The organism is Streptomyces asoensis, from assembly GCF_013085465.1.
GTDB lineage: Bacteria > Actinomycetota > Actinomycetes > Streptomycetales > Streptomycetaceae > Streptomyces > Streptomyces cacaoi_A.
Window position 1 is genome coordinate 1 of the sequence record NZ_CP049838.1, and the last position, 57,040, is coordinate 57,040.

General features: G+C 71.1%; 47 protein-coding genes, 8 pseudogenes and 1 riboswitch. Of the genes and pseudogenes, 25 read left to right on the top strand and 30 right to left on the bottom strand.

Going from position 1 to position 57,040, the window contains the following annotated elements:
• A partial coding sequence (locus G9272_RS00005) for a helicase associated domain-containing protein (RefSeq protein ID WP_171394581.1) occupies nt 1–2,064 on the top strand: 2,064 nt, incomplete at its 5' end.
• A gap of 93 nt (nt 2,065–2,157) precedes the next feature.
• On the opposite strand, the gene G9272_RS00010 is transcribed toward G9272_RS00005, so the two are convergent.
• Both G9272_RS00010 and G9272_RS00015 read right to left on the bottom strand, forming a co-directional pair.
• A complete protein-coding gene (locus G9272_RS00010) occupies nt 2,158–2,331 on the bottom strand; it encodes a hypothetical protein (protein ID WP_171394582.1) in 174 nt (57 codons plus the stop codon).
• 291 nt (nt 2,332–2,622) lie between these two features.
• Nucleotides 2,623–3,435: pseudogene (locus G9272_RS00015) on the bottom strand (DUF2252 family protein); the annotation flags it as partial.
• 245 nt (nt 3,436–3,680) lie between these two features.
• Between G9272_RS00015 and G9272_RS00020 the strand changes: the two are divergent.
• From G9272_RS00020 to G9272_RS00030, 3 genes and pseudogenes are all read left to right on the top strand, one after another.
• Complete coding sequence (locus G9272_RS00020; protein WP_171394583.1) at nt 3,681–3,884, top strand: hypothetical protein; 204 nt, start codon at nt 3,681–3,683, stop codon at nt 3,882–3,884.
• Between the two features lie 288 nt (nt 3,885–4,172).
• A pseudogene (locus G9272_RS00025) lies at nt 4,173–4,866 on the top strand (DNA polymerase III subunit alpha); the annotation flags it as partial.
• Nucleotides 4,867–5,172: 306 nt separating this feature from the next.
• Nucleotides 5,173–5,886, top strand: a pseudogene (locus G9272_RS00030) (DNA polymerase III subunit alpha); the annotation flags it as partial.
• Nucleotides 5,887–6,020: 134 nt separating this feature from the next.
• Here the strand turns inward: G9272_RS00030 and tpg (G9272_RS44870) are convergent.
• A pseudogene (tpg, locus tag G9272_RS44870) lies at nt 6,021–6,390 on the bottom strand (telomere-protecting terminal protein Tpg); the annotation flags it as partial.
• A gap of 16 nt (nt 6,391–6,406) precedes the next feature.
• A complete protein-coding gene (locus G9272_RS00035; protein ID WP_171394584.1) occupies nt 6,407–7,408 on the bottom strand; it encodes a hypothetical protein in 1,002 nt (333 codons plus the stop codon).
• A 252-nt stretch (nt 7,409–7,660) separates the two neighbouring features.
• On the opposite strand from G9272_RS00035, the gene tap reads away from it, so the two are divergent.
• Both tap and tpg (G9272_RS00045) read left to right on the top strand, forming a co-directional pair.
• Nucleotides 7,661–9,775: a telomere-associated protein Tap gene (tap, locus tag G9272_RS00040; protein ID WP_171394585.1), complete on the top strand. Its 2,115-nt coding sequence runs from the start codon at nt 7,661–7,663 to the stop codon at nt 9,773–9,775.
• Nucleotides 9,776–9,866: 91 nt separating this feature from the next.
• Nucleotides 9,867–10,424, top strand: coding sequence for a telomere-protecting terminal protein Tpg (gene tpg, locus G9272_RS00045; protein WP_171394586.1), 558 nt, complete (start codon nt 9,867–9,869; stop codon nt 10,422–10,424).
• A gap of 145 nt (nt 10,425–10,569) precedes the next feature.
• On the opposite strand, the gene G9272_RS00050 is transcribed toward tpg (G9272_RS00045), so the two are convergent.
• Both G9272_RS00050 and G9272_RS44875 read right to left on the bottom strand, forming a co-directional pair.
• A complete protein-coding gene (locus G9272_RS00050; protein WP_171394587.1) occupies nt 10,570–11,991 on the bottom strand; it encodes a hypothetical protein in 1,422 nt (473 codons plus the stop codon).
• 705 nt (nt 11,992–12,696) lie between these two features.
• Nucleotides 12,697–13,245: a helix-turn-helix domain-containing protein gene (locus G9272_RS44875; RefSeq protein ID WP_253267621.1), complete on the bottom strand. Its 549-nt coding sequence runs from the start codon at nt 13,243–13,245 to the stop codon at nt 12,697–12,699.
• 105 nt (nt 13,246–13,350) lie between these two features.
• On the opposite strand from G9272_RS44875, the gene G9272_RS00060 reads away from it, so the two are divergent.
• From G9272_RS00060 to G9272_RS00070, 3 genes are all read left to right on the top strand, one after another.
• On the top strand, nt 13,351–13,638 hold the full coding sequence (locus tag G9272_RS00060; RefSeq protein ID WP_253267622.1) for a hypothetical protein: 288 nt from the start codon (nt 13,351–13,353) through the stop codon (nt 13,636–13,638).
• A 26-nt stretch (nt 13,639–13,664) separates the two neighbouring features.
• Nucleotides 13,665–13,949: a hypothetical protein gene (locus tag G9272_RS00065; protein ID WP_253267623.1), complete on the top strand. Its 285-nt coding sequence runs from the start codon at nt 13,665–13,667 to the stop codon at nt 13,947–13,949.
• A gap of 294 nt (nt 13,950–14,243) precedes the next feature.
• Nucleotides 14,244–14,954, top strand: a complete 711-nt coding sequence (locus tag G9272_RS00070; RefSeq protein WP_171394589.1) for a helicase associated domain-containing protein — start codon at nt 14,244–14,246, stop codon at nt 14,952–14,954.
• 505 nt (nt 14,955–15,459) lie between these two features.
• On the opposite strand, the gene G9272_RS00075 is transcribed toward G9272_RS00070, so the two are convergent.
• The 3 genes from G9272_RS00075 to G9272_RS00085 form a co-directional block, all read right to left on the bottom strand.
• Nucleotides 15,460–16,845, bottom strand: coding sequence for a condensation domain-containing protein (locus G9272_RS00075; RefSeq protein WP_253267624.1), 1,386 nt, complete (start codon nt 16,843–16,845; stop codon nt 15,460–15,462).
• Nucleotides 16,846–16,939: 94 nt separating this feature from the next.
• Nucleotides 16,940–17,128, bottom strand: coding sequence for a hypothetical protein (locus G9272_RS00080; RefSeq protein WP_171394590.1), 189 nt, complete (start codon nt 17,126–17,128; stop codon nt 16,940–16,942).
• A 706-nt stretch (nt 17,129–17,834) separates the two neighbouring features.
• Entirely contained in the window at nt 17,835–18,512 is a 678-nt protein-coding gene (locus G9272_RS00085) for an SDR family NAD(P)-dependent oxidoreductase (protein ID WP_171394591.1), read from the bottom strand.
• 194 nt (nt 18,513–18,706) lie between these two features.
• Between G9272_RS00085 and G9272_RS00090 the strand changes: the two genes are divergently transcribed.
• Nucleotides 18,707–19,390, top strand: a complete 684-nt coding sequence (locus G9272_RS00090; protein WP_171394592.1) for a TetR/AcrR family transcriptional regulator — start codon at nt 18,707–18,709, stop codon at nt 19,388–19,390.
• A gap of 139 nt (nt 19,391–19,529) precedes the next feature.
• Nucleotides 19,530–19,649 (top strand): annotated as a pseudogene (locus G9272_RS46320) (fused response regulator/phosphatase); the annotation flags it as partial.
• A 236-nt stretch (nt 19,650–19,885) separates the two neighbouring features.
• Here G9272_RS46320 and G9272_RS00100 read toward each other — a convergent pair.
• The 3 genes from G9272_RS00100 to G9272_RS00110 form a co-directional block, all read right to left on the bottom strand.
• Nucleotides 19,886–20,623, bottom strand: a complete 738-nt coding sequence (locus G9272_RS00100) for a DUF4142 domain-containing protein (RefSeq protein ID WP_171401753.1) — start codon at nt 20,621–20,623, stop codon at nt 19,886–19,888.
• Nucleotides 20,624–20,935: 312 nt separating this feature from the next.
• Complete coding sequence (locus G9272_RS00105; RefSeq protein WP_171394593.1) at nt 20,936–21,577, bottom strand: carbonic anhydrase; 642 nt, start codon at nt 21,575–21,577, stop codon at nt 20,936–20,938.
• Between the two features lie 193 nt (nt 21,578–21,770).
• Nucleotides 21,771–22,121 carry a hypothetical protein gene (locus G9272_RS00110; RefSeq protein WP_171394594.1) on the bottom strand — a complete coding sequence of 117 codons (351 nt, stop codon included), beginning with the start codon at nt 22,119–22,121 and terminating at the stop codon, nt 21,771–21,773.
• A 170-nt stretch (nt 22,122–22,291) separates the two neighbouring features.
• Here G9272_RS00110 and G9272_RS00115 point away from each other — a divergent pair, with 170 nt between their 5' ends.
• Nucleotides 22,292–24,052: a S8 family peptidase gene (locus G9272_RS00115; RefSeq protein ID WP_171394595.1), complete on the top strand. Its 1,761-nt coding sequence runs from the start codon at nt 22,292–22,294 to the stop codon at nt 24,050–24,052.
• 739 nt (nt 24,053–24,791) lie between these two features.
• On the opposite strand, the gene G9272_RS00120 is transcribed toward G9272_RS00115, so the two are convergent.
• Nucleotides 24,792–27,338 carry a hypothetical protein gene (locus tag G9272_RS00120; RefSeq protein WP_171394596.1) on the bottom strand — a complete coding sequence of 849 codons (2,547 nt, stop codon included), beginning with the start codon at nt 27,336–27,338 and terminating at the stop codon, nt 24,792–24,794.
• Nucleotides 27,339–28,217: 879 nt separating this feature from the next.
• Nucleotides 28,218–28,625: a contact-dependent growth inhibition system immunity protein gene (locus G9272_RS00125; RefSeq protein WP_253267626.1), complete on the bottom strand. Its 408-nt coding sequence runs from the start codon at nt 28,623–28,625 to the stop codon at nt 28,218–28,220.
• Nucleotides 28,626–28,983: 358 nt separating this feature from the next.
• Here G9272_RS00125 and G9272_RS44885 point away from each other — a divergent pair.
• Nucleotides 28,984–29,244, top strand: a pseudogene (locus tag G9272_RS44885) (MarR family winged helix-turn-helix transcriptional regulator); the annotation flags it as partial.
• Between the two features lie 118 nt (nt 29,245–29,362).
• Here G9272_RS44885 and G9272_RS00135 read toward each other — a convergent pair.
• The gene (locus G9272_RS00135) at nt 29,363–29,644 is read right to left on the bottom strand and encodes a hypothetical protein (RefSeq protein WP_171394598.1); all 282 of its coding nucleotides are present in this window, start codon (nt 29,642–29,644) and stop codon (nt 29,363–29,365) included.
• Nucleotides 29,645–29,782: 138 nt separating this feature from the next.
• Nucleotides 29,783–30,277: an Lrp/AsnC family transcriptional regulator gene (locus G9272_RS00140; protein ID WP_171394599.1), complete on the bottom strand. Its 495-nt coding sequence runs from the start codon at nt 30,275–30,277 to the stop codon at nt 29,783–29,785.
• Between G9272_RS00140 and G9272_RS00145 the strand changes: the two genes are divergently transcribed.
• On the top strand, nt 30,276–32,054 hold the full coding sequence (locus G9272_RS00145) for a DMT family transporter (RefSeq protein WP_171394600.1): 1,779 nt from the start codon (nt 30,276–30,278) through the stop codon (nt 32,052–32,054). The two genes, G9272_RS00140 and G9272_RS00145, sit on opposite strands and share 2 nt — an antisense overlap.
• A 710-nt stretch (nt 32,055–32,764) precedes the next feature.
• Here the strand turns inward: G9272_RS00145 and ykgO are convergent.
• The 7 genes from ykgO to G9272_RS00180 form a co-directional block, all read right to left on the bottom strand.
• A complete protein-coding gene (ykgO, locus tag G9272_RS00150; protein ID WP_103547485.1) occupies nt 32,765–32,887 on the bottom strand; it encodes a type B 50S ribosomal protein L36 in 123 nt (40 codons plus the stop codon).
• A gap of 35 nt (nt 32,888–32,922) precedes the next feature.
• Nucleotides 32,923–33,183, bottom strand: a complete 261-nt coding sequence (locus tag G9272_RS00155) for a type B 50S ribosomal protein L31 (RefSeq protein ID WP_171394601.1) — start codon at nt 33,181–33,183, stop codon at nt 32,923–32,925.
• A gap of 45 nt (nt 33,184–33,228) precedes the next feature.
• Nucleotides 33,229–33,393 carry a 50S ribosomal protein L33 gene (gene rpmG / locus G9272_RS00160; RefSeq protein WP_171394602.1) on the bottom strand — a complete coding sequence of 55 codons (165 nt, stop codon included), beginning with the start codon at nt 33,391–33,393 and terminating at the stop codon, nt 33,229–33,231.
• Nucleotides 33,394–33,756: 363 nt separating this feature from the next.
• Entirely contained in the window at nt 33,757–34,971 is a 1,215-nt protein-coding gene (locus G9272_RS00165) for an MFS transporter (RefSeq protein WP_171394603.1), read from the bottom strand.
• Nucleotides 34,972–35,523: 552 nt separating this feature from the next.
• Complete coding sequence (locus G9272_RS00170) at nt 35,524–36,390, bottom strand: bifunctional 5,10-methylenetetrahydrofolate dehydrogenase/5,10-methenyltetrahydrofolate cyclohydrolase (RefSeq protein ID WP_171394604.1); 867 nt, start codon at nt 36,388–36,390, stop codon at nt 35,524–35,526.
• Nucleotides 36,391–36,411: 21 nt separating this feature from the next.
• Nucleotides 36,412–36,497: riboswitch (ZMP/ZTP riboswitch) on the bottom strand.
• A gap of 512 nt (nt 36,498–37,009) precedes the next feature.
• On the bottom strand, nt 37,010–37,507 hold the full coding sequence (locus G9272_RS00175; RefSeq protein ID WP_171394605.1) for a GNAT family N-acetyltransferase: 498 nt from the start codon (nt 37,505–37,507) through the stop codon (nt 37,010–37,012).
• A gap of 110 nt (nt 37,508–37,617) precedes the next feature.
• The gene (locus G9272_RS00180; RefSeq protein WP_171394606.1) at nt 37,618–37,986 is read right to left on the bottom strand and encodes a PPOX class F420-dependent oxidoreductase; all 369 of its coding nucleotides are present in this window, start codon (nt 37,984–37,986) and stop codon (nt 37,618–37,620) included.
• 221 nt (nt 37,987–38,207) lie between these two features.
• Between G9272_RS00180 and G9272_RS00185 the strand changes: the two genes are divergently transcribed.
• Nucleotides 38,208–38,585, top strand: coding sequence for an NAD(P)H-binding protein (locus G9272_RS00185; protein WP_253267627.1), 378 nt, complete (start codon nt 38,208–38,210; stop codon nt 38,583–38,585).
• Nucleotides 38,555–39,340 (top strand): hypothetical protein, encoded by a 786-nt coding sequence (locus G9272_RS00190; protein WP_171394607.1) that lies wholly within the window; start codon nt 38,555–38,557, stop codon nt 39,338–39,340. The genes G9272_RS00185 and G9272_RS00190 overlap by 31 nt, the downstream gene beginning before the upstream one ends.
• Nucleotides 39,341–39,559: 219 nt before the next feature.
• On the opposite strand, the gene G9272_RS00195 is transcribed toward G9272_RS00190, so the two are convergent.
• Nucleotides 39,560–40,249 (bottom strand): GAF and ANTAR domain-containing protein, encoded by a 690-nt coding sequence (locus G9272_RS00195; protein ID WP_253267628.1) that lies wholly within the window; start codon nt 40,247–40,249, stop codon nt 39,560–39,562.
• A 273-nt stretch (nt 40,250–40,522) separates the two neighbouring features.
• Between G9272_RS00195 and G9272_RS00200 the strand changes: the two are divergent.
• From G9272_RS00200 to G9272_RS00245, 9 genes and pseudogenes are all read left to right on the top strand, one after another.
• Nucleotides 40,523–40,702: pseudogene (locus G9272_RS00200) on the top strand (helix-turn-helix domain-containing protein); the annotation flags it as partial.
• A 433-nt stretch (nt 40,703–41,135) separates the two neighbouring features.
• Nucleotides 41,136–41,690 carry a telomere-protecting terminal protein Tpg gene (gene tpg / locus G9272_RS00210; protein WP_171394608.1) on the top strand — a complete coding sequence of 185 codons (555 nt, stop codon included), beginning with the start codon at nt 41,136–41,138 and terminating at the stop codon, nt 41,688–41,690.
• Between the two features lie 130 nt (nt 41,691–41,820).
• A pseudogene (locus G9272_RS00215) lies at nt 41,821–42,557 on the top strand (sugar nucleotide-binding protein); the annotation flags it as partial.
• Between the two features lie 188 nt (nt 42,558–42,745).
• Nucleotides 42,746–43,288, top strand: a complete 543-nt coding sequence (locus tag G9272_RS00220) for a DUF1707 SHOCT-like domain-containing protein (protein ID WP_171394610.1) — start codon at nt 42,746–42,748, stop codon at nt 43,286–43,288.
• A 544-nt stretch (nt 43,289–43,832) separates the two neighbouring features.
• Nucleotides 43,833–44,498, top strand: coding sequence for a nitroreductase (locus tag G9272_RS00225; protein WP_171394611.1), 666 nt, complete (start codon nt 43,833–43,835; stop codon nt 44,496–44,498).
• Nucleotides 44,499–44,930: 432 nt separating this feature from the next.
• Nucleotides 44,931–45,722, top strand: a complete 792-nt coding sequence (locus tag G9272_RS00230; protein WP_171394612.1) for a GNAT family N-acetyltransferase — start codon at nt 44,931–44,933, stop codon at nt 45,720–45,722.
• Complete coding sequence (gene infA, locus G9272_RS00235) at nt 45,719–45,943, top strand: translation initiation factor IF-1 (RefSeq protein ID WP_010981942.1); 225 nt, start codon at nt 45,719–45,721, stop codon at nt 45,941–45,943. The genes G9272_RS00230 and infA overlap by 4 nt, the downstream gene beginning before the upstream one ends.
• Nucleotides 45,944–46,103: 160 nt before the next feature.
• Nucleotides 46,104–46,472: a pentapeptide repeat-containing protein gene (locus G9272_RS45850; protein WP_171394613.1), complete on the top strand. Its 369-nt coding sequence runs from the start codon at nt 46,104–46,106 to the stop codon at nt 46,470–46,472.
• Nucleotides 46,473–47,208: 736 nt separating this feature from the next.
• Complete coding sequence (locus G9272_RS00245; RefSeq protein ID WP_171394614.1) at nt 47,209–49,269, top strand: helix-turn-helix domain-containing protein; 2,061 nt, start codon at nt 47,209–47,211, stop codon at nt 49,267–49,269.
• Nucleotides 49,270–49,313: 44 nt separating this feature from the next.
• Here G9272_RS00245 and G9272_RS00250 read toward each other — a convergent pair whose 3' ends face one another.
• The 6 genes from G9272_RS00250 to G9272_RS00275 all read right to left on the bottom strand — a co-directional run bounded on the left by G9272_RS00250 (nt 49,314) and on the right by G9272_RS00275 (nt 57,004).
• Nucleotides 49,314–49,478, bottom strand: coding sequence for a hypothetical protein (locus G9272_RS00250; RefSeq protein WP_171394560.1), 165 nt, complete (start codon nt 49,476–49,478; stop codon nt 49,314–49,316).
• A gap of 517 nt (nt 49,479–49,995) precedes the next feature.
• Nucleotides 49,996–50,496: a hypothetical protein gene (locus tag G9272_RS00255; protein ID WP_171394615.1), complete on the bottom strand. Its 501-nt coding sequence runs from the start codon at nt 50,494–50,496 to the stop codon at nt 49,996–49,998.
• A gap of 221 nt (nt 50,497–50,717) precedes the next feature.
• Entirely contained in the window at nt 50,718–51,077 is a 360-nt protein-coding gene (locus G9272_RS00260) for a DUF3099 domain-containing protein (protein ID WP_171394616.1), read from the bottom strand.
• 195 nt (nt 51,078–51,272) lie between these two features.
• Complete coding sequence (gene qcrB / locus G9272_RS00265) at nt 51,273–52,994, bottom strand: cytochrome bc1 complex cytochrome b subunit (protein ID WP_171394617.1); 1,722 nt, start codon at nt 52,992–52,994, stop codon at nt 51,273–51,275.
• 421 nt (nt 52,995–53,415) lie between these two features.
• Nucleotides 53,416–54,960 (bottom strand): FAD-dependent oxidoreductase, encoded by a 1,545-nt coding sequence (locus tag G9272_RS00270; protein ID WP_171394618.1) that lies wholly within the window; start codon nt 54,958–54,960, stop codon nt 53,416–53,418.
• Nucleotides 54,961–55,750: 790 nt separating this feature from the next.
• Nucleotides 55,751–57,004, bottom strand: a complete 1,254-nt coding sequence (locus tag G9272_RS00275; RefSeq protein WP_171394619.1) for a 3-deoxy-7-phosphoheptulonate synthase — start codon at nt 57,002–57,004, stop codon at nt 55,751–55,753.
• Nucleotides 57,005–57,040: the final 36 nt, after the last annotated feature.

A 57,040-nucleotide genomic window follows, 5' to 3' on the forward strand; every position in this document is an offset into this window, starting at 1 on the left:
GCGCTGTGGCATGGCTCCGGGCCCGTGACCATCTACGCCACCTACGCGTCTCTGGGTGTCCTGGCGGAGGCATTCGAGGGCGTCTACGGCCAGAAGTTGGACCCGGTAGACCTCGCGGTAGTTGATGAGGCCCACAGGACAAGTGGGTCGATGGGTAAGGCGTGGGCGGACATCCATGACCAGACCGTCATCCCGGCGTACCGGCGGCTGTACTTGACGGCGACGCCGCGGATCTGGGAGGAGCGGCTGAACCGCGAGGTTGCCGAGGGGGTGCGTGACCCGCTGCCGAGGGAGATGGCGGCGAGCATGGATGACGAGACGGTCTTCGGGCCCGTCCTCTACAAGCTCTCGCTGGCCTCTGCCGTCTCCCGGGGCCTGTTGGCGCGGTACCAGATCATCGTCCTGGAGCTCCAGGACCCCGTCGTCACCCCGGAACGGCTGATGGGCGAGGAGCGGCACACCGAAGAGGTCCGCGGGCAGCGCCTGGGAGCCCTCCAGGCCGCGTTGCTGCACACGATGGCGCAGCACGACCTGTCGACGTGCATCACCTTCCACCACCGGACCATCGAGGCACAGGCGTACGCGGAGGGCCTGGAGCGCGTCGCGGCCAAGCTGCACGCCGACCAGCCTGAGACCTACCCGAAGCGCATCTGGGCGGACTGGCTGTGCGGTGAGCACGTCCCCGAACGCAGGCGAGAGGTCCTGGGTTCGTTCGGGACCACGGTGCAGCGGGCCGTGCTCTCGAACTGTCGTGTCCTGGGCGAGGGTGTCGATATTCGAAGCGTGGATTCAGTTGCCCTACTGGACCCCAAGGGTGCGCCGCACGACATCGTCCAGGCCATCGGCCGGGCGCTCCGGCAGAAGCCCGGGCAAGGCAAGCTCGCTTCCCTGATCGTGCCCGTCTTCCTCCAGCCGGGAGAGCAGCCTGAGGACATGTTCACCTCCGGCTCCTACCGGCCTCTGGTGAAAGTCTTGGAAGGTCTGCGGGCCCACGATGAAGAGGCCGTGGAGTTACTCGCCATCCCCCAGGAGCCGCAGAAGGACGTCGCGCAGCCGTCCGTGAACATCGGTGTCGCGCCAAAAGACGGCGAGGAAGAATCCCGCCTGCTACTCCGTTTCGCCGCTCCGCGTGACTCTGTGATGGTCGCGGACTGGGTGTCCTTCAACGTGATCGACACCGAACGCCAGGACTGGGCGCGCGGCTGGGCGGCACTCAAGAAGTTCACCGAACGCGAGCGGCACGCCCGCGTGCCTTACGGACACCGCGAGGGCGCGACACCACTTGGGCAATGGGTCGCGGAACAACGACGGGCCTACGGGGCGGGGCAGATGAACGGCCAGCGCGCTCAGCGACTGGAGCAGCTCGGCATGGTCTGGAGCCTGGCGGATGAGCGGTTCCAGGAGAACCTGGAGGCCGCGAAGGCGTACTACGACCAGCACTGGACACTGTGCGCGCCTCGACCCGCGACGATGCTGGGCCGGCCTGTGGGGCAATGGCTTTCGAATCTGCGGCGGCCGGGTGCCCTCGACGGACACCCCGAGTGGAAGACGGCGCTGGAGGTCGTGGACGAGGACTGGAACCCGTCATGGCCGGCGGACTGGCAGCGCCACTACGCCGCCGTACGCGAGCTGCTGCGCGAGGAGGCCGGCCTGACCGAGCTACAGCCGGGGATCACCTGCCACGGCATGGACGTAGGGAAGTGGCTGGCCCGGCAACGCAAGCCCCAGGTCTGGCAGGCCCTGACGGACGGGCAGCGCGAGCGCCTGGAGCAACTCGGCATCACACCACTCGCCCCGAAGCAGGAGGAACCCGTCAGGCCATCCACGGCTCCCGTGAGCGCCTTCGAGCGGGGCGTTGCGGCCCTCGCGCAATACAAGACCCGTACCGGCTCGGTGACGGTGCCCAGAGGGCACGTAGAGCGGCTGGAAGACGGCATCGAGGTCAAGCTCGGGGTGTTCCTGAGCAACAGTAAGAGCAGGCGCGGGAAGTTGACCGCCGACAAACTCGCCGCACTCGCCAACCTTGGACTGGAGTGGGCGGGGATTCGGAATGTGGAGTGTTGACGACATCACCCGCCGCCAGAGCCTGGCGCGTACCGACTGCGGTTTCGTGTGTGGTCGGGGCTCCCCTGTGCCCCGACCACACACGACGCCCTGTCATCGGGAGGTAATCGCGGTGATCATGGTGCCCATGAGCGTCAGTCCTGCCAGGCCGACGCCGATCGGCACAGCCCAGGTGGGGTGGCGGTGTACGAGGTAGACGAGACCGCCGAACAGCATCAGGCCGACCAGCCCGAGGAGCAGGCCGACCAGCAGGACAAGCGTGGACATGAAGAGTTCCCCCTTGGGAGGTTCGGACGCCCCGCAGGGGGTGTCAGGAGTCTGGTTCTGGCGTCGCACGCCCTCAGCCCGGGCGCCGAGTTCCGTCCGGCACCGGTTCCACGACGTGGACGGGCCGAGGTGTGCCCGGATGGACGGCCGGCACATTCCCTGGCCGCCGACCACTTCGCTTTTCCAGCTCAACGATCTTGATCGTGCGCCGTCGCGCACCTACACCGTGGCGATGCAACGCCCGGCGTCCTCGCGTGGACCGCCTGTCCTCAACGGTCAGTGTCGTCATCGACCCGCGGAGCCGATGCCGATGCCCCGGCGGCCGACGACGTCCTTCACCCGGTACGAGTCCGGGCGGGTCAGCGAGGACTCCGGGAGCGTCTCCAGATAGCCGTCGAAGGCGGCGAGCACCTTGTAGCGCGTCGCCGCGTCCAGCTCGATGGAGCCGCCGCCCGGCGCGAAGCGGCGCTCGAAGTCGCGGATCTCCGCCATCGAGTCCAGCAGGCCGAAACGGGTCAGCGAACGGGCGTCCCGCAGCGCGTCCAGCAGCGGGCCCTGGGCGGTGTCCAGCGTGAACGGAGGCACCTCGTCCCGCTTGGCGCCGGCCGCCACGGCGTGGATCCGCTCCCGGTAGGCGGCCGCGTAGGTCTCCACCAGCTCCGTGATCTGCTCGTCACCGAGCGCCTTCGCGTACCCGATGAGCGCCACGGAGGCGGCGAAGCGCTTCAGGTCCCAGGTGAAGGGCCCGACGTACGCCTCGTCGAAGTCGTTCACGTTGAAGATCAGACGGCCCGTGGAGTCCATGTACGTGCCGAAGTTCTCCGCGTGCAGGTCGCCGTGGATCCACACGCGCGAGGTGCGCTCGTCCAGGTAGGGACCGGACCCCTTCCCGTCGTCCAGGTCCTTGTAGAACAGGCACGCCGTGCCCCGGTAGAACGCGAAGGCCGAGGCCGCCATCTTCCGGAACTTCACGCGGAACGCGGCCGGGTCTGCGGCCAGCAGCTGGCCGAAGGCGGTGTCGAAGACGGCGAGGATCTCCTCGCCACGGCGCTCGTCGTCGAACTGCGGGGACCGACCACGATCTGGAGGTTCGAGACGATGCACGCGCCCCGTCCTGGCTGACCGACGACGTCAGCCTGCCAGTTGCCAGACACGAACTGGCAGCGCCTGAAGGTACGGGGGACACCCCTCGCGGTGTCAGTCCCGAGGCTTAGAGTCTGAACGGCCGAAGGCCCTTCAGACGACGAAGGGAGACCCTGCGAAGCCATGCCCTGGAAAGCCGCTTCGCGAAGAGGGTCTCCCCATCGCCTCACGTCGGGCTCCCGATCCCTCGAAGGAGTACAGAAACCGTGACGTCCCTTGACCGTACCCGAACGGGTACGGAGTCCTCCGCAGCCCGGTACTACCCGTGGCTGCCCGTCCTGACGACGCTGGCGACCCTCGCCACCGTCCTCGTCCTCGCCCTGACCGGCAACGGCACGGCCGTCGCCGCTGTCGCCGCCGCAGGAGCCACTGCCAGCGGCTTGCAGATCACCGTGCACATCCGGCGATGACTACCGCCCAGGCGCCTGCCGGGGCGCCTGGGCACACCCTGCCGGTACGGAAGATCTCCGCCGCCATCACCTGTCCCTCCCTGTCGTTGCCACAGTAGGACCGGGCACTGACAACGGCCTTTTCCGCAGGATCACCACCACCCCTCCGCCCTGTCCACGGCCCCGACCATCACAGGTCATGCCCGTGGACAGGGCGGCACGCCATGGCCCGTCTGGAACGACGAGGCGGTGAAGGCGGCCTCCGAGTACCAGGACATCTTCGGCAAGGACCGCTACTTCCTGGAACTGATGGACCAGGGCATCGACATCGAGCACCGGGTCCGCGAGGACCTGCTCCGCGTCGGCAAGAAGCTCGGCATCCCGCCGCTCGTCACGAACGACTCGCACTACACGTACGCGCACGAGGCCACCGCGCACGACGCGCTGCTGTGCATCCAGACCGGCAAGAACCTCTCCGACCCGGACCGCTTCAAGTTCGCCGGCACCGGCTACTACCTGAAGTCCGCCGACGAGATGTACGCCGTCGACACCTCGGCCACCAGGAGGGCTGCGCCAACACCCTGCTGGTGGCCGAGCAGATCGACACCACCGGCATGTTCGAGGCGAAGAACCTCATGCCGAAGTTCGACATCCCCGACGGCTACACCGAGGTCACCTGGTTCCAGGAGGAGGTCCGCCGCGGCATGGCCCGCCGCTTCCCCGGCGGCATCCCCGACGACCGGCAGAAGCAGGCCGAGTACGAGATGGACGTCATCATCCAGATGGGGTTCCCGGGATACTTCCTCGTCGTCGCCGACTTCATCATGTGGGCCAAGAAGCAGGGCATCGCCGTGGGTCCGGGCCGTGGTTCGGGCGGCCGGCTCGATCGTCGCGTACGCCATGGGCATCACCGACCTCGACCCGATCCCGCACGGACTGATCTTCGAGCGGTTCCTCAACCCCGAGCGCGTCTCCATGCCCGATGTCGACATCGACTTCGAAACCGAGGACGGCGTCCCCGTCGGGATCGAGGACATCACGCCCAACGTCCGCGCCGGGCGTGGTCACCGAGTTCAGCAACCGGGGCGAGGTCCCGCAGTTCGCTGGCCAGCGGGGCGAGAGCGGGAACCTCCGCCCGCACGAGGCGCCGTCTGCGGAGCCCCCTGGAACAAGCCTGGCCAGCACCTTGAGGGGCCCCTCTCGGTGAGATGCCGGAAGCCAGGCGGCTGAGCCCCGCTCGGATGCGGGCGCGCCGTCTGCTGGCACCGCGACCGACGAGCTCGTGCGCCTGGCCGTGAAGGCATCCGCGTACGGCGTGATCCGGTCGATGTACGAGAACGAACCGGACGTCAAGAAGGTCATCGACACCGCCAAGGGCGTCGAGGGCCTGGTCCGGCAGATGGGTGTGCACGCGGCCGGCGTGATCATGTCCAGCGAGCCCATCGTCGACCACGCCCCCATCTGGGTGCGGCACACGGACGGCGTGACCATCACCCAGTGGGACTACCCGCAGTGCGAGTCGCTCGGCCTGCTGAAGATGGACTTCCTCGGCCTGCGCAACCTGACGATCATGGACGACGCCGTCAAGATGGTGAAGTCCAACAAGGGCATCGACCTCGACCTGCTGGCCCTGCCGCTCGACGATCCGACGACCTTCGAACTGCTCCAGCGCGGTGAGACCCTCGGCGTCTTCCAGTTCGACGGCGGCCCCATGCGCTCGCTGCTGCGCCTGATGAAGCCCGACAACTTCGAAGACATCTCCGCCGTCTCCGCGCTCTACCGTCCCGGCCCGATGGGCATGGACTCGCACACCAACTACGCGCTCCGCAAGAACAAGCTCCAGGAGATCACCCCGATCCACAAGGAGCTCGAGGAGCCGCTCGAAGAGGTCCTGGCGGTCACCTACGGCCTGATCGTCTACCAGGAGCAGGTGCAGAAGGCCGCCCAGATCATCGCCGGGTACTCGCTGGGCGAGGCCGACATCCTGCGCCGCGTGATGGGCAAGAAGAAGCCCGACGAACTGGACGTCCTTTCCCTGGCCGCTTACGGAAAGCTCAATATTTCTCCTAGGCAGGTACTTTCTTTTAGAGTGAGATATCGATGTAGTCGATGCCTGTGAATTCGACTTCGAGATGGTCGGCGGGTCATCCGTGGTAAAAAATATGTTTCCTGGATGCCTTCGGCGATAACTTCGTGGATCGACTGGTCGCTGATGCCCTTCTGTGTGTCGAAGAGGTGATGCGCCGTGTGCGGCCGTCGTCGGTGGTGCCGATCGGCGCGCTGTAGGCGAACCGGGCGCGGGGCTCAACGGTGATTCCGGTCGTGGCGGCGGCCTGCTTGCGGCGCCGGTCGCGGAACGCGGGGCTGCCAGCGGGCGCGTACAGCCGCGCCAATCCGGTCGGCGATCTCCTTAGGGCGGCTGCTTGCGCGCGCCAGTGCGGTAGCGCTCCACGGAGCGCTGGGTGATGCCGAGTTCCTGGGCTACGGCCCTGGTCGTCTTGAGCTGCTTCAGCAGGAAGTTGATGCGTCCCGGGGGTCTGCCGTCACGGTTGCCGCCTCTCGTATGGAGAGGTTGGTACGGCCGGGTGCGGCGGCGGCTGCGGAGCGCTGGACCAACGGACGGGGTCGCCGCCGGGGCCGCCGGTGAGCCAGGAACCGTCGCCCAGGGGCACCAGCTCGTACGGGTTGCTCGCCTCAACGGTGAACTCGCCGCTGAGGGTGCCCGTGCGTACGTCGACCAGGTGGTAGCGAAACCACTCCTCCTCGTCCTGACTCTCACCGCCCAGGGTGACGATGGCCGTGTCCTCGGTCAGGTAGCCGCCGCTCCATTCCACGAAGGACTCCTCCGGGTCGTACCCGAAGGCTTCGACGGGGAGGGTGAAGAGCACGTCCCCGTTGGGGTGGTCGTGGAAGGCGACGTCCGCCTGCCCGTGGTCCACGGTCATGAACTGGTGCCCGGACGGAGCCAGGTCGATCAGGCAGCGGTCCGGCCACGGGTACGTGACGAATTCCGGCTCGCTGTCCGCCCCGCCCGTGCTTCGGAGAATGACGGATCCGTCCTGGCCCTCACCAATGTCGAGGTAGACGCTGCCGTCCACGGGATGCACGTGGTGGAAGGCGCCGTGCCCGACCGTCTCCAGCTCCCGACGGGCGACAACCACACCGCTGTCGGCATCGTGCACAACCCACTGGTCTCCGCCCCCGCGGCCCGCCATCGCGTCCGGCCGGTAGACCCACACCGTCCGGCCGTCCAGAGACAGCGCACAGCCAGGCCGGTGGCCATGGCGTACGTCAGAGTGCGGTTCGAAGTCCGCAGCCCACATGAGGTCGCCGGCGCGCGTGAGGCAGACGACTCCGTTCAGCGTCGTGTACACGACCCGCTCCAAATCCTGCCGGACCACCGACGCTACGACCTCCTCGCCATCCCGCGGCTGGAAAACCGCTGCGGGCTCCAGCGTCCCGTAGACGCCGACGCCCACGACGTAGGCGTGGATCCGCCCGTCGCGGAGACGCGTGATGACCTTCGGTGGCGGCTCAGGAATCATCCGCTGAGGCTAACGCCCCCGCCTGAACCTCAAGAGCCGGGGCAGTGTGCCGCCCGAGGGGGGTAGGCACGGGCTAGCTGCAACGCTCAAGGGCCAACGAGAGCCGCCAAGTACTGCGCTCGTCCGCCAAGTAAAGAACCGCATTCACCCGACAAGCTCGCCGCACTCGCCGACCTCGGGCACGCAGAGGTTAAGGAATGGGGTAATTTTCTGGCTAAGCGATGTCGGGTTCTGATGTGAAGGTGCGGGGATATGGCATCTGAGGAAGAGCTGTTCGCGTCGGTCGACGCTCTGTTGAACGAGGAGCCGCACCTGCCGCCTCCGGCGGAGCGTGCCCGGCTGCGTGAAGCTGCCGGCATCACGCAGGCCCGCCTGGCCACCGCGTTGAAGACGACGACCCAGTCGGTGAAGAACTGGGAGAACGGCCGCAGCGAGCCGAAGTCGCCGCGCCTGGATGCCTACCAGCGGCTACTGAACGGGTGGGCGGCGAAGTACCCCGCCCCCGGCACAGCTCCGACAGCTCCGGTTGCCGCGACCGTGCCTGCGGCGTCTGCCGAACCGGGTGCGTCCAGGGCGGAGACGGCAGATGCCCCGGCCCCGCAGGCTTCCGCCGTTCCGGCTGCGGCGCCGGCACGCCCTGCCGTCCGGCCCGCTGCGCCGTCGCGGCGTCCGGCCACGAAGAGGGCGGCGCAGCCCGCAGCAGACCCGCGCTTCCCGCACGGCCCGCTCGCGGTCCTGGACGGTGACGGCTGCGCGTACGGCACGGGCGGGATCGTGCTGGACTGCCCGGCGACCACCGTTCCGGAGTTGGTGGAGTGGACGCTGCGCGAGTCCGGCCTCGGTGCCGCGAAGCTCAACCGCTACGGCAAGGACTCCGACCCGCTGATCGTCCTCACCGCCGCAGCCGCCGTGAAACTCGGACTGCCCGAGCGCTTGGAAGGCCACGAACAGCGCCGCTCCCTGCGCCTGCCCGAGGACCACCCCGTGGTCAAACAGGTGGCCAAGGCGAAGTGGCGGCTCACCCAGCGCGGGTTCGGCCCCTGGGCAAGGATCTACCGCAAGGCCCAGGGCCGCGAGCGGCAGTGCGTGCAGTTCGCGATCCTGTCCTGGGACGCCCTCGACGAGCGGTCCTGGCCCGGGGTGGCGGAGATGGAGCCGGCCGACATCGCCCGCGTCCTCGGCGTGTACGCGACCCGGGTCATCACCCCGCGCGGGTCGACGGCCGTATCGGGGCTGGAGCTGATGACCGCGCTGCGCCCGCCCACCCGCGCGGTGCGCGACGAGGCGAGCGGGAACTGGGTGCCCGGCCACAACCCCGGCAGCCTTGGCACCGAGCCGATGGACCCTGCGCCGCCGGAAGCCACCCCCGAACACCCCGTCGTCGTGGACAGCGGCTGGAGCGGCGGGTTCTTGAACGAGGAGGCGTACCAGTGGGTGCGGCCGGTGGACCTGCTCAGCGATGAAGAGTGCACGCTGCCCTTCGCGGTCGGCCTGGACCTGAACACGGCGTTCCTCGCCGCCGCGGCCCGCCTGGTCGTCGGCCTGTCCGCCCCCGACCACTTCGTGGGCCCGACGTTCAACCCGAAGATCCCCGGGAGCTGGCTGGTCGACCTCTCCCACGTCGAGGTGGACCCGCGCCTGCCCTCGCCGTTCACCCCGGACGGCAGCCGGCCGACGGGACCTGCCTGGTACCAGACACACACCGTCGCCTACGCCCAGGAACTCGGCCACAACGTGGCTCCCCTGGAGGGGTACCTGCGCCGCGGGACCGGCGCGTACCTGGACCCGTGGCACGACCGGCTCAAGGAGGCGTACGTCGACACCCTCGCCGACCTCGGCGTCACCAAGGAGCTCACGGACGTTCAGTTCCTGGCGGCGATGGAGCGGCACAAGGACACCGACCCGGCGATGGCGGCCGTCCTCGCCGCCATCAAGGCCACCGTCAAGGGCGGCATCGGCAAACTGCGCGAACGCCCCCAGGGCAAGAAATACAAGGAAGGCGAACGGTGGCCCGCCCTCCAACGCCCCACCTGGCGCCCCGACATCCGCGCCGCCGTCATCTCCAAAGCACGGGTCAACATGCACCGCAAACTCACCAACATGGCCAAGATGACGGGGCTGTACCCGCTCGCCGTACTCTCCGACTGCGTCGTCTACCCCTCGCCCGGGGACAGCCCGCTCGACTTCCTGCCCTACGCCGCCTCCGGCAAGCCCCAGCCCGGCGGATTCCGCCTCGGACCCACCCCCGGCCTGGCCAAACTCGAAGGCGTCCAGTCGATGCTCTGGGCGGTCGACCTGATGGAACAGGGCCACAACCCCGCCCGCCACATCAAGGGCGGCGACGCCGTCCTCGACGAAGGAGAGTAGGCCAGTGCCCGACACCGGCCCGATGCATAAGACCTGGATCCCGCTGGCCAACACGGGTGGCCAGGACCCCACCGTCGAGAAGGGCTGAGCCGTGGCAGAGATCGACGACGCCATCGAACGAGCCGACCGGGAAGCGTTCACCCGCCAGCCGCCCAAGACACTCCAGGCGCGCATCAACTTCCTGATCAAGCAGCTCAAGACGACCAAAGCCGTCGCACGCGAGATCGGGGTCAGCCAACGGTCGGTGGAGCGCTACCGCAAGGGCGAACGCAAACACCCGCCACAGGCCATCGCCGAACGGATCGACGCCGCCGTACGGCAGCGGTGGCAGCCCCAGGTCCGCAAACGCCGCCGGAAGCAGGCCGCCACCACCACGGGCATCACCGTGGAGACCAGGGCCCGGTTCGGCTACACCGCACCCGTCGGCACCACCGACGACGGACGCTTCCGCCGCCTCACCGTCCATCTCCCCCCGGCCTACGCACAGCGCCTGTTCAACGCCCGCGACACCGGAGCCAGCGACCAGCAGATGCGCCAGATCATCGCCGAAGGATTCAAAGAGATCTACTTCCAGGACAACGGAGCCCGCGCCACGGGACTCTCCGACGTCACCCTCAACGACATCGACTACCTCGACCTCGACTACTAACCCCCACCAACCCGGGAGCCCGGCACCCGCTCGTTGTGACTGAGCACTTGAGCCGAAGCACGATAGTTGTCACCAAGGCAGGCGTGCTGTCACCAGGGCCACCGGGCGGCGAGTGTCGAGCGGAGTTCTGGACCGCGGTGCAGTCTCAGCTGTCCACCCCGGCTTCCCACTTGCGCCGGCGCAGCACGTGGTCGCTGAAGAGGTGTCGGCTGCGGTCGAGCAGTTCACCCACCTCCGGATCCCCGCGCCGCCCGTCCGGTGACGGATGCCAGCGCTGCACTGATTGCGCGGCCCAGGTGCGCAGCTTCATATCCGGATCCTCGAACAGACCGACTGCCGCCCGGAGCGCCACGATGCCGCCACGCTCGTCGAGCAGCCGGAACGCGCCGACGCGGACGTGCCGCGGTCGCTCGTAGTTGGTGCGCTCCAACAGCCAGTCAGCGGGCAGCTCCTTGGCCGAGGGCAGCAAGGCGGCGGCGGTCTCGCGGACAACCCCGGCGGCAGGGTCGTCGAGGAGCGGCCGTAACTGCTTCGCATCCACACAGTCCAGCGCCCGCAACCCTGCCACCGCTCGCGCCCGCACCCCGGCCGCCGGGTGCACGAGCAGCGGCCGCAGCAGCACGGCGTCCGCGCGGTTCCCGCACTCGGCCAGCCCGAAGACCGCACCGGGCGGCAACTCGGGGTCGTCCGCTGCCGTGCACCGCTCCCGGTACCAGGCCGCCGGGTCACCACCCTGTTGTCGTACGACATACCGGGCACAAGCACGCACGAGCACGGAACGGTCGCTGAGAAACGACTCCGCCTGCTTCGACCGCCCTGCCCGTCTCAGCGCGGTGACGCCGGCCGAACGGACACGTGGGTTGCGGGCGCACAGCAGTGGAGGCAGCACACCCTCGTAGGCCTCCTCATCCCCCAGAGCCGTGAGCGCCGCTGTGGCACACAGGTCCTGGACCACGGTGTCCTGGTCCCGGGCGGCCGCGCGGGCCAGCTCGGCGGGACGGAGCAGTCGGCCTTCGACGGCCAGCCGGTAGGCGAACCGCCGGACGATGCGGTCGGGGTCAGCGAAGAGTACAGCGAGCTGCCCGTGGGCTGCCTGACGCAGGATGTGGCCGAGCGCCTCGACGCCGAAGGCACCTCTGTCGCGGCGGCCGACGCGGAGGATGAGCGGCGCGAGGTCGAGGGCAGAGTCCACATTCAGGGCTTCGCGCAGCAGCCGCCGGGCGTGCTCGCGCACCGGCTCGACCCAGTCGGTGCAGCGGATCACGACCAACGGCAGCAGGCCGGGGTACCGGACCGACTGGCGCAGAGCCTCCTGACGGATCCGCCCGTCGCGGTGGCAGAGGGCGAGTGCGAGCCGGGACTCGCCGAGCTGAGTGAGGTCGACGGGCAGTGGGGCGGAGTGCTCCCACCCCGGACGGAACTGCGGGCGGTACCAGGCCGCCTCGCGTACTGCTGCGTCCAGCGTGAGCCAGTCAGCGGGGTCGGCGACATCGAGCGTGCTGTGCAGCGGCGCACCTCCCGCGAGCCGCGTCGCTGCCGCTGTCCTGTCCCCGATGTCCTCGAGCATTTCCGCCCCTCCAGCAGTCGTACCAGGCGATCGTAGGAGGCGGGGTTCGCGCAGGGCGCGCGAAATATGGCCCGTGATCGCCGAGGGCCGCCGCCCGGCACCAACCACAAAACCAAGTCGGTGACAACCACCACGCTTTGTCCTACTTGAAGCCGCAGGACAGCGGATGCCGATGGTGACAACTATCGTGCTTCGGCACATGTGACTCAGCGGCAGACGAGGGCGGCAAGTTGGGAGGTGACCTCTAGCCTTGTGCAGTCGGCTCTCGGAACCCGGCCAGCCCGCCGGACGCGAGCCACCCAGTGGCCGAGTACGAGATGGACGTCATCATCCAGATGGGGTTCCCGGGAAGAGCTGTTCGCGTCGGTCGACGCTCTGTTGAACGAGCCAGAGGCCCGTCGGCCCCAGCACGGGTGAGGGCGTCGGTCAGTAGCCGGTCACCGGCAAGGGCTTTGGCCGTAGCCAGGGCCTGAGCGTCGAACGTCTCGGGGACGCTCAGGGTGCGGCCGGACAGGAGTTCCCGGGTCCGGCTGTGCGGGTCTTGCCCCTCTGATGACGGCAAGGCGGTGTACCGGGTGTCGTACTCGGTCCAGAGGGTGCCCAGTACAAGTACGGGGCCACGTTCTGGAGTGGTGAGCAAAGTCTGGAGTGCGGCGGCAATCCGTTCGCCGGCTTCCCGATAACCGAGGTAGTGCTGGGCTTCGTTCAGCCACACCACGGTGCGCGGCTGGACACGGTGGAGGTCTTCCAGGGCTGCGCCGGCAGGGGTCGGGTCGAAGGATGCCATAGCCGCCACCTCTTTTCTGCGAGCGGCTGCACGGCCTCCCAACAGGCTCGGGTCTTCCCGGTCGACGAGGTACCCACCAGGATGACGATCCGACTGCGGCCGGCCGCCACATCCTTGACAGCCTCGTCCAGCACGCGGTCATGGTCACGCCGCACGTACCCGGGCAGCGGCCGGGTACCGGGCACGTCGGAGCCGTCAACCGCCTTGCTGTGCCCAGCCGGATGGATCTCTAGATCGTACGGTTCCCAGTCCGCGATCAACCTTCCGGGCCCCGGCCGTTCGTCAACGCCACCCCGGGCCGCCTCCCGCCGCAGCACCAGTAACTCCTCGACGGGCAGCTTCAAGGCTTGGGCCAGCGCGGCCACGGTCCGTGCCGAGGGGACCGGCCCGTCGGCCTGGAATGCCTGCGACACGATCGTGCGCCCCAGCCCCGCCCGTCCGGCCAGAGCCGTCTTGTCCAGCCGCATGCGGGCCAGACCGCTTCAGCCTCCTGCGCAGTTCGGTGAGTGCCGGATTGTGGCCGTTCTGCTCGTCGTGCACGTGCTCGCCCCCGGGCCGTGATGTGTTCGCTGGTGTTCATCTTCGTCCCGGCGAACCCCGGCGAACACCACTTCCACGACCTTCGTCCACGTCAACACACCTTCGTGTACTGGGAGTCTGCCGTGACCGTCGCCGTCGTCCTCCTCGCCACCGCCCTCGTGATCGTCGTCGCGCTGCTGACCGCCGCTGGCGCCGGCAAACTCGCCCACATGGACGGCGCGACCTACCCCACCGCACTCACCCGCGCCGCCGTCGCCTTCGCTGCAGTCATCACCCTCGCCACCACCGCGGCCAGCGTCTTCGCCACCCTCCTGACCTGACCACCATGGACCTGGGACAAGCCCGCGTGACAGACATCCTGACTGCGGTCTATGCGACTGTCCCGCCGACCACTGCCGGGGATCCGTGGCACCGCAGCGCGCAGTCACGAGTTTCTGCGGGACGCGGTCGCCACGCGGCAAGGATCGGCCGACCGGACACCTGGTCCACCCCCGCAACTCGGTGGCAGCGCGGCAGCCAGCACACCGAAATCCGATCCGTCGCCGAGCATTTCGACGGCCCCGAGGGCGCCGACCACGCGATCGCCCGCCAGGCCTTCATCGAGCTGTGGAAGGCGCTGCACGAGCGCTGATCTGCGCGAAACGGCGCCCTCAGGAAGAGTCAGACCGTACGCGACCTCGCCAACCTCGGGCTGTCCTCTGCAACAGCAGCCCCAGCACCGCCAAGCAGCAGAGGGAAATCCCACGACGGTCACTACATTCCGAAACGATCACTGAACGCGCACTTCAGAGCCTCTGGGGCTTCCGGAACTCAAGGGAAACCCCAGCTCAATTCCGCACGACACGAGGTCAAGCAATCCTGAAACGATCACTAGACCAACAGGTCGACGCATCGTTCATCTAGTGATCTTTGGCAGATTTGTCAGATGACCGGCCAGCGCGCCCGGCGGCTGGAGCAGCTCGGCATGGTCTGGGACGCCGCTGATGCGGCTTTCGAGGAGAACCTTGCTGCCTGCCGTGCCTACTTCGAGCAGCACTTCACTCTCTGTGCGCCGCGTACAGCCGTCGCTCTCGGCAAGCCCGTCGGACAGTTTGTATCCAATCTGCGCAGGCCAGGTGTGTTGGACAGGCATCCTGAACGCGCCGCGGCGCTGGCCGCGATCGATTGCGACTGGAACCCGGCCTGGCCTGTCACCTGGCAGCGCCACTACGCGGCCGTCCGCGAACTCCTGCGCGACGAGGGCGGCCAGACCGAGGTGCAGCCCGGCGTGACCGTCAGCGGGTTGGACGTCGGGGCATGGCTCGCCAGGCAGCGTCAGCCGGCCGTCTGGCAGGCCTTGGCAGACGGGCAGCGGGAGCGTTTGGAGCAGCTCGGCATCGCGCCCCTGTCCGCGGCCCGGGAGGCACCTGCCAAGCCGCTCAAGGGTGGCGCTGGGGCGTTCGAGCGGGGTGCGGGGGCGTTGGTGCAGTACAAGGCGCGTACTGGGTCTGTGGCCGTTCCACGGGCCCACAGAGAGCGGCTGGAGGACGGTACCGAGGTGCGTCTGGGGGTGTGGCGCAGCAATATGCGCAGTCGGCGGGCATCGTTGTCGGATGCGCAGCGCCAGCAGTTGGCGGATCTCGGCCTGTTCGACTGAGGGCTGGTTGGGCCGGGCGGGGTCGGCTGATTTTCTGTTGGACTCATTACCCGATGGCCGGTGAGCCGTTCGTGTCGGTGTGCAGGGGGCAGAAGCGGGGCGGGGCGGGGCGGGGTGACGTTGGTCGATGTGCGGTCTGTCGACGTGGTGTTCGGTGAGGTGGGGCGGGAGTCGAGCTGTCTGCGCTGGTCGGAGGCTGCCGTTGGAGTAGTCGGTATCTCCCGTTGCGGAGGCGACGGTCCGCAGGCACGGTCGGATCCTCCGGTCACTCCTCGACGTCGGGACGCGTTGCCGTTGACCATGTTCGGCTTCTCCCCCGCGCAGCGCGGAAGGAGCGCGCCATGTGAAGCCAACGAGATGCGGTGGAGATGCATCGGCGGGCACTTGTGCGGGCCGTCTGTGCGCACCGGACCATCGACGCGTTGAGGTGCCGGCGGCAGTACGTGTACGCCCTGCCTGCGGCGCGCGCCTCCGGCTCCCTGTGCCGGCACCGGTTGCCGACGCCTCACGTCCCGGCCGAGCCGGACAGTGCGCCCAGGCGTTCACGGAGGTGGTGCAGGATCGAGCGTGCGGTGTGCGGGCCGTGGTAGGCCCTCTCGTGGCGCAGTGCCCCGGACAGGCGGGCGTCCTGCGTCATGGTGAGACTGAGCGCGAGCGTGGCCGCCGCCGCGTCGGACGCCTGGCGGGTGGCGTAGGTCAAACGGGAAGAGTCCTGGCTTATGGGCATGACGTCGGTGCGCATCGCGTGCATCGGGGTGGCGTCGTCGCGCTGCCGGTCCAGGGCCCAGCCGGTCACCCCGTGCAGGCGCAGCGCGGCGTGCCCGAGGGCGTACCGAAAGAAGCCGGCGTCGCCGCTGCGGCCCAGCACGGTCTCGGCGAGCAGCCCGAACGGCAGGTCGACGGTGGCCGAGGCCTCGCGGACGGCCTCGTGCGTCTGCCGCAGCAGCCGGTGCCCGCCGTCCTGCGACACGTCCACCGGGATCTGCACCATGTTGGCGAAGTCACCGACGGCGGTGCGGTGTTCGGGCCGCAGCCGGCCGTGGGACGGCGTGGAGAGGATCATCCTTTCCCGGCCGAAGTGATGGCCGAGGGCGCTGGCGAACGCCGCGGTCAGCAGCGAGTACAGGGAGACCCTGGCGGCCCGGGCCGCGTGCAGAAGTTGCCGGGTCTGCTCGGTGGAGAAGTCGAGGGGTTCCTCGTCGTAGCGGTGGCGCAGCGCGGGGGGCCCGGCGGTACGGCCTGGCAGCAGGTCCCCGGCGCCGTACGTCTGTAACAGCGCGGCCCGGGCGGCCAGGCGGGCTGCGCGGTCGTCCAGGGCCTGGCGGGTGGACTCGGCGCGGATGAGGTCGAGGTAGGAGAAGGCGGGCCGCAGCGGTACCCCGGCGGCCACCCTCCGGTTGTATGCGTGGGCCAGGTCGCTGAGGAAGAGGCGGTGGCTGGCCGCGTCGAACACCAGGTGGTGGAAGCAGGTGAGCAGGACGTGGTGGTCGGGGGCCGCGCGCAGCAGGTAGGCGCGTCCCAGGGCTTCGGTGACGTCGAAGGGGCGGGTGCTGAGGTCCACCAGGAGCGGGTACGGCCGCGCGGGCAGCAGGGCCTCCTCCAGCGGCAGGGGCGTGGCGCGAAGCGTCTGGTGGGGCCGGACGACGTCGGCGGCCCGCTCCGGCGGCTCGTCCAGCCGCAGGCGCAGGGCGTCGTGGTGGAGTGTGACCTCGGCGAAGGCCTCCCGCAGCGCGCCGGCGTCCAGCGGCCCCAGGAGCCGCAGGGCGGTCGAGCAGTCGATCGAGACCACCGCAGGATAGGGCTTGCCGTGGCAGCGCTCCCACTCCCAGCACAATTCCTGGCGCGAGGAGAGCGGAAGTGCCGGGTGCCGGGGACCGGTGGTCGTTTTCATACCCTGCCTTGGGGTCGGGTACTGCGGGACAGAGTGGGGGCCGACGCCGGTTCTGTGAGGAAGGTGCCGTCGGCGGTCAGGTGGTGGAGCTGCCTCACCAGGACGTGCTCCTGCGGGCCGGGGCGGAGCAGGGCGGCAGCCGGCCGTCGACGTCGGCCAGGCGGTTGAGGTGGCGGGTGCGCTCGGCCAGGCCGGTGGCGGCGTCCGCGTCCGCTGCGGCGAGGTCGAGCACGGTGCGCGCCAGACGGACCCCGCCGTACGCGGCTGGGTCGTCGGTGTGCACCTGCTCCAGGTCGGCGTGGAAGATGGTGGGTCGGGCGGCTTCGGGGGTCAGCCGGCGGCTCGGCGGCAGGCAGGGGCCCGTCGGTGGCGTCGGTCGGTCCCTCGGTGTCGCAGGGCGTGTCCGGCGTCGGGAAGGCGTCCACCGCGGATATCAGGCCCTTGGCTGCGGGCTTCAGTCCCACCGTGACCGGGGCGCCCGGCGGGCCCAGAAGTGCGTCCGCCGTGGACCGTACACACGTCGCGGCGGCTTCTGCCGGCCGGATGAAGTCCGTCCCTGTCAGCACCCGGCGGGCGTCCTGCAGAAGCCCCAACGCCCGTATGCCCGCCTCGCCCTGAGCTGTCGGTGCGCCGGTGAGGACCTCGTCGGCCTCCGGCTCGCTCGCGCCGGCCGGCGCCTGTACCTCGTCGCTCACCGCAGCACCGTAGAGCGCCGGCCGCCGCTCCCGGGACGGATCTCGCGGATCCGCCATATCCGTCGTGTCTGACCGGCCGTTTCTTCTCCGGTATACGGGGCGTAGGGAGCGTCGATGTGGGAGCCGGGGTTCCGCTGCGGCCTTCCCTGCCGCCGGGCGCCGTGGTGTCGTCGGACGGTCAGCCGTCCGCTCTGCGGCTGCTGTTCCGGTAGCCGCAGCGGTGGTTCGTGAGGCTGCGTGTTCCGATCGGCAGCCGCGGCATCAGGGAGGGCGCTGCCGCTGGTCCGCCGGGGTTCAGAGCCGGAAGACGCGTTCGGCCTCTTCGCGGTGGGTGGTGTGCAGTTCCCAGTAGAGCGGTGAGATCTGCTCGGGCCGGGCCGTCGGCAGGCCGGGGATCACTGCGGTGCCGATCGACACGTCGATACCCACGTGTGCGGCCTGAACGCCGGTGCCGGCCAGCTCGTTGTGCAGGTTCTTCGCCCAGTTGCGCAGCGCTGCGGCGGCAGCGTTGACGTTGGCGACCCTGGGGTCGGGGACGATGGAGCCCGCACCGGTGGTGTAGAGCAGGGTGCCGGCGCCGGTGTCGCGCATCGCGGGCAGCACTGTCTTGGTGGCCGTGATCGCCCCGTAGAGCTGGAAGTTCATCTCGAATTCGACGTGGGACGGCTCCGTCGCGGTCGGAGCGGTCAGTGCGGTGGTGCTGAACGTGCCGACCGGGGAGTACTCCAGGACGTCGATGCCGCCGAAGTGCGCGGCTGCATCGTGCAGAGCGTTGGTGAGGGCGTCGTGGTCGAGTACGTCCGCAGGGAACGCGGCGGCGGGGATGCCGTCGGCGGCGAGTTTGCCGACGAGGGTGTCGAGCTTGTCGCGGTTGCGGGAGATCAGGGCGATGTCGAAGCCGCGGGAGCCGAAGGTGCGGGCGATGGCCAGTCCGAGCTGGGGGCCGGCTCCGACGATGGCGATGCTGGTCACAGAAGGTCCTTTCGCGAGGCCGTCTTCTCGGGGTCCGCGACCGGGTCGCGGTGTGTGGGAGCGTTGCCGGGAGTACAGCCCCAAATCGATATGGATAGGTCTTTCCGGTTTGGATTCGGAAAGGCCTATCTGGTTACGTCGGCCACGGTAGCACGCCAACCGGATAGGGCATTCCGGTTCGCTAGACTGACGCCATGAGCCCGGACGACACCACCACCCAGCCCCTGCGCAGCGACGCCGAACGCAACCGGGGACGGATCACCGCCGCCGCGCGCGCAGTGTTCGCCCGCGACGGCCTGAACGCCTCCATGGCTTCGGTGGCCCGCGAGACGGGAGTGGGAATCGCCACCTTGTTCCGGCACTTCCCCACGAAGGAGGACCTGGTCGCCGCGGTCTTCGCCGACCGCATGGACGCCTACGCCGACGCGGTCGCCACCGCCCTCGACGACCCCGACCCCTGGCACGGATTCACCGGCTACATCGAGGCCGCCTGCGCGATGCAGGCAGCCGACTACGGCTTCGCCGACGTCCTGACCACGACCTTCCCCACCGCAAAAGCCCTGGAGAAGCGGCGCAACGAGGCGTACGAGGCCATGCTCCGGCTCATCCACCGCGCCAAGGCCGCAGGCCGACTGCGCGACGACTTCGACCCCTCGGACCTGGTGCTGCTCCACATGGCCAACGCCGGCGTCGTCAACGCCACCGGCGACGCAGCCCCCGACGCCTGGCGGCGCGTCGTCGCTTTCTTCATCCAGTCCTTCGAGGCCCCGGCCCGCGGCCCCCTGCCCGAACCGCCCGAACACGAAGCCCTCTACCGGGCCATGCTCCGCGCCGGCCCGGCGGCCACCGATGCACCGGTGCCGGACAAGAGCAGCTGACCACCACCGGCTCGCCCACCGATCACGGCGCCGTCCGGTGATGCCAGACGCCGGCCGAGTGCGACCGTGCGTCAACGCCCACCCCACACGCGTCACCGAAAGCAATGGCCCATGGCGCGAGCGCGGTGCGGGCGCGGAGCTGATCCGCAGCCTGCCGCCGACAGACCCGGCCGCCCAGGTCGACCGCCTCATCAAAGAGACCCAGGCGCTGAACGCCGGGCGTCACACCGATGACCTAGCGGCACTCCGCCTCGACTGGGACAACCGGTGGGCGCAGAACCACCCCTTCGGCTTTCTGCGCCTTCATGGAACAAGACCCGCAGCCACCGCGGCGTCAGACCCCGCGCCGCTGGTTCACCTGCCCGGCAGCGAACGGCTGAGCACACCCGTCCCGACCGAGGTCGTCGGCGCGTGCCCTTGGCACCGGATCGGCCCGCTCCACCGGCCGGCGGCCATCCGCCTCCCCCGGGCGCCGTGGACCCTGCTGTCGGTCGCCTAGCTGCCGTTGGCGGCCGGGCCGTTCATGGCGGGGCCCAGGTCCACCGGGGTGGACGTGGCGTTCGCCGGCGGGGGCAGGACGACCAGCGGCTGGCCGGCGGGCGGGACCGGCGGGGTCATGTCCGACTTGGGCAGCTTCGGCGGGGTGGTCTGGGTGAACAGCGTGGTGTCGAAGTCGACCAGGCCGGTCTGCTCCATCACCGTGATGTGGTCCAGGACGGTGTCGTTGGCCTGGTCGGCCAGCGCGCGCACCAGCGTGTTCTTCGTCGTCGAGCGGATCTTCGCCACCGTGTTGAAGATCGAACCGTGCGTCATGCGCAGGATGTTGGCGAAGTCGACGTCGAACTGCTTGCCCTGGTCCGCCTTCAGGGTGTTGACGAACCCTTCCTGCTGCGGACTGGCTATGTTGGGCAGGGTCACGTTCAGCAGTGGCGCGATCTTGCGGCAGGTCTCGTCCAGCGCCGCGTGCCCGTCGACCAGGTGCTGGCTGGCGGTGAGGACCCCCTTGCTCTGCCCCTTCTGGAGCCCGATCAGCCCGACAGGATGCTCCCACAGACCGGCTGCGCGCACCGCCACGACGAAGGCGCGGTCGCCCTCGGTGAACGGACCCCACTGGGTGTTGGCGATGATCCGGTCGCCCGAAGCCGACACGGTGTCAAGTCCGAGCATCGACGGGTAGGCCAGCGCACCCAATGTCAGGGTCAGTGCGCCCCCTACGACGACAGTGCCCACCATGTTCCGCGAAAGCTGCACCAGTCCTCCTGCCCGTCAGGAAATCCGCTGACCTGCTCACCCGATGGGGAGCGGACGAAGAGAACTACGCGCGCGGCACCATTCCGGCTCAGCAGACCCAGCAATATCTTCATAGGCAGGACACAGGAAGAGCCTCTAGGCCCCCAAAGGGAACGAACTGAAGCCGGAGGCATCGAGCTCGACGAGGGTGCGGAGGTGAGGCCGCCCCCTGGGGCTGGTCGGGGTCCTCATCCACTTATGCGGATCCCCTGCGACCGCGGCCGGCTCACGCTGAGCAGCCACGGTTGGGGGATGTCAGGACGCGGTGGGCACCGCTGCGTCGAGGCCGCGGGATGCGACGAGCTGCGCACTGCCGTCAGCCAGGCGGTAGCACAGCCCCACCACGGCGGCTTGCCCGGCGGCGACTCTCTCGGCGAGCACCCGGGAGCGGTCCAGCAGCAGGTCGACGGTGTGCCTTATGTGCTCGGCGAGAATCTCCTCCGGCTCCACCCGACCGGCGGCCCGCGCCGCGAGCACGCTGGGGGTCACGCGCTCCACGACGTCTCGGACGTACCCGGCCGGCACCATGCCGTCCTCCAGCGCGGCGCACGCCGCGCCGACCGCGCCGCACGAATCGTGACCGAGCACCATCACCAGCGGGCAGCCCAGTACGTCCACCCCGTACTCGATGCTGCCCAGCACTTCCGCACCGATGACGTGGCCCGCGGTGCGCACGACGAACAGGTCACCCAAGCCGCGGTCGAAGATGATCTCAGCGGCCAGCCGGGAGTCGGAACATCCGAACAGGACGGCGAAGGGCTGCTGGGCCGGTGCGATCTCGGCGCGGCGGGTGGCGTCCTGGTTGGGGTGCTCAGGGGCGCCGGCGACGAAGCGCTGGTTTCCGGCCAGCAAGAGCGCGAAAGCCTCGCGGGGCGTCGGGGCCTCGATTCCGGTCATGACCGCAGCCTAGGAGCCGGCACCATCCATGGCATCGCCTGGCCCTGCCTCAGCTCGTCGGAGAGGTCCACGCCGAAGGGCTGGGGCATTACCCCCAGGCGCCAGGCGAGAGCGGTCTCGAGGTGGGACCTCAGCGCGCGGCACTGCGACCCCGCCCCGGGTGGCCACTGGTCCACAACCCCCTGCGTGTCGTTCATACCCGCACAACGAGCGAGGCGCTGCCCGCGCTGTCGGCCGAACGAGGGCGGGGCAGCCCTGGACCACCGAGGACGACGGTGGCGTACTGCTCTCGGGCGCCGGGGACGAGGGGATCGGTGACGGTGGTGGGTCCGTCGTAGGTGATGTGGATGCGGGCCGCGGGCCCTTCGTACAAAACGGCCTCGAGGCGGCGATGGCCGGGGAGCGCCTCGGGTCGGGTCCGGCTCTGGTGCGGGCAGCACGGCCGGCGCCAGGTCGGCGGCGCATGCCAGGGCGCGGTCGGCGTCGCCGAGCTCCCGAGGTGCCTCGACCCCTCGATGCCCGGAGTGTGTCTCTTTTCAGCCATGCCCCTATGACGTCCCTGCACGGAAAGGTACTTCCGCACAGGAGCATGCACCTGACATCTTGCATCCACCATTCGTTTCGTACGGCCCCGCCGGTGCCCTCAGCGCGGCCGGGCCGTCTTCGGAGGACGCATTGATACCCCCCATATCCGGCCGACCCAGACGCACGCTGGTGCTGGCGGCCACGCTCGGCGCCGTCCTCGCGTTCGGCGCCCCGGGCGCCCTCGCGGGCACGCTCCCCGTCGCCCCCTCCACCGCGTCGGCCTCCAAGGCCCACGCTCCGGCCGCCGTGCCGGCTTCCCGGAGTGCGACCTGGGTGGCCGGCACGCGTGCCTACCTCGTGATCACCGCCCCCGGTGACAGCTCTGCGGTCCGTTCCGCGATCGCGGCCAACGGCGGCACCGTCTTCTCGGACTTCGACGCCATCGGCGTGATCGTCGCCCACTCGGCGTCCAGCGGGTTCGCCGCCGCCATGCGCGGCGTCGCCGGCGTGCAGCAGGTCGGCGCCACGCGCACCTCGGACGTCCCGGCCGACGCCTACGACCCGGCGCTCCCGGCCGATCCGGCCCAGGCCTCGACCCCGGCCGGAGAACCGGTCCGGGCCGACATGAGCCAGATCAAGGCCGACCAGGCCTGGGCCGTGAACCCGGGCTCCGCCTCGGTCAAGGTCGGCATCCTGGACACCGGTGTGGACGACCGGCACCAGGACCTGGCGCCCAACTTCGACGCGGCCGACTCGGTCTCCTGCGCCTACGGCAAGCCCGACACCCGGGCCGGCGCCTGGCGGGACGTCGACACGCACGGCACCCACGTGGCGGGCACCATCGCCGCGGCCAAGAACGGCAAGGGCGTCGTCGGCGTGGCCCCCGGGGTGAGGATCTCCGCGGTCCGGGTCGCCGAGCCGGGCAATGCCTTCTTCTTCGCCGAGAACACCGTCTGCGGCTTCGTCTGGGCGGGTGACCACGGCTTCAAGGTCACCAACAACAGCTACTACACGGACCCGTGGCAGTTCAACTGCCCGGACAACATCGACCAGGCCGCCATCATCGAGGGCGTCAAGCGCGCCCAGGAGTACGCCGAGGGCAAGGGCTCCCTCCAGATCGCCGCGGCGGGCAACGAGAACTACGACCTCGCCCACAAGACGACCGACTCCGCGAGCCCGAACGACTCGACGCCGGTCACCCGCACCATCACCAACGCCTGCCTCGACATCCCGACCGAGCTGCCGGGCGTGGTCACGGTCGCGGCCAACGGCACGGGCGTCACCAAGGCCTCGTTCTCCAACTACGGGCAGGGCGTCATCGACGTCGCGGCGCCGGGCAGCAACGTGTACTCCACCGTCCCCGGCGGCGGCTACGGCAGCAAGAGCGGCACCTCGATGGCCACCCCGCACGTGGTCGGCGTGGCGGCACTCATCGCCAGCGCCGACCCGGGCATCACCCCGGCGCAGATCCGCGCCAAACTGGCCGCCCAGGCCAACGACATCGCCTGCCCCTCGGACAGCCGCTGCACGGGCACGACGGCCAGCAACTCGTTCTTCGGCGAAGGACAGGCCGACGCCCTCAAGGCCGTCGGGACCACCCCGCCGCCCGGCAAGTACTTCGAGAACCTCGCGGACTTCGCCGTCAACGACAACGCGACCGTGGAGAGCCCGATCGCCGTGACCGGCGTGACCGGCAACGCCCCGGCCACCCTCAAGGTGGGTGTGGACATCAAGCACACCTACACCGGTGACCTGAAGGTCGACCTGGTGGCGCCGGACGGCACCGTCTACACGCTGCACAACCACGCCGGCGGCAGCGCCGACAACATCGCCCAGACCTACACCGTGAACGCCTCCTCGGAGGTCGCGAACGGCACCTGGAAACTGCGCGTCAACGACAACGCCGCCTCCGACACAGGCAAGATCGACGCCTGGAACCTGACCTTCTGACGCAGGGCCCGGCAACGCCCGCGTCGGCACGCTGTGCGCCGACGGCAGCTCCCTGTCCGCGGCCGCGGACGAGGCGGGCTGCGGCCGGCCAGGGCTGGAACCGCTGCGCGGCAGAGGGCACAGGGGCCTCGGCGGCGGTGAACGCCGCGGCCGGGGCCGCCATGCCGGAGGCGTCCGGGAAGGCCGCGAACGGCCTGGGGCCGGTGCCCGGCTCACCGTGCGCCTCCCTGAGGAGCTGCAGGGCCGTGTCCGCGCCGACCGTACGGTCGGCGCGGACACGGCCGCGCGCGCCGCGGCCCTGAGGGGCGTCCGGCGGATCGCTGCGGCGGTCCCCACGGGGCGCGGGGCCGTCTCCCCCAGCCCATCGCGGCTTGCAGTCGGGCGAAGGCCGGTCTCTGCTCCCGGCGGGCCTTGGCGCGCAGCCGTGACCCGACGGTCAGCACGACCTGCGCGGTCGCCGCCCCCGCGCAGGCGGCCGGCGAGTCCGCGGCCAGCCGGTCCAGGTGTGCGCAGCGGGCCGAGCAGCACGAACACCACCAGCGACCCGGCCAGGCCGGCCGCCGCACCGGCGGCCCAGTCGCGGTGCCGCTCCTACCACCGGCGGGCCGGCACCATCACCACCGGCGCCTGGAACGGGCCCGTGCCCTGGCCCAGCAGGGCCAGGGCCACGTAACGCCAGGCTGCACACGGCGGGCACAGCCTGGCGTCGTCCGGACCGCCTCCGGCCAGGTCACGGGTTTCAGGTGCGCACCACGAAGTAGAGCCAGCCGCCCCACGTGCTCACGTTGCCGAGGTCCTTCGTGGAGCGCTCGTACTTGGAGCGGACGCGGAACTTCTGGTTGAGCGCGTTGGTGAGGCTGAGCTGTGCCTTCGCGCTGCTCGTCGGCGACAGGGCGTAGCAGCCCGACGTGGTGAGCGTGTGCCAGGCGGCGCTGTAGTACCGCTGGACCTGGAAGCGCTCGCACTGGCCGGCTTTGTTGGGCATGACGGTCGCGGTCACCGTGGGCTTCACCGTCTTGTGGAAGACGCGGTAGGTGCTCCCGCTGTACGTGGTGCTCGTGTAGTAGCCGCCGAGGGCCGTCGCGATCTTCACGTAGCCGTTGACGGCGCGGGTGGCCGTCGCGGGGGCGTAGCGGTAGTCGCCCGCGAAGGACGCGGTGAAGGTGGTGTTGCGGGTGACCTTGTAGGTGGTCTTCAGGTTGCCGTAGGCGTCCACGGTGCCCGTCGTGACCAGGGTCTTCGCCCCGCCGTAGGGCGTGGCGTAGATCGACACCGTGCGGCCGTTGTATGTGGTGCCCAGGTGGGAGGTGACGGTGGCCGTCGCGCCGTACGCGTATGAGGGCGCGCTGCTGGTGACGGTCAGGGCGGTCGCCGCGCGGGACACCTGGACGGTGGCGACCGCGGTGGCCGCCTTGTGGGAGGCGTCACCCGGGTAGGTGACCGTGTAGGTGTTGGCGCCGCCGATGTCGGGGGTGTCCTTCACCGTGATGGTGCCGTCGGCGGCCACCGGCGTGCTCCAGGTCACCGGGGTGCTGTGGGCGGCGTCCTTGCGGGAGACGGTGACCGTCCGGCCGGCGGCGTACGGGCCGTCACCGAGCTTGCCGCCGAAGGACAGGGCCGCCCCTCGGACGGCGGCCGCCGGGGCGCTCAGCGTCAGCGCCGGGGCGTACGGGGCGACCACGAGGCTCATGCCGCTCTCGGACGGCTGGTGGGTGGCGTCCCCGGCGTACGTGAAGACGTACATGAACGAGCCGGCGCCGCCCGGGACATCGGTGGCGGTGAACCGGAGGGTGGTCGGGTCCACGGGTACGGATCCCAGCGGCACGCTCTGCTGGGTGCTCTCGTCGCGCCGGGCCACCTGGACGGTGGTGCCCTGCGGGAAGGTGCCCAGGCCCAGCTGGGCCATGAGGCGGCCGGTGAGGACGACCGAGCCGGGGGTCGCCGAGGTGATGTCGGTGCCCACGACATCGGTCGGCAGCTTCGCCACGTTCACGATCAGTGAGGCCGCCGCGGGGCGGTGGGTGGCGTCACCGGCGTACGCCACCTGGTAGGTGTGCGTGCCCTCGTCCTGCCGGAGGTCGGTGAACGTGAACGTGCCGTCCGCGCCGAGTGTGGTGTCGGGCAGGGCGGTGCCGTCGCGGGTGACCTTCAGCGCGGCGCCGGCCGGCAGGAGGCCGCGGGTGCTCAGCGAGCCACTGACCGTGTACCGCTCGGTCGGCACCGCGTACTGCGGGTGCCGCAGGACGAGTTCGCTGTCCGTCAGCTTCGGGGCGCCCAGCACGTTCAGGCTGTAGGCGCCCGAGGGGTCCTTGGTGACGGCGTAGAGGGTCGTGCCGTCGGCGCCCCACTCCAGGCCGTCCGGGGCGACCGTGCCGGACGGCAAGGTCAGGTGGTTCTCGGCGAGGGTGCTCGTGCCGGCGTAGAGGTAGACGCCGGAGGTGCCGGCGGCGGCGACCGTGCCGTCGGTGTCGACGACCACCGAGCCGGGCGCGGAACCGGAGCCGCCGGTGAAGTACGCGGCGGGGTCTGCGGCCGCGAGGTCCGTGCTGCGGTACGACCGCAGGGCGGGCTGCTGCGGGGCGGCCAGCAGCACCCGCGTGCCGTCGCCGGTGACGGCGAGCCCGGTTGCCGTGCCGCCGTGGACCAGGGTGTCCGCCTTGACCGACGCCGTGCCCGAAGCGACGCCGAAGGTCGCCACGTGGCTGAGGTTGCCCTGCGGTTCCTCGGCCGCGAGCACACCGCCGCCGGTGGCGAGCAGTGGTGCGGTCGTCCACTGCGACAGGGCAGGCTGCGGGATCGCTGCCGGCGCGGGCGCGGACGGGTCGACCGAGCCGATGCCGCCCTTGCCGTCGGCCGTGTAGCCGTACCAGACGCGGCCGCCCGCCACCGCGACGGAAACCGGGGAGCTGCCCGCGCCGGTGGACCAGCGGGCGGTCTCGGTGAGCGTCGCGGTGTCGATCGCGGCGATCGCGCCGCCGTCCGCCAGCGCCGCGTACAGCGTGCCGCCGCCGGGCGACAGCGCCAGACCCGTGGCGCCCTGCTCCCCCGCAACGGTGGTGACCGGGGTGCCGGACAGATCGGTCACCACGATGCCGGTCGAGCCGGCGCCCTGGCTGACGAAGACGTGCTGGTGGGCGGGGTCGACCACCAAGTGCGCGTAACCGGACAGCGGCAGCGCGGCCGTGTCGTCGGCGTACACCGCGGAGCCGGCCAGTCCGACGGTGGCGGTGGTCAGGCCGGCCACGAGCGAGAGGGTCGCGACCAGGGAGACCTGTCTGAGGCGCATGAGGCTCCTGTGAGAAAAAGGGAACAAGCAGCGGGACGATAGCCCGCCGACCCGACACGCCCGGAAGCAGGGGCCCACTACGGGCGGGCAGTCCGCGGTGGCTTCCGCCGGGGCGCCGGTGCCGCGGTGGCTTCCGCCGGGGCGCCGACCCGCCGGTGCCGCCCCCGGCCGGGCTCACGAACGGCCGTCGGGGCAGGCGCGACCACTTCGGCGACCGCGAGCCCACCTTCACCCCGACGCTGGTTCAAGCCGCTGTCTCATCGGCGGCTCCGGCACCGGCTGGACCAAGACGCCCCCCCGCTCTGCGGGCCATCGCCGACCGCTGGCCCAGACGCCTTCGCTCCTGAACACCCCGTGTCACCAGGGCCGGCGTTCTCGTACCTGCCAACACCGGCACTTTCGGGAAGTCCGCATGCCCCGCCGGACACCGGGCGAGATCAGGTCCCAGCTGCCGCTGCGGGACACCAGGCACTTCAGGCGGACCGTCATCAGAGGACTGTCCGCCTCCACGAACCGACAAATCGCCCAGTTCGGTTGCAACTTGCAGCCTCCGTCCCCGTGCTCGAAGGGAGTTGCAAAGGGAGTTGCAAGCTGCGTTGGCGCCGATCGACACACGCGTTCCAAAGCGCACTGTCAACGATCCATTCGCTCCACGACACCTGCCCTGGTGGCAACGGCGCATCGAGGTTTGACCCCCGACGCAACACCGGGGCGAGGCCAGAGATCACTCCTACAGCCACCCGCCATGCGGGCACGGACGATTCGACGTCATCACCTGTCCGGGGCGCCAGCACACCTGAGGTTGCCCGGCCTGACAACCAGGACCCACGGGCGTCTTCGGTGGACAGCCCCGTAGTCGGCGACAGGCACTGCACCGCGTCAGGAATTCTGGACGGCGCCTACGAACCGCTCGACCTCGCTTCGCAGGTCTGGCGAGAGGCCGGAGAGGCCGCCGACGATGAAGGTCAGTTGCCTTGCAGGATCCGGATAAGCGCTCCAGATCGCCGAGTTCCTGGTCAGGACTGCGCACAGCAGATCGCCCTCGCCCATGTGGCCTTCGGCCAGCGGATTGTCACGAAGCACCTCCACCGCGAGCGGAAGAAGCACCGCCAGCCCGATGTCCTGCCTGATCAGCAGGCGCAGGTCCTCGACGGTCAGAGTCCCGACCGGCCGGCTCCGCAGGGCATGAACCCTCGACATGAGACGGGTGGCGTCAGGTGGGGGCGCCTGCCAGCGATCACGTTCGAGCTCCTCGAGGGACCGACTACGGTCGATGGATACAGTCACCAGGCGATTCTCGCGCAACCGCGGTCTCAGGTCGTTCGAGACCGGACACCCTGTTCTCCTGCCGGCCAACACCGGACACACGGAGCAGCTCCGAAGCGCTCCTGGATGCTGTTGCTCGCGCCGAAACCGGTTCAGCACCTTCCCAGACACTGTGACGGGCCGATCTGGCTGCCCGGTCGGCAGGAGCCTGGCGGGATCAGGTCACAAACGCGGTCGAGGTCTGCCGCTGTCCGGCCGCGGGCCAGGACGGCCGCACCAGTGTCTTCACGCAGAAGGACGTCCTGGCCCAGGAACCACCAAAAGCCGTGCTCCTCGCCGGTGGGATACGCGGGGAACGGCAGCCGGACGGCGGTCTGCCATCTTCCAGCCCGCCCGCGCCCACCGCGGCCACGCCGCCGCCATGCTGCGCGCCCTGAACCTGCACCCGGGACAGGAACTGCTGCTGATGCAGCTCTTCGACCACGACGGCCGGACACAGGCAGAACTGCTGGAGCGTGTCGGCCTCGACCACTCCACCGTCTCCAAGTCACTGCGCCGCATGCCGAGGCCGGACTGCTCACCCGGGAGACCGCCCGCTCCCCACGACCGGCGGGTCATGGTGGTCAGCCTCACCGATGCAGACCTGCCTCAGGCCACCCGGATCCGGGTGTGGGGAACCTGCGTGGTCCGGGACAGCGGGCATCGCTCCGCCGGCGCCGGGTCCTGGGCCCGGTGTCGGCGGAGCGGCTTCGCCTCGTCTAGCGGGCGAGCGATCCGTTCTGAACGTCGGACGCGGACTGCCACGCCCGCATGCCCGCTCGGGACGCCTCCTTGGCCTGCTGCCACTTCGCGGCCGCCTGCTGGGTCGGGGGCACGTCCATGTCGCGGATCATGCGCCGACCTGCCGTGAACACGGCGAAGGCTCCGATGGCCATGCCGGCGCATGCCACTGCGGCACCGGCCGCGGTGAGCACGGCACCGGTCGTGACGAGCCGGGTGTCGATCTCGATCGTCCGATGGGACTGGTGATGCTGGTTCATGACTCCACCATCCAACGGGGGGAACGGCCCCGCATCCCAACCAGGACCCCTGTCGGCTGCCCCCACGTCGGTGCCACGTCGGTGCCTGGCTCGACCGGTGGGTGAACCGCGCATGGACGGGAGCCTCGAGGGGGCCGGTCAGCAGGCTTTGCGTGCGGAGCGGGGCCGGTCCGGGCCGGCCGGCTCGATGCAGCGGGGCTGGACGTGCTCGTAGACCATCGTCGTCTGCACGTCGACGACTTCACGGCGTTCGGTGAGGCGGTCGATGACGAAGGCGTACACGCCGTCCACATCGGGGACGGCTACGTGGATGAGGAAGTCGTGAGTGCCCGAGGTGACGAACAGGCCGATCACCTCGGGCAGCCGCGCCGCCCATTCCCGGAACCCCTCGATGACGGGGCGGGCTGGAGGCCGGATGCGCACGGAGATGAGCGCTTGGACGGGGCGGCCGGCCGTATCGAGGTCCAGGGCAGCGTGGTAGCCGGTGACCACACCGCGCTCGCGCAGCAGTCTCACCCGCTCCAGCGACGTGGAGGGCGAGACCCCGGCTTTGCCGGCGAGGTCTCGGTTGGTCTGCCGTGCATCGTTCTGCAGCTCTCGGAGCAGGACCCGATCCAGTGCATCAAGTTCCATGGAATCGACTCTATGCCGAATTAGATGTGGAGAGCGGGAAGTGTGGTCGCACTTCTTCCTGCTCTCGCCGGTCATGGACATACGAAAGAACAGTCCGGCGGCCGGCGCGATTCCGGTTCTGTCGGCGGCGGTGCTGTGGGGCACTGTCGGCCCTGCCCAGGTGCTGGCGGCCAGTCCCATGACGCCGGCGGCCCTGGGCGGGTGGCGGCTGCTCGCGGGCGGCCTGGTCCTCGGGGCGTTCACCATTCGTCCGGGGAAATTTCGGGCGCCGGCCGCGCGCAAGGCCATGGGTCCGCTGCTGATCTGCGCCTTCTCGACGGGCATCTACCAAGTGGCCTTTCTGTCCTCGGTGGCGCGGACCGGCGCGGCTCTGGCCACGGTGGTCGCCCTGGGCACCGCCCCCGCCGCGACCGGATGGTGCGCCCGGTGGGTGATCGGTGAACGGATGGGGACCGCCTGGATGGTGAGCACCGGCGCGGCCGTCGCCGGCTGCACGCTCCTGCTGGCGCCGGGAAGCACCCGCGTGGACCCGTTCGGTCTGCTCCTGGCCGTGGCCGCCGGCACCTGCTACGGCCTGTACACCGTCTTCGCCAAGAAGCTGGCCGCCGCCGCTCCCGCTGCCCACCTGCCCGCGTTCTCCGCGCTGTCGCTGCTGGTGGGCTCTCTCACTCTGCTGCCCTGGATGATCAAGGATGCCGCCCCGGTGAACAACACCACCACCCTGGCCTTGATCGGCTGGCTGGGCATAGGTGCCACCGCCGCCGCGTACTGGCTGTTCACCATGGGCCTCAGCCGGGTGCGGGCCACCACGGCCGGGACGCTCAGCCTCGCCGAGCCCGTGGCCGCGGCCCTGATCGGCGTGCTCCTCCTCCATGAGCGCCTCTCGCCCTCGGCGTGGGCCGGCTGCGCGCTGATCCTCACCGGAATGATCACCCTGTGCCTGGCACCGATGCCCCGCAGCCGTACTTCCGTACGGGCGGCGGCGGATCCACGCGCTTGCCGTAGCACGTTCGCTGACGGTTCCGGGCTCTCCGGCAGGCGCAATGCGGGAAAGCCGCTCGAGTTCCTCGGACAGGACCAGGGGCCGTGCGAAGGCAGCAGGGCCACCAGGTGGCGGACAGGTCCGGTCGGGTCGGGTCGGAGCCCGGAACACCGTCCGAACCAGTCCCTCAACGGGCCGGCGCTGCACGGCGGGTTCGCGGCCGGCCGGCCGAACGGCCTCCGTACGAGGAGTTCGCCTGCCGGCCGGCCGGCCCGGCAGGTACGGTCGCGGATCAGGGCTGCGCAGCCGGCCGTAGTCCGTGTGCCGGTCACGCCAGACGGAGCGCGGGTGCGGTGCGGTGGTGGAGTACGGCTCGTCCATGCGCAGTTCGATCCGGACCGCGTCGCCTGTCGCCGTCAGCCGGGGAGAACCGGTGCAGGCGGCCATCGTCTCGTCGAGTTCCGCCCCGTAGCGGGCGAGGACGCCGGCGGCGCTCGCATCGTCGACGCCTGTGCAACTTCGCACAGCCGCGGCGGCCAAGGTGTTCGACACCTTGGCCGCCGGCGCGGACGCCGGCAGGCAGCCGGACGAGTGCCGAGGCCGTCCCGCCCCGGTCTGCTCCGCCTGGCTCAGGAAACCGGCTCGGGAACTTCGCCGGGTCTGACCGGCACGATCTCGACACGGGTGCAGCCCACGGCTTTCAGTTCGGTGCGGCGGTGCTTTGCGGACCGCTTGTCGTACCTGCCGGCGGACGCCTGCGGGGTACCGTCCGGGTCGGTCCAGAGGAGACCGTAGTTCTGCATCGCGCTCGTCATGGAGATCATCACTTCCCCGGGCCCGGTAGCCGTAAGCACGCGGCGAGTCGCCCGTGGATGATCACGCGGCCGCCGATTCCTCGGCAGGGGCATCGGGGGCTGCCGCTGCTCGAGCTGCGGCCGCGAAGAGTCCCGGCCTCACGAACGACTCTCCTGTACACCGTCGGCTTCCCAAACGGGGTGGCGGCACTTTGGCAGGCAGGCGGGCAGGCCGTGTTCTGCCCGGCTGGGCCGGCTCGGGTGCTGCGGACCGGCCGCGCGGCAGCGGCGGGGATACGGGTGCGGCTCCGGGCCGGCGAGGACGCCGGCCCGGAGCCGTAGGCGAAGGAGCGTGGTCGTGAAGGGGCGGTCGCCTGCGCGGCGAAAGGCTCTGCGGGGCTTCAGCCGGACGATCGTCCCCGCAGGCAATAGGTGAGGCCCGGGGACACTGTCCCCCTCACGACCACGTCCTGCACAACACCCGCCACCACAGCGGCATTCCCGCCCGCCCCCGCCCGGCCGTCCGCCGGCCGGGCGGGCGGGGGCGGGCGGGCCCCCGTCCCGGCTCGGCTCGGGGACGCGCGGGACGCAACTCCCGGGCTCGGTCGGCCCGGCTGCGCCCGGGAGTGCGGCCCGGCCGGCCGGCTGGACGGACGGGCGGACGGGCGGGCGGGCGGGCGGCCGGCTGGACGGGCGGGCGGGCGGGCGCTGTCAGCCCTGGCGGGCCTTGAGGCGGGGGTTCTTCTTGTTGACGACGAAGACCACGCCCCGGCGGCGGACCACCTGGGCCCCCGGTCGGGACTTCAGCGAACGCAGGGACTTACGTACCTTCATGGTCTGCTTCCTCCTGTTGGGACGACGGCCCGCGGTCAGGGCCGGGCCGGGGCCGCGCGGCCGTAGCGACGCTCGAACCGCTCGACCCGCCCAGCGGTGTCCACGACCCTCGAGGTGCCGGTGCAGAACGGGTGACTCGCCGATGAGATGTCGACATCGATCAGCGGGTAGGTGTTGCCGTCCTCCCACTCGACCGTCTGGGCCGAGGCCGCTGTGGAGCGGGTGAGGAAGAGGGCGTTCGCGGCGCGGTCACGGAAGGCGACCTGCCGGGATTCGGGATGGATGCGGGGCCTCATGGGGTTTCCTTACCTGTGGCTGTCTGCCCGGGGCGGGGGCGTGGTTCAGCGTTCCTCGCGGAAGGCGACGTGCTTCTCGGCGAGCGGGTCGTACTTGCGCAGGACGAGCCGGTCGGGGTCGTTGCTGCGGTTCTTGCGCGTCACGTAGGTGACGCCGGTCCCGGCCGTCGACTTCAGCGTGACGACAGGACGCATGCTGTTGCGTGCCATGAGGTCCTCCTTTCACCCGCACCCCCCGGATTGACCGGAGCATGTCAGGTTCATGCTGTGCAACAACCTCTCCGGCCGCCTCATTCCCGGCCGGCGCGAAGCTCCGGTGCCGCAGGCACTTCGGCACAGCTGTCTGCCGGCTTCCGTCGGGCCGCCCGTGAGCTGTACCGCGACGGCTTCCGGAGCCTCTCGAGCACCACCCTTTAGGGGAATGTGCTTGCTGTTCCTCGTTCTGGAGGTGCCCCCGGCCACCGGCTCGGCCCGGTGGGAAGCAACCGGGGCCGGGCCTCTTGCCTCACGGCCCCGTGGGCCGGGACTCGTTGCGGCCTCGTGGCCCGGTACCGCGCCACCGGGCACACGCTGTCAGGCCGTCGGGATCTGCCGGGCCTCGGTCGGGGTCTGCGCTGCCGATGACGTGATCAGTTCGGAGGACCCGGTCCCGCGGTCGGTGAGGCCGGCGAGGAGGGCGAGGGCCAGGCCGGCGGCGGCGAGGGTCGCGCCGACCAGGGCGGGCGAGGCCCAGCCCCAGCCGGCCGAGATGGCCAGGCCGCCGAGCCAGGCGCCGCCGGCGTTGGCCAGGTTGAAGGCGGAGTGGTTGGAGGCCGCCGCCATCGTCGGGGCGTTCTTCGCCTTGGCCATGAGCAGCATCTGCACGGGGGTGGTGACCAGCGCGCCCATCGCGCCCATGAAGGCGAGTGTCACCAGGGCGGGAACGGGGCTGTGGACCGTGAAGTAGAACGTCACGAGCGACGCGCCGAGCAGGGCGAGCCCTCCGTACAGCGTCGGGCGCAGGGCGCGGTCGGTCAGCGGGCCCGCGATGAGCGTGCCCAGCGTCATTCCGGCGCCGTAGAGCGCGAGGACCCAGGTGGTCGAGGAGTCGGAGAAGCCCGTCAGGTGGGTCAGGATCGGCACCAGGTAGCTGTAGACGGCGAAGAAGCCGCCGAATCCCACGACGGCGGTGGCCAGGCCGAGGGCGACCTGCCGGTTGCCCATGGCGCGCAGTTCGTGCCGGATGCCGGCCTGGGTGCTGCGGGGCTGGTGGGGGACGAAGGCGGCCAGCGCGGCCAGCGCGACGAGGCCGATCACGGCGACGGCGCAGTAGGCGTAGCGCCAGCCCAGTTGCTGTCCGAGAGCCGTGCCGGCCGGGACACCGATGATGTTGGCGATGGTGAGTCCGAGGAACATCCTCGACACGGCCCGCCCGGCTCGTTCGGGGGCGACCAGCCGGGAGGCCACGACAGCGCCCACGCCGAACAGCGCTCCGTGGGGCAGGCCCGCCAGGAAACGCGCGGCGAACAGCAGGCCGAAGCCGGGAGCGAGGGCGGACGCGACGTTGCCGATCACGAACAGAGCGGACAGCAGGAGCAGAAGCCGTTTGTGGGCGATGCGCGCGCCGATGCCCGTCAGGAGCGGGGCGCCGACGACGACGCCGAGCGCGTAGGCGGAGACGATGTTGCCGGCGTGCGGCACGGACACGCCGACCCCGTCGGCGATCTGGGGCAGCAGCCCCATCGTGGCGAACTCGGTCGTACCGATACCGAACGCGACGAGGGCAAGGGCCAGCAGGGCCAGTGGCATGGAGCGGAAGTACCTTTCGCGGGCGGCGGTCCGGATCGTGGCGGAGCAGGCGGGACCACGAGGTGTCCTGCTCCTGTGGCCATTCGCGCCGGCCACCGTTGCCCGGTGCGCCCCCCAGGGCAGGGAAGGCCCACAAGCAGTGCAGCGGTGGCGCATGCCCACGCATTCCAAGATCGGCCGACAGCAATTATGGCCTGCATCACACCGGCTCCGGGGCCGGCCATACCCCGGGCGCGCGCAGGGACAGTCTGCGGGCGGCGGCGTCTGCGGTGCAGGGCGGCCGGGCGACCTCGCGGCTGCGGAGGGCGGCAGGGGGCCGGTCTTCGGCCGGTTGCCGGCGCTGAGCACGCAGGTGCTTGAGAAAGGGAAATGGTCAGGCGGCCGCGGTCGTCATGGACGGGGCGCGGGCGGCCGGCCCGTGCCCCGCCGGCCGCCGGCTCCCGGCTTCGCGGTCGTCGGCGTCTCGTTCGGCTGCTGCGGCCGCCGGTTAGGGATCCGGCGGCTTTGGCCGATGACGGGAGAGCGGGTGAGAGCGCGTGCCCGAGGAAAGGGTCAGTGGTGCTCGATGCCGAGTTGGTCCGCGGCAGCGTCGACGGTCTGGGCGAGCAGGACGGCGATGGTCATCGGGCCGACGCCGCCGGGCACCGGGGTGATCAGGCGGGCTCGGGTCAGGGCGGCGTCGAAGTCCACGTCGCCCACGTTGCCCCGGTTGTAGCCGGCGTCGATCACCACCGCGCCGGGCTTGATGTCCTCACCCCGGATCAGCCGGGGCCGTCCCACGGCCGCCACCACGACATCCGCTTCCCGGATGATGTCCGGCAGGTCCGCCGTGCGGGAGTGGCAGTAGGTCACCGTTGCGTCCCGGGCGAGCAGGAGCATCCCCACCGGTTTGCCGAGGATCGCGCTGCGGCCCACCACGGCGGCACGCCGGCCGGTGAGGTCGACGTCGTAGGCCTCCAGCAGTCGCATGATGCCGCCCGGGGTGCAGGACACGAAGCCCGGCAGCCCGAAGCTCATGGCGGCGAAGGAATGTGCCGTGACCCCGTCGACGTCCTTGTGCGGAGCGATGGCCTCGAACGCCGCTCGCTCGTCGATGTGCGGGCCGCAGGGATGCTGGAGCAGGATGCCGTGCACGTCCGGATCGTCGGACAGGCCGGCGAGGGTGTCGATCAGCTCGGCGGTCGTGGTGGCGGCGGGCAGAGCGATGTGCCGGGACCGGATACCCGCCTTCGCGCACCGCGCCCGTTTCATCCGGACGTAGGTGACCGACGCGGGGTCCTCCCCCACCAGCACCGTCGCCAGGCAGGGGCTGGTCCCCGTGTGCTGTGAGATCTGTGCCGCCCTGGCGGCAGCCTCTTCGACGATGCGTCCGGCAAGACCGGTGCCGTCCATGAGCTGGGCCGTCTGAGTCGCGGACATCGTTGCCTCCGGGTGTGGCCGACCACTCGCCCAGGCGCACGGCAACGACGTCTCGTCAGACCGCTCCCCGGTGGTGCTCCACCTCAGCGCCAGTCACGGCCCACACCGCACTGTAGTAGACGCGCAGCCTGCTCACCCCGGTCAATGTCCGGCGCCGGAAGGCGACTTGCCGGGGCCCGCCGGCTCGGGCCGGGGCCAGGGGCGGGGACGAAGGGTGCGGTCGTGAAGGGGCGGTCGCCTGCGCGGCGAAAGGCTCTGCGGGGCTTCAGCCCGGACGATCGTCCCCGCAGGCAATAGGTGAGGCCCGGGGACACTGTCCCCCTCACGACCACGTCCTGGACAACGCGGCCGGGCGTGGCGGCATTCCCGCGCCGTGGGCGTACGGATGCGTCAGGCGCTGCGGGGTCTGGGCGCGGGCGGGTTCCTGGTTCGTTCGGTGAAGTCCGGCTCGGTGCGCACGCACGGCGGAGGGAGCGGCCACGCCCGGCCGGTGCGTTGCCCGACGGCCGTCCCGGTGGCCCGACTGGTCGGGGCCGGCCGCGCATCCGGCCGGGCAGGGTCCGTGCCGGCAGGGTGTACGGGGCATGCGTGAACGGCGGCAACGCGTTGGTGTGGCCGCTCACACGGCGCGCTCCATGCAGAGCAGTTGATCCCGTGTCTCCCATGATTCGGCGGTGGTGAAGCCGAGCCGCTCGTACAGGGCGATGGCGCTTGTGCGCCATTTCCACACCGACAGGCGTACCGTGCCGACGCCGTTTTCCGCGGCATGCGCGAGGGCGGCGCCGATCAGGCCGGACGCGATACCCCGGCTCCGGAATGCCGGGTCGGTCCAGAGTCTTTTGATCTCCGAGTGTCCGTCGGCGGGGGCGGTCAGCACGAGGCAGCCCACGGCTGTGCCGCCGCTCAGAGCCATCAGCACGGTGTCGTCGGCGAACGCGGCCCGCGGGTCCGAGATTTCTGTCCGGTAGCGGTCCGGCAGCGCGTCCGCATCGGCGACGGCCTCGCCTTTCTCGGCCTGAGTCCGCAGGTGGTAGGCCGCCAACAACTCGGCCAGCCGGTCCGCTGGAGGTCCCTGGCCCGGCCGGCGGACGATGACCACCTCGTGTTGATCGGTCATTGCGCCAGCATCACACGGGCCCGTGCCTGACGCCGCCACGGGCCTGTAGCAGTGCCTGCGCCTGCCGCGGGGGGGCCTGGAGCCGACAGGAGCGGCAGAGGTGGGTCCGGCTAGTCCTCGAGCCCCCAGCTGTGGATCCGCCTCGGGTGGATGCGGATCACCTCCTCGCTGAAGTGCGGGCCCAACTCGTGGGGGCCGATGAGGAGTTCGGCGTCCCCTCGGATGTCCACCCCGCGCACCGTCCAGGGCCGCAGGCTCACGATGTCGTCCACGACGAGCGCGGCCTTCGGGTTCTTGCGCAGGTTGCGCCACTTCTTCGTCTGTCCCATGGCGAACCCGCCGATCAGGATCGTGCCGTCCTCTTGCAGGAAGAACCCCACGGGATTGGCCTGCGGCTGCCCCGACGCATCGACCGTCGCGAGGCGCCCCAGCCGCTGTGCCACCAGGTACGCGCGTTCGGTCGCGGTGAATTCGGTCATGCCGGCAGCCAAGCATGTTCCGGCCCCGCGCACATCGGGTCACCGACCTAGGTCCGGGGGCTGAGCCCGAGTCCCAACCCCTGCGTCGGTGAAGGCGAGGGTGGAGCCGGAAAAGGCTTTGACGTGTGGTTCGCGGTCGCCGATGGCGGGCCGGACATTCGGGTCGGGAGGGCCCGAACCGCCGTGCCGGCGGCGGCTGCCACGCGGTGAGGGAGTTGTGCATGATTGTCGTGTCGGCCGCTTCGGGGGCTTTCGGACGGCTGGTCATCGACCGGCGGCTGGCCCGGCGCCCCGCCGACCGCATCGTGGCCGCGGTGCGTCATCCCGACGGGGCCGCGGATCTCGCCGCTCGCGGGGTCGAGGTCCGCCTGGATGACTACGATGCCCCGGCGACGCTGCGCACGGCGTTCGAGGGAGCCGACCGGCTGCTGCTGATCTCCTCCCCCGAGCTGGATTCCGCCCGCCGCGCCGGCCAGCACCGGGCAGCCGTCGAAGCGGCCTGCGACGCCGGGGTTGGACGAACACCAAGTGTGCGCGCAGGTTGTATACGACTGTTCGACGGCTTGCCGTGTCCATGTTCTCCCTCGCCCTGGTGGTGAGCGCCGGATACCTCGCCAGTCTCCTGCTGCGTATCGACGGTGTTCCCAGCCAGCAGGTGCTCGTCAGTGCCGTGCTCGTCTTCGGTGTGCCCGTCTCCGGCTATCCGGAGCAGCGCGTTCTGGAGAACCTGGTCGGGATCGCGGTGGTCATTCTCCTCGGCCCCCTGCTGTGGCCTCCCGACCCTTGCCGTCTCCTGTCCGGCCGGCTCGACGTCTACCGCGACCGCCTCGACCATCTGCTGAAGGAGCTGGGCCGCCGTCCCGGCCGGGCCCCGCTTCGGCAGGGGGCGGGGCAGACGGAGGGTCTGTGGCAGCAGCCCCATGACCTCGGGCGGGATCTGGAGCGGGCCCGGCAGGCGCTGCGCTGGAGTGTGACGCACCGTCGGTCGGCCGCCGCGCTCGACGAGGTCGGACACCGTATCCACCTGGCCGAACGCACCGCGGCTCCCTTGCACTGTCTCACCGCACAGCTGCATACCGCGGGCGGGCTGCCGGCGGCCGGCCCCTCGGACGCTCACGCCTCGGACGCGAACGCCTCTGCCGGTCACGGCCCGCTGCTGGACGCCGTGCGGCACGCACTGGTCCGCGCGCTGGACGGCGCCGATCCCGCAGAGCCGATCGCCCGGGCCCGGGCGATCGGCGGACAGGACGGGCTCGCCCGGAGCGGCCGGCACGACAGCCTGCTGCGCGGCATCCTGCTGCTCGTCCTCGACCGACTCGACGACTACCGCGAAGCGCACTTCACCGGCCAGTGACCGGCCGGCGGAGCGGCGGCAGCACAAGGGCCGGGTGCCGGCCGGTCTCGAGGCGGAGCCGGCCAGGCGTGAGGGGTGTGCGCAGGACAGGACAGGACAGGGGACGTGACTGCGCAAGCCGGGTTCGGTGGCGTTCCCCTGGGAGGCCGGCCGGGCCGGGCCGGGCCGGGCCCCGCTGGTTCGGCCCACGAGCCGGGGAGGGGCGCCCTCACACCACGGTTACGGCAGGCGCTCCCCCGCGCAGACCAGGCGGGCGACCTCACGGAGTTTGATGTTGTTCTCCTGCGAGTAGCGGCGCAGCACGTCGAAGGCCTGTTCTTCGGTGATGTGGTGGTGGCCCATGAGGATGCCCATGGCCTCGCCGATGGCGTGCCGGGTGGCGATGGCCTGTTCCATCTGGGCGTGGGTGCGGGCGCTGGAGAAGGCGACCGCGGCGTGGGAGGCGAGCAGCCAGCCGGCCGTCTCACTGGCCTGGCCGAACGCGCCGGGCTTGCGGGAGTACAGGTTCAGCGCGCCGAGGTCCTCGTCCTCGGTGAACAGCAGGAAGCCCATCATGCTGCCCACGCCGAGCGAGTGGGCCCTGGGGGCGTAGGCGGGCCAGCGCTGCCGCTCGCCGGTGAGGTCGGCGATGCGGAAGACCCGCTCTCCGCGCGCGCTGTGGGCGGCGTCGAAGCAGGGGCCCTCGCCGAGCCGTTCCTGGAGCTGGTCGCTGTCGACGACCAGTGGGTCGGTGGGCGCGAGGGTCTCCACCTTCGCGGCGTGCAGTACGAGAACGCCGGCCGCGTCACAGCCGTCGACCAGCTCGGTGGCCGATGCCGTGATCCGCTCCAGCGTGGCACCGACCGAATCCTGCGCCAGCAGATCACGCGCCATCGAGGCCATCTCCTGCGCGAACCGACCCCAGTCCACTCCGACTCCCGTCCATCGCCCGCCTGGACAAGCCTCATACCCAGCCTTTCACGCAACCTGCACAGCGGTGCCGGTGAGTGATGCGCCGGACAGGACACGCACGGACACGGCCGGATCGATCGACACGGATCGACGGCTGTGCGCGCCAGGCTCCGACTAGCCCGGAAGGGTTAAATCCAACATCTCGTCAGAGATAAATCCGGGGTCCAGCCCTGCTAGTGTCCGGGAGCGAGGAGGTGCCCCGTGGCGACCCAGGAAGAGCTGTTCGCGTCGGTGGACGCGCTGCTGGAGGAGGAGCCCCAGCTGCCCCTCCCGGCGGAGCGGGCCCGGCTGCGCGAGGAGGCCGGCATCACCCAGGCCCGGCTGGCGCAGGTGCTGAAGACGACGCCCCAGACGGTGAAGAACTGGGAGAACGGCAGGACGGAACCGCGCCCGCCGCGACTGGAGGCCTACCAGCGGCTGTTGGAGGGCTGGGCGGCCAAGTACCCGAAGAGGGCCCCTGCCGTTCCGGCCGCGCCCGCCGCACCCGCACCCGCACCCGCACCCGCACCCGCACCCGCCGCAGCTTCGGCTGCGGTCCCGGTCCCGGTCCCGGAGACGTTCACCGGCACCCCGCAGGAGGCGGCCCCCGCGGCCGAGGCCCCAGCACCGGCGGCCCAGGCACCGGCCCCAGCACCGGCTGCGGCTGCGGCTGCGGCCGTCGTCGCGCCCCCGGAGCCGCCCGCCCGGCGTCTTCCGCATCGGTTCCACCCCGGGCCTGGCGAAGGTCGAGGGCGTGCAGGAGATGGCGTGGGCGGTCGACCTGATGGAGCAGGGCCACAACCCCGCCCGGCACATCAAGGGCGACGGCCACGACGCCGCGTACGACGAAGGGGAATGACAGGCCGTGGGAGACATCGACGACGCCCTCGAGCGCGCCGGACGCGAGACGTTCACCCGGGAGCCGCCCAAGACCCTCAAGGGGCAGATCGGCTATCTGATGCGCCGGCTCGGCATCACGCGGGCGGTCGCGGCGGAAGTCGGGGTCAGCCGGCGGTCGGTGGAGCGCTACCTCAAGGGCGAGCGCAAGAGGCCGCCCCGGGCCATCGCCGACCGCGTCGACGACGCCGTACGCGCCCGCTGGCAGCCCCGCGTACGCCAACGCGCCCGCAGTCAGGCGGCGGGCGCCACCGGGATCACCATCGAGACCCGCGCCCGGTTCGGCTACAGCGCCCCCGCCGGCACCACCGACGACGGACGCTACCGCCGCCTCACCGTCCATCTCCCGCCGCAGTACGCGCGGCGGCTGTTCGACGCGCGCGACGCCGGGGCCGGCGACGCGCAGCTGCGCCACATCGTCGCCGAAGGGCTCCAGGAGATCTATTTCAAGGACGGCGGCCGCCGCGCCGACGGCCTGGAGGTCGAACTCAACGACATCGACTACTTCGACGTGTCCTTCTGACCGGAAGGCGGCCTGCACACAGCACAGTTCGGGAAGGCCGCAAAGGCCCGCGCAGCCCCTGGTGCGGCATGCGCCGCCGCAACAAGGGCGCGGCGCACCGGGGACGGCGTGTTCGCTACCGTGGCGGTCCATGACGGTCCTGATCACCGGGGGCAGCGGTTTCCTGGGCGGCGCATGATCCGGCAGGCCGCCGCGGCGGGGCGTCAGACATCTGCGACGTTCGCGTCCCGTCCCGGCCCTGCCCTGCCCTGCCCTGCCTCGGACGGTGTGGTCTGGCGTCCGCTCGACATCCGCGACCCCGCGCGTGTCGCCGCGGTGATCGCCGACGTGGCCCCCTCCGCCGTGATCACCGCCTCGAGCGGCGCCGACTGGGCGGTCACCGCCGACGGCGCCGTCCGCGTGGCGCTGGCCGCCGCCGAGCAGGGCTGCCGCCTGGTCCATGTCTTTAGCGACGCGGTGTTCTCCGGGGCGCGCGTCCGCTACGACGAGCGCTGTCTGCCCGATCCGCTCACCCCGTACGGCGCCGCGAAGGCCGCCGCCGAGACGGCGGTGCGGCTGCTGATGCCGGCCGCCGCCGTCGCCCGGACCTCGCTGATCGCCGGACACGGCCGGTCCGTGCACGAGCGCACGGTGCACGCCCTGGCCGACGGCACCCGCGACACGGTCCTGTTCACCGACGACATCCGCTGCCCCGTCCATGTCGACGACCTGGCCGCCGCCCTGTGGGAGATCGCGCTGTCCGGCGCGGCCGGAATGTTCCACCTCGCCGGGCCGGACGCCCTGGGCCGCCACGACCCCGGTGTGCTGATCGCCCGGCGCGACGGCCTCGACGGCGCGCGACTGCCCGCCGGACGGCGAGCCGGGTCCTCCCGGACTCGTGGGCGGGGTCGGGCAGTACGAGAACAGCCACCGGCTCTGTCATGTCCGCGGCCCCGAGGGCGTCATCGTCGCCCCGGCCGAGCAGCCCGGCTGAAGGCTGCCTGCGTTCCGGACGTCCGACCGACGGGGCGCACCGGACCGGGTTCGCATCGCCGGCACGGCAGTAGGGTGAAAAGGTGACCGCTCTGCCGGAGGACCGGCCGCCGCTGATCGGCGAAGACGACCGCGACACGGCCGTGCGGCGCCTGCGGGAGGCGTACGCCGAAGGTCACCTCTCGCACGAGGATCTGGACGAACGCCTGCACCGGGTGCTCACCGTCACAACGCACGGCGAGCTCGTGGCGGCTCTGGCCTCGCTGCCGGAGGAGGATGCGGGCACCACGTCCACGATCGCCGCCGCCGGCGGACGGATCAAGCGCGGCGGGGCATGGCGGGTACCTCGGTTCCTCAAGGTCGAGTCCGCGTTCGCCAGGGTGCTTCTGGACCTGTCCCGGGCGGTCGTCGAACATCCGGTGGTCGACATCGAGTTGCAGCTCGGCACCGGCAGGGCGAAGATCACGGTGCCGCGCGACGCGATCGTCGAGTACGAGGATCTGCACACCGGGTGGAAGGACACGCGGTACAGGCCCCCGCGGAGCTCCCGCCCCGGCGGGCCGAGGATCCGGATCTCCGGGGCCATGGGGTTCGGACGGCTGAAGATCCGCCACGCGCGGCGTTGAGGCTTCCGTCCGGCAACCAGGACCACCTGTTCGGGCACTTCTTCGTCCCAGCTCGACTGCCCATGCCGTGAGCCGATTCTGGGGCGGTGGACTTTGCGGGCGGGTAGGCGGCACGGTGTCCTCGTCGGCCTGCACCAACTGGGCGATCACCGGCTTCCGTTCCCGCCGGCCGAGGCCGCCGGCATCGTCGCTCGCCCGTGGTGCACCGAGCCGGTGCTGCCCCAACGCACCATCTGCTGCCGGCCGTTGCCGCGCCTGATCGGTCAGTCTGCGCACCCGGACCGGCGCGGCCACCGCACCTCCGGCGATCGACAAGGGCGCGGCCTGGCCGCCCGCTGCGGCAAGACCGCCGGCATCCCTGCCGCCGCGCACGCCTCGGCGGCGTGTCCGCGCCCCCATGCCTTGGCAGGAATCAGATCACTCCTGCTCCCCGTAGTCGTATCAACGACTGACTGCGTCGGGACGCCGTCCGGCCCACGGCGATGCTCGGTGCTGACCGCTGAATACGGTGGAGGGGCCCGGTGGAATGAGAGGACGCGAAGACGTGGATGTGTATGAGGCCGTGGACAGCCGCCGGGCCGTTCGGGCGTTCAGTGATGATCCGGTGCCCAAGGAGGTGCTCGAACGAGTACTGAACGCAGCGACGCGGGCTCCGTCCAGCGGAAACCTCCAGCCGTGGCATCTGTATGTCGTGACCGGCGAACCCTTGGCCGAACTGAAGAGGCGCGCGACCGGCAGGGCGCTGTCGGGAGACCCGGGCGATGAGCGGGAGTATCCGATGTACCCAGACGAACTGACCTCGCCGTATCTGGACCGCTTCTCCGCGGCGGCGGCCCAGCGGTACGAAGCGCTGGGGATTGAGCGCGACGCCCCCGACCGGCCCCGGAAGATCGCTGCCTTGAACTCGGAGGCGTTCGGGGCGCCGGTCGTCCTGTTCTGCTACCTCGACCGGACGATGGGGCCCGGACAGTGGGGTGATGCGGGGATGTACTTGCAGACGGTCATGCTGTTGCTGAGGGCGGAAGGGTTGCACAGCTGCCCCCAGGTGATGTGGACCATGTACCGCAGGACCGTCAGCCGAACCGTCGGAGCCGATGACGAGCGCGTGCTGTTCTGCGGCATCTCAGTGGGATTTGAGAAGGAAGGCGTGCCACGGCTGCGTACCGGACGGGCGGACATGACGGAAACGGTGAGCTTCATCGGAGTGTGACCGCTGACGTCCGAGATCGACAGGACAGGCCCTGGTCCTGATCGCTGCCCAACGCTCCGCCATCGGGCAGCGCGAGCTGCCAACGCCCGTCCTGCTTACGCTACTTGAGCGTGGCCGAGACCGTCAGCAGGTCGGTCCGAAGGGCCGTGAGCGGTTCCTGGTCACCGACACTCTCGGCCTGCTGCCAAACGAGCTGCTGGAGACGCCTCAGGAAGACCGGATCATGATCGCGTCATGAGCTCGCAGGAAAGGATTTGAGCGAGGCGGCGCCCCGCTGCTACTTTCGTGATGGACCGTGAAGTCGTCGTATGGAGGTGAGCCCCGTGAACACAGTTACCCATGGGTGCTCCCTCAACCCGTCACGGTCCGGCGGCTGACGTTCGGTGTCGCCAGGAGCGCCTGAGATCGAGGCACTCCTGGAAAGGGACTCCGATGAACACGAAGCCTTTCACATCTGGCCTGGGCGAGAACGCGGTGATGATCACGCGCGTCGCGGACCGGCAATGGCATGCACTGGATGACGACTTGGTGGTCGGCCGCGGGCATGCGGAGCACCGGCCTGACGGACGCTTGTTCGTCAGCATCGACGCCTGGCACGACGCCGCCTTCGACCGGCTCGCCGAGGCGATGCTGGCGGAACTGCCGGCGCCGCTGTACACGGTGGTCGACGAAGCCGACGCCGAGCTGACGGCCGGCTGGCGGCGGGCCGGTTTCTCGATCCGGCGCCGCGAGTGGGAGTACGTCGTGCCGACCGACCCGCAGGTCACAGGGCTCGAAGCAGTCCTGCCGCCTTCGGGCGTGACGATCGTGCCCGCCGGGCAGGCGGACGAGAGTCTGCTGCGGGCGGTGGACCGCGCGATCCGCGACGAAGTCGAGGCAAGCGTCGGGTGGCAGTCGATGCCCGCGGAGGTGATTCGCCGCCCCGAAGGCGACACCATCGTCGACCCGTCGAAGTACGCGGTGGCCGCGGCGCCGGACCGCTACCTGGGTCTGATCCGGGTGGTGACGGTGAACCGGCCGCGCATCGGGCTGGTCGCGGTCCGGGCCGGCGAGCAGCGCCGCGGCATCGCGCGGGCGCTGCTGGCCCACGCGCTGGAGACACTGCACCGCTCCGGGTTCGTCGCGGCCTGTACGGAAGTCCACGAGTCCAACCAAGCAGCCTCGGCGCTGTTCGAGGGCATCGGCGCCCAGCCGATGAACAGCAACCTGGAGCTGGTGCGATGACGAAGAACAAGAACGTCATCGAAGTCGAGGGCAAGGTCGTCGAGTGCCTGCGCAGCGCCATGTTCACCGTGGAGCTCGAGAACGGCCACCAGGTGCTCGCGCACATCAGCGGGAAGATCCGCAAGAACTACATCAAGATCATGCTGGAAGACCGGGTACTGGTGGAGCTCCCGCCGTACGACCTGACGCGCGGCCGGATCGTGTTCCGGTACCGGAACTGACGGCGGTCGACACCTTCCGCGGTAGCTGACCCCGGGGGCCCCGGTCACGGCGTTTCCGTGACCGGGGCCCCGATGATGGCTCGCACGGCCGCAGCGGCCACCGCTCCAGCCACCGCCGGCAGGTCCGGCCCGAGCCGAACTCCGGCTCCAAGGACAGCAGTTGCCAGGCGATGTCGTTGTGCAGCATGAGGCCCAGTTGGCGGACGCCGTCCTGACCAATGCGGATCCGGCGCGGTCGCACCTCGTGCGAGCCGACCTGAGGCGGATCCAGGCGGCCGGGGCGCACTTCGACGACACGTACCTGACTGGGGCTGAAATGGAGGATGCCGACCTGAAGCGGGCCAGCCTCGTCCGTGCCAGCCTGCCCGGCGCGATCCTGCGCGGAGCGGACTTGAGGCAAGCCGGTCTCCGTGACGCGGACTTCACCGGAGCGGACCTTACCGGCGCCGACCTCACCGGGGCGAAGAACCTGTCGACAGCGGGTTTCGATGGTGCCGTCCTCAAGGACACCCGAGGGTTGCCTGCATGACCACAGCCCGATTTCCACCACCCCGGCTCATTGCGTCAGCCGTTCTCACTCGACGTGATCCACAGGTTTCGTCCCGTGGGGCCGTACGGGCACGCGGAGGGGGTTCCCGCCGGTAACAGGAACCCCCTCGATCCCCGACGTCGTGCTGCCGGTCCCAGGAAGACAGGAAGACAGGACAGTTCCTACGGGGTGCGGCCGGGCCGCTGTCTCCCAGCTCATCACCGAACCGCCGTGACCACAAGATCGTTCGCCTCTTCGGGAGCCTTCGGAAGGGGCGCCGGAGTTTCGGAACGCCGTACATGCAGGTCACAGCGGTGGGGGTCGGGATGGTGGGGTTGTGCTGCGGCCGGGTGCGCCGGCGGGCGCGGCAAGAAGCCGGTCAGTATGCGACACGGACCGAAGACTTCAGAAATAGATCGGAATACCCGTCAGCCGGTAACGGAAAAGCGGAATCCTGATGCGGCAGGAGATTCCCCGAGCTTTCTTGAGTTCCGCTCGCATAACAGCCTTGCCGCGGAACGTCTTCACCTCCAGGGTCGGGGAATCCAAAACGCCTCGTGTCCCGGCCGGTAACCGGACACGGGGTGCTCCGTGCGGCGAATTGGCGTCGCTCCCAGGAAGACAGGAATTCGTTCATGCTGCATCGATACAGCCTTCTCCGTCGGCAGCAGTTCCCGGCCGGCGCGCTCGGCATCGGCACGGCCACCGCCGGTGCCGCCGGCGCGGGAGGTGTGTGATGGCGTGGGACCAGGTGCCCGGCAGGCGGCAGGCGGCGCATGACACCGTGCCGCCGCGGATCGGCAGCCGGCAGCAGTTCCGTGAGGAACTGACGAGACTGCGCACCGGGCTCGGTGTGTCGCTCGCCCAGCTCGAGCAGGCCAGCCAGCGGCAGGGCAAGAGGCTCCCGCCGGCCACCGTCTCCAATGTGCTGTCGCGGGACAGGCTGCCGGAGTGGGAGTTCGTCGCCGATTTCCTGGCCGCGTGCGGTCTGGACGAGGCGCAGCGCCAGCCCTGGCAGCAGGCCTGGCGGGAGCTGGCCGCGGTGTCCGCGACCCAGGCTTCCGTCCCGGCCCCGGCCCAGGCCCCTGCTCCGACTCCGGCTGGGGCTGGGGACCCTGGTGGTTCGGAAGCAGCCGCGTCTCCTCCCCCGGTGCCTTCCCCTCCCCCGGTGCCTTCGCCGCCTCCGGCAGCGCCCCCCGGCAAGCCGCCGGGCAAGTCCCCGGACGACATCCCGCCCGCCGACGGCGGCCGGTGGAAGGCGTGGCGGGCCGGGCTGGCGCGCCGCCGGGCCGCCGTGGCGGTCTGTGCCGCCCTCGCGCTCGCGGTGGCCGCCGGGGTGTACGCCGTCGACCAGCACGATCAGCGTGTGCGGCGCGGCAAGCAGCTGGAAGAGGAGAGGCAGCGGCAGGAGAAGTTCCGCGAGGAGCACTGCGGGACCCTGAACCCGGCGCTGGTGACCGAGGCCGGCGGGGAGTGCACGGGAGTGACCGACGGCCTCGACCGCTCCGACGTGTTCGGCTCCGCCCTGGAGCCCGTGCTGACGGCCATCGGTGCGGAGAACCACCGGGCGGCCCGCGGCGGCCAGTACGTCACCATCGCGTTCCTGGCGCCGCTGACCTCGGTGGGCCAGGCCGGCAAGGCCAAGGACCTGACGCTCGACCAGTTCGTCGGGGAGGTCGAGGGCGCCTACACGGCCGTCGAACGGGCCAACACCGACGACGGCCCGCTGAAGATCCGTCTGGTCCTGGCCAACATGGGCAGCGGCGAACTGCACTGGAAGGACACCGTCGAGGCGCTGGACGGGGTCGAGAACCTGGTCGCCGTCACCGGGATGGGACTGAGCCAGCAGGAGTCCGTCGACGCCGCCCGTGCGCTCAGCAAGAAGGACATCCCCATGGTCGCCGACCTCATCACCGCCGACGGATTCGACACCACCGGCACCATCGACAGCCCGCAGAGCGGACCGGAACGCATCAACGGGCTGGTCCGCGTCACCCTGACCAACGCAGCCCAGCTCAAGGCGCTCGGCGAGGAACTGGCCGGCGACACGCGCACCGCCGCGCTGGTGCGCACCGACGTGACCCCGAACGGAACCCGCGACTTCTACACCGACTCCCTCTACCAGGACTTCCGCACCGTCAGCGGGCTGAAGAAACACCTCGACCCCGCGGCGGACTTCTTCTTCGACCCCCGCGGCGGGGCGGCCTCGATCCTGGACACCATCGGCCAGAACCTGTGCAACACCCAGCGCCCCGTCGACACCGTGTACTTCGCGGCCCGCGAGAAGTACCTGCCCGACTTCCTCCAGGCCCTCGGCCGGCGCAGCTGCCACCGCCGGCCCATCACCGTCGTCTCGGGGTCCGACACGGCGGCCCTGGACCCCAAGACCCTCACCGGCCTGAACCAGGAGGGCGAGGCACCCATCGCCGTCCTGTACGCCTCCCTGCCCGCCGCCGCGGCGCTGCGCGGCCCCGGCAACAGCGACCACAACCTGTACGACAAGTTCCTCGAGGCCTTCGCCGGCGACCACCACGGGCAGAAGTTCCCCGCCGGCCACGCCACCCGCGGCTACTGGCCCGTCCTCGCCCACGACGCCGTCCTCACCGCGACCACCGCCATCCGCAACGCCACCACCCCCACCACCGCACGCCCCAACCGGTACGCCGTCCTCAACCACCTCTACGCCCTCACCGACGGCGCCGTCCCCGCCGCCACCGGGCGCTTCGGCATCGACACCACCGGGAACCGCACCAGCGTCCCCATCACCCTCCACCGCCTCGGCACCACCGCCTCCTGACCCCGGCCCGGGCATCCGGCCGCGTCGCTTCGGGGTGCCCGTCGTCAGGCGGGCACCCCGGCCTCGTTCATGACCACGGCCATCGCGTCCGGGGGAAGGGCCGGGTTGGCGCCCGCGCCGTCGAAGGCGATCAGCCGCAGCAGCAGCGGTGTGGGGAGGGCGGGGTTGGCGGCGACTCCGTTCAGCGCGGAGGAGTGGAAGGCGACCATGTCTGCGCTCCCCCGGCCCGCCGCGTTGCGCGCAGCCCTCTTCGGACGTCTGCACGGCATCGGTCTTCCGGCCGGCCGTCATCCTGCCATGCGGCGGACCGTCTGTGCACGTGATCGCCGGGAGCCCGCCCACCGTGTCCGGGGCTGTTGCCGCCCTGGCCGCAGCCGGCTGAGAACGAGGAAGCCGGGGCGCGGCACGCCGCTCGGGAACGGGCGCTGCACGGCCGCCGAGGCACCGCCGACCAGCTGCCCCGGCTGCCCGGTTCATCGGCTCAGGAACAGGGGCCGGGAACCTGTGGACCGGGGTGCCTGTCATGCGTGCTGCGGACCCCGGAGCTTCGGTCTGTGGGGGCGTGTCCGCGAACGCGCGACAGCGGCCGGCCGGGTACACGTGAACGTGCCCACTCCGGCGTACCGCACAGTGCCGGGCCGTTCGGGAGGAGACCGCCCGGGGCCGGTGCCGGCCCTCCGCCTCGTGGCTGTGGCCGGCGAGGTCGTGGCGCGGCGGTTGCTCGGTTCATTCCTGCGTCCAGGTTTGGAGCAGGGCCTTGCGCGCGTGCGGCTTCGGTGTTGCCTCCTGGCCGTGCTCACAGCCCCAGGCCTCGAGGGCTCGCAGGTCCGCGGTTCCTGCCACGAAGCGGGCGAGCAGGTCCTGGGAGAGCGCCGTCTCCTCGGCGCCGTATCCTCCGGCCGCCGCCGAGTACACCGTCACCTGCTGCGGCCCGTCCTCCGTTTCCAGCCGCAGCGTCATCGCGGTCGGGCCCTCGCCGATGAAGGCGCCGGCCGCGGCCGAGACCACCGAGCCGAGGAGCTTCGCCACACGGCCCGACGGGTTCTCGGTGGGCACGTCCTCGATGACCGCGGAACGCAGTCCTTCCCACGTCCACGTCCGTGAGCCGCCGGGGTCCAGGGCTTCCAGCCCGTCGGCGGTCAGCCGGACACCACCCCCGACGGCGGTCGGCGGCGACCCCACGTACACCGCGTCCGGAGTGATCCAGAACAGTCCGACCATCGTCACGCCCGACTCCCACTCTCGTCGCTCCGGCACGGGCCCCGCCCGCAACCCTTACCGCCCGACGGGAGCCGAACGCCGCCGCCACGCCGAGGTGCCGTGCCGGGACGGTGCCGCCGCGGTTTGGTTTGGCCTGGCCTGGAAAGGCAGCGCGGGATGCGGGCCGGGGACACTCGTTGGCTGCCGGCCGGTCCGGTCCGCCGGTAGGGGTGCGGTGGGCTGCCGGGTCAGGCCGCGGTGTTGTGTTCCGGCGGCAGGATCAGGGTGGGTTCGAGGGGCACGCGGGCGGCGGCGGGCTCTTCGTGGATCCGGGTCAGGGCGGGGCGTGCGCCCCGCTGCTGGCGCCAACCCGCCTGGGCGGCCACCACGGCGACGTAGGGGATGAGGAAGGCGCCGGCCAGGGCGCAGAGGGCGAGGGCGGGCCAGCGGTTCCAGGTGGCGGCCATGACGACCACGCAGGCGCTGCGTACGAGCATGGCGGCGAGGTAGCGGCGCTGGCGGCCGCGGACGTCCTGGGTCAGGCCGGTGCGGGCCTGGGTGATGGACTCGGGGCGGGGGCCGTGCCGGTGCCAGGGGGTTCGGCGCATCAGGGCCTCCGTGGACGCTCCGGCTCGAGTGCCGGATGGCCGGAAAAAGAGGGCGGAGCAGGCTCCCTGCGGGCTCTCTGCGGAGCGGGGCCGAGGGGGCCCGCGCGGTGCGGGTGTTCGCCTGTGCCGCCGGTGCGGGCCGGCGGCACGGGGGCGGCGCGGGTGGTCTGTCCCCTGACCGCCCGCGCCGCCGGGTCAGTGCAGTTCCTGGTCCGGTTCGCGTCCTGGCTGGAGGGCACCGGGCCGGGCGGTGTCCAGGTGTCCGTTCGGCGAGGCGTGGCCGTCCGGGGCGTGGTCGAGGTGTGCGCGGGCCTGCTGCATTTCCTGCGGTGTCGGGTGGGGGATCTGGCCGCTGTTCAGCCAGCGGCTGAGGCGGTGGCGCAGTATCTCCTTGCGGGCCCGCGGGTTGGGCACACCGTCGTGCTCGGCCGCGGGCGCCGGTGCCGTCTCGCGGACCTCCCTGGACAGCAGGGCGTACTCCTGTCCCCGGTCGAGGGGCTCGTGGACCTCGACGAACTCGCCGTGCGGCAGCCTTCTGATCTTTCCGGTCTCGCGGCCGTGCAGGAGCTTGTCGCGGTCGCGCAGCTGGAGGCCGAGGCAGATCCGCTTGGTGATGACGTAGGTCAGTGCCGGGACGAGGAAGAACCCGATCCGTACCGCGTAGGTGATCTGGTTGAGGGAGAGGTGGAAGCGCTCGGCGAGGATGTCGTTGGCGCCGCCGAACAGCAGGACCAGGTACAGCGCGACGAAGGCGCAGCCGAAGGCGGTGCGGGTGGGGTGGTCGCGGGGCCGGTCCAGGAGGTGGTGTTCGTCCTTGTCGCCGGTGACCCAGGCTTCGAGGAAGGGCCACAGGGCGAGGACGAGCATCATGAGGGTGGGCAGGATGACGGCTGGTATCAGGACGCCGAAGTTGACCGTGTAGCCGCCCGGTACGGTCCATTCCCAGGCGGGGAAGGCCCGCAGGGCGCCTTCGAGGAAGCCCATGTACCAGTCGGGCTGGGAGCCCTGGGAGATCTGGTCGGAGCGGTAGGGGCCGTAGGTCCACACGGGGTTGATCTGGGCGATGCCCGCGGTCAGGGCGAGGACCCCGGAGACCAGGAAGAAGAAGCCGCCGGCCTTGGCCGTGTAGTGGGGCATCAGGGGCTGGCCGACGACGTTGTTCTCGGTGCGGCCGGGGCCCCGGAACTGGGTGTGCTTGTGGTAGAAGACCAGGATCAGGTGGATGACGGTCAGGGCCAGCATGATGCCGGGGATCAGCAGGATGTGGAGGCTGTAGAACCGCGGGACGACGTCCTGGCCGGGGTATTCGCCGCCGAAGAGGAACATGGTCGCGTAGGTGCCGACCACGGGGATGGCGAGGGTGACGCCTTCGGCGATGCGCAGTCCGGTGCCCGAGAGCAGGTCGTCGGGCAGTGAGTATCCGACGAAGCCTTCGAGGATGACCAGGACGAGGATCACGAAGCCGATCAGCCAGTTGACCTCGCGTGGCTTGCGGAACGAGCCGGTGAGGAAGTGGCGCAGGGTGTGCAGGCAGAGTGCGCCGATCATGGTCAGGGCCGACCAGTGGTGCAGCTGGCGGATGAACAGGCCGCCGCGTACTTCGAAGCTGATGTCGATCGTGGAGGCGTAGGCCTTCGACATCGGGATGCCCTGGAGCGGGACGTACGAGCCGTGGTAGACGGTCTCGGCCATGCTCGGCTCGAAGAACAGGGTGAGCCAGGTTCCGGTGAGGATGAGGATGATGAAGCTGTAGAGCGCGATCTCGCCGAACATGAACGACCAGTGTTCGGGGAAGACCTTGCGGGCCAGGAATCCGAAGTTGTAGATCCCCAGCCGTCCGTCGGCCCAGTCGGCGATGCGCTCGCCCTTGGGCGCTTCGGTGCGCCCGCTCGGCGGAGCCTCCTCGATCGTGCTCATACCCGCGCGCCCTCCCGTCGCCGCTCGGCCGTCACAGGCACACCCCGCCCGGCCGGTGAGCGGTCGGGGGTGGGGGCGGCCTGCCGCGGCGCAAGCGGGCCCGTGCCCTGGAGCGGATCGAACGCTATCGACGCGTGAGGAGGGCGAACAACCGCGCTCAAGCGAGACTCAAGTCTGTACCGGGTTGATTCCGGGGCGAGTTGGGAGCCGGACGGGATCCGGTCTGCGGCCGGCGGCCACAACAGGCCTTGATTTACGGCCGGGTTGGCGGTTCGTGAGCGTTCCTCTTCACTCAAGTGGGCCTGGTCGGCGGCTGGTTGATCCACTCCTGTCATGTGCGCAGCGTAGGTCCGGGCCGCTTCGGCGCGCGATGGGGCCGAATCCGCCGTACGGCTCGAACACGCGGGTGCGCCAGGGGGGTTCACGGCCGCCGCTGGTCGCCTGCGGGTGCCGCGGCCGGCCAGGGAGCCTGCGGGCCCGTGGGCCGCGGCCGGGCGGCCAGGGCGGCGGGCCCGGTGGCCGGTACGTCCGGCGCGGCCGGGCGGCGCCTTCGCGCTTCGGGGCCGTGGGTGAGGCTGGGCGGTGCCGCCGGGGCCGGGCCGTGCGCGGGGCGCCACGCGGCCCGCAGCAGGCGGGGCCGCAGCGCGGCGGCGGGCGGGGCGGCCGTCTGGTGCTGGTGGAGCAGCAGCGTCGCCGCGTGCCGGTCGGTGGTCGCGGCGGCCGCCATCCGGGCCGCGTACCGTCTGCCGAGCCGGGCGCGCAGTCCGGCCGGCAGGCCCTGGGCCGCCTGCGCCGCGTTCAGGCTGCGGATGCCTGCCCGCCAGGCGGGGGCGACGCGGTGGGCGAGGGCCTGGCGCAGCCGGTAGCTGAGGCCGACGGCTGTTCCGTGGCCGGCCAGCAGGTCGTCGAGGACGAGTGCGCACTGCACGGCGAGCGTCATGCCGTGGCCGTGGGCCGGGTCGAGGGTGGCGAGGGCGTCGCCGACGACGAGGAACTGATCGGGCCAGCGGCGCAGTTTCTCGTAGTGGCGCCAGCGGTGCTCGCCGGGGCCGTAGCCGTAGAGCGGGCCGAGCGGGGTGGCGGCCTCGAGGAGGTCGCGCAGCAGCGGGTGGGGCAGGGCGGCCGCGGCGCGCAGCAGGCCCTCGTGGTCGGTGGGCGGGGGTGTGCCGTCGCTGGAGCTGAGCGACACCGACCAGCGGCCGCCTTCGACGGGGTTGAGCACGCCCTGGCGCGGGTTGCCGGCCGAGGGCATGAGCAACAGGCTCTTGAAGTCGGCGACATGGCCGACGGGCGGCGCGAACACGGCGGTGGTGTGGACGGTGCGGGCGGCGGCCACCGACTGCGCGGGCGGCTGGTAGCCGAGTTCGGCCAGCCACCGGGGGGCGGACGAGTCGCGCCCGGAGGCGTCCACCACGAATTCGGCGGGTATCAGGCGCCGGGGTGTCCAGCCGTCGGGGGCCTGCCGGTCCCGGCCGCGGGCCCATACGCCGGTGACGGTGTCGTTGCCGCCCTCCCGCAGGGCGACGACCTCGTGGGCCGGCAGGAAGGCCACCTTGGGGTCGGCGCGCAGCCGGTCGCGTATCACCGAGTCGATCAGGTCGCGGCCGGCGCTCAGCATCGACAGGCCCGAGTCGAACCGGGGCAGCCAGCCGGCAGGGCCGAGCAGCAGCATGTCCTGGGGCATGCGGACGCGGACCGCTCCGGCGCGGGTGAGGTCCCGGCCGATGCCGGGGAACAGCTGCTCCAGGCCGTGCTGGGCGGTGGTGGTGAGGCTGTGCGGGTGCCGTGCCTGGGGTACGCCGCGGCGGCGCCCGGGGCCGCGTGGCAGCCAGTCGCGTTCGATGACGGTGACCCGGTCCATGAAGTTGGCCAGGGCCCGCGCCGCGGTGAGCCCGGCGAGGCTCGAGCCGATCACGACGGCGTGGCCGTGGCCGCCTGCGTCGACGGCGCGTGCGTCCAGACTCAACTCGGCTTTCCCCCCTGTGTGTTGTGGTTGCATCATGCGGTGCGGGGCCGGCCGTGCGGCAGGGTGTGTCCGGCCGGCCGGTGGGGCCGCCGGGTGGGGGCGGTGCTGTGGTGGGCGCGGCGGGGACGGCGGGTCGCCGGGGGTGTGCAGCGGCGATGTGCCTGGTGGGATGCGCCTGTCCGGCGCCGTGCGCGGGCGCCGGACGGCGCCCGTGCACGGCGCCGGTTCCGGGGCGGGGGTTCGAGCGGACGTCGAGGGATTCACGAGGAGGACTCCGGCGGCCGTCGAGGACGCGGCAGGCCGCCGGACGGGGGCCGCTGCGGCGGCGGGGCGGTGTGCGGGCGGCCGGGGCGGGGCGCGGCGGCTCGGCGGTGCCCCGAAGGCCGGTTGCGGGCGGGGCGGGAACCGGCGGGCGGGGCCGGGCCCGGCCCCGCGTCGCGGGGGCACTCCCCGCGTACCGTGCTCACCCGCCATCGGGCGGCCCGGCCGGGCCCGGGAGCAGCGGAAGAACCCGGCGGCGCCAGCCATGTTCCACCCGGTCGTCGTCGGCGGGTCATCGTCGGCGGGCGCCGCCGTGGCCTGACGGCCGGCGGGGTGGTGGCCGGTGGGGTGACGGCGGCGGACGCGACGGCCGATGGGGTGACGGCGGCGGACGCGACGGCCACTGGCGTGACGGCCGATGGCGTGAGGGCGGCGGACGCGACGGCCACTGGCGTGACGGCCGATGGGGTGACGGCGGCGGGCGCGACGGCCACTGGCGTGATGGCCGGTGGGGTGGCGGTTGGTTCGGTCATCGGTCGGCCATCAGGTGGGCCACCCGGTGGGCCAGTTCCACCGACTGGCCGTGGTTGAGCCGCGGGTCGCAGGCGCTCTCGTAGCGCAGGCCCACGTCGGCCGCGGCCACGGGGGCCAGGGTGCCGCCCGCGCATTCGGTGACGGGTGCGCCGGTGAGTTCGAGGTGCACGCCGCCGGGGTGGGTGCCGAGCGCACGGTGCACCTCGAAGAAGCCGCTGACCTCGTCCACGATCGCCTCGAAGTGGCGGGTCTTGTGGCCGCTGGGGCTCTGCACGGTGTTGCCGTGCATGGGGTCGCACACCCACACCACCGGGGCGCCGCCGGCCGTCACCTTCTCCACCAGGGGCGGCAGCACGTCGCGGACGGCCGCGGCGCCCATCCGTACGATGAAGGTGAGGCGGCCGGGTTCACGCCGGGGGTCGAGGCGGTCGGCGAGCGCGAGGGCCTCGTCGGCGGTGCTGCGCGGGCCGAGTTTGACGCCGACGGGGTTTCGGATGCGGCTGGCGAACTCCACATGGGCGCCGTCGGGCCGGCGGGTTCTCTCGCCGATCCAGACCATGTGCCCGGAGGTGGCGTAGCGGCCTGCGGTGCGGGCGTCGAAGCGGGTGAGGGCGCTCTCGTACTCCAGGAGCAGCGCCTCGTGGCTGGTGAAGAGCTGCCCGGGCGGGTCGTCCGGGCGGGCGGCCGGGCGGGTGCGCAGGTAGTTCAGGGTGGCGGCGGAGGCGTCGTACACGCGGGTGAGCCGTTGGGCGTCCGGGGTGCGGGCCTCGGCGGTGAAGCGCCGGTCGTTGACGGCGTCGCCGCGGTAGGCGGGCAGGGTCAGGGCGCCGCGGGTCTCGGTCGGGCTGGAGCGCGGTTTGGCGTACTGGCCGGCGATGCGGCCGACGGTGACGACGCGAAGGCGGGTCGCGGACGTGAGCGCCGTGGCCATCCGGCCGAGCGTGTGGAGTTTGCCGTCGAGCTGGTCGGCGGTGAGCGCGTCGAAGGTCTCCGCGCAGTCGCCGCCCTGGAGCAGGAAGGCCTCGCCCCGGGCCACGGCCGCCAGCCGCTCGCGGAGCAGGTCGCACTCGCGGGCCGCGACCAGCGGCGGGCGGGCCGTGAGCGCGTCGACCGCGGCGCGCAGGGCGGCGGGGTCGGGCCAGTCGGGCTGGTGGGCGGCGGGCCGGCTCCGCCAGGATTCGGCCTTCGGGTCGTCAGGCGGCGGGCAGGCGCCCGCGGCACCGTGAACGGCGGCAGTCACGAAAGACATGACCTCAATTCCTCAGCTGGGGTCGCCCGGGCCGGC

What these genes read in the sequence shown, in the direction of transcription:
- G9272_RS00170 (WP_171394604.1), bottom strand. Translation starts at nt 36,390, where the DNA reads ATGTCCGCGACTCAGACGGCCCAGCTCATGGACGGCACCGGTCTTGCC.
- G9272_RS00100 (WP_171401753.1), bottom strand. Translation starts at nt 20,623, where the DNA reads ATGGTGGGCACTGTCGTCGTAGGGGGCGCACTGACCCTGACATTGGGT.
- G9272_RS44875 (WP_253267621.1), bottom strand. Translation starts at nt 13,245, where the DNA reads ATGCGGCTGGACAAGACGGCTCTGGCCGGACGGGCGGGGCTGGGGCGC.
- G9272_RS00090 (WP_171394592.1), top strand. Translation starts at nt 18,707, where the DNA reads ATGAGCCCGGACGACACCACCACCCAGCCCCTGCGCAGCGACGCCGAA.
- G9272_RS00070 (WP_171394589.1), top strand. Translation starts at nt 14,244, where the DNA reads ATGACCGGCCAGCGCGCCCGGCGGCTGGAGCAGCTCGGCATGGTCTGG.
- G9272_RS00135 (WP_171394598.1), bottom strand. Translation starts at nt 29,644, where the DNA reads ATGAACCAGCATCACCAGTCCCATCGGACGATCGAGATCGACACCCGG.
- G9272_RS00155 (WP_171394601.1), bottom strand. Translation starts at nt 33,183, where the DNA reads ATGAGGCCCCGCATCCATCCCGAATCCCGGCAGGTCGCCTTCCGTGAC.
- G9272_RS00180 (WP_171394606.1), bottom strand. Translation starts at nt 37,986, where the DNA reads ATGACCGAATTCACCGCGACCGAACGCGCGTACCTGGTGGCACAGCGG.
- G9272_RS00260 (WP_171394616.1), bottom strand. Translation starts at nt 51,077, where the DNA reads ATGCGCCGAACCCCCTGGCACCGGCACGGCCCCCGCCCCGAGTCCATC.
- G9272_RS00075 (WP_253267624.1), bottom strand. Translation starts at nt 16,845, where the DNA reads ATGAAAACGACCACCGGTCCCCGGCACCCGGCACTTCCGCTCTCCTCG.
- G9272_RS00250 (WP_171394560.1), bottom strand. Translation starts at nt 49,478, where the DNA reads ATGGTCGCCTTCCACTCCTCCGCGCTGAACGGAGTCGCCGCCAACCCC.
- G9272_RS00145 (WP_171394600.1), top strand. Translation starts at nt 30,276, where the DNA reads ATGGAATCGACTCTATGCCGAATTAGATGTGGAGAGCGGGAAGTGTGG.
- G9272_RS00165 (WP_171394603.1), bottom strand. Translation starts at nt 34,971, where the DNA reads ATGCCACTGGCCCTGCTGGCCCTTGCCCTCGTCGCGTTCGGTATCGGT.
- G9272_RS00035 (WP_171394584.1), bottom strand. Translation starts at nt 7,408, where the DNA reads ATGATTCCTGAGCCGCCACCGAAGGTCATCACGCGTCTCCGCGACGGG.
- G9272_RS00140 (WP_171394599.1), bottom strand. Translation starts at nt 30,277, where the DNA reads ATGGAACTTGATGCACTGGATCGGGTCCTGCTCCGAGAGCTGCAGAAC.
- rpmG (WP_171394602.1), bottom strand. Translation starts at nt 33,393, where the DNA reads ATGGCACGCAACAGCATGCGTCCTGTCGTCACGCTGAAGTCGACGGCC.
- G9272_RS00050 (WP_171394587.1), bottom strand. Translation starts at nt 11,991, where the DNA reads ATGCTCGAGGACATCGGGGACAGGACAGCGGCAGCGACGCGGCTCGCG.
- G9272_RS00010 (WP_171394582.1), bottom strand. Translation starts at nt 2,331, where the DNA reads ATGTCCACGCTTGTCCTGCTGGTCGGCCTGCTCCTCGGGCTGGTCGGC.
- qcrB (WP_171394617.1), bottom strand. Translation starts at nt 52,994, where the DNA reads ATGAGCACGATCGAGGAGGCTCCGCCGAGCGGGCGCACCGAAGCGCCC.
- G9272_RS00230 (WP_171394612.1), top strand. Translation starts at nt 44,931, where the DNA reads ATGAACACGAAGCCTTTCACATCTGGCCTGGGCGAGAACGCGGTGATG.
- G9272_RS00105 (WP_171394593.1), bottom strand. Translation starts at nt 21,577, where the DNA reads ATGACCGGAATCGAGGCCCCGACGCCCCGCGAGGCTTTCGCGCTCTTG.
- G9272_RS00275 (WP_171394619.1), bottom strand. Translation starts at nt 57,004, where the DNA reads ATGTCTTTCGTGACTGCCGCCGTTCACGGTGCCGCGGGCGCCTGCCCG.
- G9272_RS00110 (WP_171394594.1), bottom strand. Translation starts at nt 22,121, where the DNA reads ATGGCTGAAAAGAGACACACTCCGGGCATCGAGGGGTCGAGGCACCTC.
- ykgO (WP_103547485.1), bottom strand. Translation starts at nt 32,887, where the DNA reads ATGAAGGTACGTAAGTCCCTGCGTTCGCTGAAGTCCCGACCGGGGGCC.
- G9272_RS00245 (WP_171394614.1), top strand. Translation starts at nt 47,209, where the DNA reads ATGGCGTGGGACCAGGTGCCCGGCAGGCGGCAGGCGGCGCATGACACC.
- G9272_RS00175 (WP_171394605.1), bottom strand. Translation starts at nt 37,507, where the DNA reads ATGACCGATCAACACGAGGTGGTCATCGTCCGCCGGCCGGGCCAGGGA.
- tap (WP_171394585.1), top strand. Translation starts at nt 7,661, where the DNA reads ATGGCATCTGAGGAAGAGCTGTTCGCGTCGGTCGACGCTCTGTTGAAC.
- G9272_RS00120 (WP_171394596.1), bottom strand. Translation starts at nt 27,338, where the DNA reads ATGCGCCTCAGACAGGTCTCCCTGGTCGCGACCCTCTCGCTCGTGGCC.
- G9272_RS00185 (WP_253267627.1), top strand. Translation starts at nt 38,208, where the DNA reads ATGATTGTCGTGTCGGCCGCTTCGGGGGCTTTCGGACGGCTGGTCATC.
- infA (WP_010981942.1), top strand. Translation starts at nt 45,719, where the DNA reads ATGACGAAGAACAAGAACGTCATCGAAGTCGAGGGCAAGGTCGTCGAG.